The sequence below is a fragment of the Nonomuraea sp. NPDC050556 genome (assembly GCF_044457355.1).
In the GTDB taxonomy this organism is placed as follows: Bacteria; Actinomycetota; Actinomycetes; order Streptosporangiales; family Streptosporangiaceae; genus Nonomuraea.
In genome coordinates, this window is the sequence record NZ_JBITGU010000007.1 from 178,985 (window position 1) to 233,889 (window position 54,905).

Here is a 54,905-nt window from a genome sequence, read left to right on the forward strand (position 1 = left end):
TCAATCTACGGGCACGCGCGAATGAGACAAGGTGTGCGAACGACCGTGCGTGCCTACAGTCGCCGCGAGAAGGCCTTCAGGGCAGCGCGCAGCGCAGCCGTTACAGAGCCGACATGCAAGGTTACCATCGCGGAGGTCGTGGTGCGGAAACAGCGCGATGCCCCCCAGCACGAGCGCGGCGCCGACCAGCAGCGGGACGGTCAGCGACTCGCCGAGGAAGGCCACGGCCGCCGCGACCCCGAAGATCGGGATCAGGTTGAGGATCATCGCCGCCGAGCTCACGGACACGTGCACGATGGCCCGGTTGTAGAGCAGGAAGCTCGCTCCGAAGCCTACGGCCCCGGAAACGATCGCCGCCACCCAGTATTGCGCGGGCACGTCCAGCGTCTCGGCGCCCGTCGACCACTGGACGACCGCCGCGGGAAGGGTGAACGCCAGGCCGAAGCCGAACTGGTGGGCTGTGACCGTGTCCGGGTCCTCTGCGGCGACCATGCGGGCGGCCAGCACCGAGTAGACGGCCGCGGTGAGCGCCTCCAGCAGCACGAGCGCGTCGCCCGGCCCGAACGCGCCCAGTGACGGCCCGCCGCCGAGCGCCACGACGCCGGTAACGGCCACCACCAGGCCCGCGACGCCGCGCCTGGTGATCCCCTCGCGCAGGAAGACGGCGGCGAGGAGGACGCCGAAGACCGACTCGGTGCCGCTGAGCAGGGAGGCGTTGGACGCGGAGGTCATCCCCAGCCCTACGGTCCTGGCGGCGTAGGCGACAGCGGGCTCCAGCAGCCCTAACAGCGCCAGCCTGCCGAACCCGTTGGGGCGCCGGTAGCCGCGGCGCAGCGCCACCGCCCAGACCACGACGTTGGCGGCGGCCAGCTCGATCACCAGCGTGGTGACCGGGCCGAAGCCGGACAGCGCGAACTTGGCGAGCACCGTCCCCATCGCCCATCCGGCGGACGCGACGATGAGGCTCGCGTGATTACGTGTAGTTACCCCCAGCACTCGCCCAGTGTCGGAGGACGCTCTGTCCTGCACCTGAGTAGGTGACTACTCAAAAACCCCCTGCGTGGTACGGCTGCGCCGCCCACGGCCGGGTCGTCAGGTCGTCAGGCGGCGGGCTTCGGCGACGTCGGCGTGGATCTGGGCGATCAGGGCCTCGATGGAGTCGAACTTGGTGTTGCCGCGCAGCCGGGCGGCGAAGTCCACGGCCACATGCGTGCCGTACAGCTCCAGGTCGTCCCGGTCGAGGGCATACGCCTCGACGGTCCGAGGGACGCCCTCGAAGGTCGGGTTGGTCCCGACGGAGATCGCGGCGGGCCACCGTTCGCCCTCGTAGGCGACCGGCAGGTTGCCCACCGGGATGCACTGCAGCCACCCCGCGTAGACCCCGTCCTCCGGGATCGCGGTGTGCGGCGGCGTCTCCACGTTGGCCGTCGGGAAGCCGAGCTGCCGCCCGCGCTGGTACCCGCGCACGACCACCCCCTCCACCCGGTGCGGACGCCCCAGCGACACGGTCGCCGCCTCCATGTCGCCGGACGCCACCTGCCGCCGCACCAGCGTCGAGGACAGCCCGTCCAGCAGCGGCACGACCTCCACCCCGAAGTCGTACTTCTCGCCCAGCGTCCGCAAAATCTCGACGTCTCCGGCGGCGCGGTGACCGAACGCGAAGTTCTCCCCCGCCAGCACGGCCGCCACGTGCAACCGGTCCACCAGCACCGTCTGCGCGAAGTCCGCCGGGCTCAACGTGGACAGGTCCACCGTGAACGGCAGCACCAGCACGACGTCCACACCCTGCGCCTCCAGCAGCTCCGCCCGCCGCCTGGCTGTCGTCAGCCTGGGCGGCTGCGACCCTGGACGGACCACCTCGGCGGGGTGCGGCTCGAAGGTGACCGCCACGCTGGGCACCCCCAGCGCGCGCGCCGCGGCCACGGTGCGCGCCAGAAGAGCCTGGTGACCTCGGTGAACGCCGTCGAACACGCCGATCGTCACGACCGACCTGCCCCAGTCACCGGGCACGTCATCCAGTCCGCGCCAGCTCTGCACGCTCATCCCCATTCATCGGTGGCGGATCAATCCCCACAAGCCTGCCATGCTCCCCCGCATTCCCATCAATCGCGGGGTAGGGAGGTACGATCGGTGCCACCATGCCGAGTTATGCGCTTCTGATCCTGCCTGCCTTCAACCGCGTCTACGGCGAGAGCTCCATCCGCCTGACCAGGAGCGAGCTGGCCGCCTTCGCCGAACGAGCCCTGAAGGCCGATATTTCCGATATCGAGGACACGACGATCGGCGGCGTCCCGTACGTCACCTTCGACGCCTCGGCGACGCTTGCGGAGGACGACGTCGCGCTGCTGTCCAACCTGTCGTCGGTCTACGCGCTCTACCAGGTCGAGGGCGACCTGCTGCGCCCACTGACCGTCAGGCCGCTCGACCGGCTCAGCAGCGACCTCATCACGATCCAGAAGTACGCCGGCAAGACCAACGAGCACTTCACCAAGCTCCTGCTCAACGTCACCGTCCTGGCCTCGGACTCCAAGCTGAACGACCGCCTCGCCGTGTTCGACCCGATGTGCGGCAGGGGCACGACGCTCAACCAGGCCCTCATGTACGGCTACGACGCCGCCGGGATCGAGATCGACGGCAAGGACTTCGACGCCTACACGCTCTTCCTCAAGACCTGGCTGAAGAACAAGCGCTTCAAGCACACCGCCGAGGTCGTGCCGGTACGCAGGGAGCGCGCCCTGGTCGGGCGCCGGCTCAACGTCACCTTCGGGGTGACCAAGGAGGAGTACAAGGCGGGCGACGTGCAGCAGGTCGCCGTCGTCAGCTCCGACACGCTCAGGGCGCGCGAGTTCTTCAAGCCGCGCACCTTCGACGTGATCGTCACCGACGCCCCCTACGGCGTGCAGCACGGCAGCAAGGGCGGCCAGGGGCTGTCGCGCAGCCCGCTGGAGCTCCTGGACCAGGCGCTGCCCGCCTGGGCCGAGCTGCTGCGGCCCGGCGGGGCGATCGGCATCTCGTGGAACACGTACGGCGGCAGCCGTACCGACCTCGCCGAGATCCTGGAGAAGAGCGGCCTGGAGGTCGTGACCTACCCGGAGTTCGAGCACTGGGTGGACCAGGCGATCGTCCGCGACATCATGGTCGCCCGCAAACCCGCCTAGACGAACACGGCGAGGGGCTTGGCGATCCTGCCCTGCTCCTCGACCAGCGCCAGCAGCGCGCCGTCCGGGCCGAACACGCCGATCGGTCCCTTGCCGATGCCCGCCACGGGCAGCCTGCCGCCGTGGGAGACGACGCGCGCCTCCTCCTCGGTGACGTCCCTGCGCGGGAACGCGGCGCTCACCGCGTCGCCGATGGGCAGGATCGTGCACTCCTGCCCGAGCTGCTCGATCGTCCTGGCCTGCGCCAGGCCGTACGGGCCGACGCTGGTGCGGCGCAGGGAGGTCAGGTGGCCGCCGACGCCCAGCCCGGCGCCCAGGTCGCGGGCGAGCGAGCGGATGTAGGTGCCGCTGGAGCAGCGGATCGTCGCCCGGATCGACGGCCCGTCGATCGAGGTGACCTCGAAGGAGTGCACGGTGATCGGCCGGGCCTTGAGCTCGACCTCCTCACCCGCGCGGGCCAGCTTGTAGGCCCGCTCGCCGTTCACCTTGATCGCGCTGACCTGCGGCGGGACCTGCATGATCGGCCCGGTCAGCGCGGCGATGCCCGCGCGGATGTCGGCCTCCGCGACGTCCACCGGGGTCGTGGCGAGCACCTCGCCCTCGGCGTCGTCGGTGTTCGTCGTGACGCCCAGCAGGATCGTGGCCTCGTAGACCTTCTCGGTCAGCGCCAGGTGACCCAGCAGCCTGGTGGCCTTCTCCACGCCGATGACCAGCACGCCGGTGGCCATCGGGTCGAGCGTGCCCGCGTGGCCGACCCTGCGGGTGCCGGCGATCCCGCGCAGCTTGCCCACGACGTCGTGCGAGGTCCAGTCGGCCGGCTTGTCGACGATGATCAGGCCACTCTCGGCCATCAGGCGGTCCTCAGTTGCTCTCGGAAACGGTCCATGGTCTGTTCGACGGTGTCGTGCGAGGTGAAACCGGCCGCGCCCGCGTGCCCGCCACCGCCCAGGGCGGTGCAGATCGCGGCGACGTCGACCGCGCCCTTGGAGCGCGTCGACACCTGCCAGGCGCCGTCGTCGTCCTCCTTGAGCACGACGGCGACCTCCGCCTCCTCGGTACGGCGGATCACGTCGATGATCCCCTCGACCTCGTCGTACGGCAGGCCGTGCGCGGCCCGGTCGAGATGCGTGACGTACGTCCACACCAGGCCGTCTTCGAGCACGACCCGGTCGAGCGCGGCGCCGAGCACCTTGAGGTAGCCGAACGGGGAACGGTCCCACAGCTCGCGCGCGATCTCGTCGGTACGCAGCCCGGCGGCGACCAGCCGAGCGGCCAGCTCGTGCGCGGCCGGCGTGGTGGAGGTGTGTCTGAACGAGCCGGTGTCGGTCACCAGCCCCACGTAGAGGCAGGTGGCGACGTCCTTGGTGATCGGGCGGCCGAGCCGCCTGATCAGCTCCTCGACCAGCACGGCCGTGGCGGCCACGCCAGGGTCGATGAGGCTGAGCGTGCCGAACCCGGCGTTGGACGGGTGATGGTCGACCACGACCAGCTCGCGCGCCCTGGCCGCGTTGCCCGCGAGCAGGCCCAGCCGGTCGAGCGTCGAGGAGTCGAAGGACATCATCAGCGCGGGCTCGTCGGGAAAGTCGGCGGGCGGCGACAACATCTCCAGCCCCGGCAGGAAGCGCAGCAGCCTGGGCACGGCGAAGCGCCGGTCGCCGAAGGAGGCCACCACGCGCTTGCCCATCGAGCGCAGCGTGAACGCGGTGGCCAGCATCGAGCCCAGCGCGTCGCCGTCGGGCGAGACGTGGCAGGCCAGCGCGATCTCGTCGGCCTCGCCGACGAGCTTCAGCGCCCGCCCCCAGTCGCGCTCCGACGGACCCCGGCCAGACCGGACGGGACCGTCCGGCCTGGGGCTCCTGTCACGCAGCTCGGGTGTCACGTCGCCGGCTCGTCCTCGTCCTCTTCCGCCTCTGGCTTCTTGTACGGATCGGCGTCGCCCGCGTACTGCGCACCGGCCGCCTTGCGCGCCACCTCGGCGTCCTTGGCCTTGGCCACGGCGAGCAGGTCGTCGAGCTGGCGGGCGCTGTCGGGCAGCGGGTCGTGCTGGAACGTCAGCGACGGGGTGTGGCGCACGCCGGTCTGCTTGCCGACCTCCGAGCGGATGATGCCCTTGGCGCTCTCCAGGGCGGCAGCGGTGTCGCCACGCTCTGCCTCGGACCCGAACACCGTGTAGAAGACCGTCGCGTCACGCAGGTCGTTGGTGATGCGGGTGTCTGTCACGGTCACGAAACCCAGGCGCGGGTCCTTGATCCGCCGATCCAGCATCTCGGCGACGATCTGCTGGATGCGATCGGCGAGCTTGCGCGCGCGTGCTGCGTCCACCATGTTCGCTCCCCCTCACTTGCCGTACTCATCTGTTTAGCGCACTTCGGGCGGGCCTTGTTCCGGCCCGCCCGAACTGCTCACTCTTCGTCGTTGTAGAGCCGCTGCCGCGCCGACAGCAACTCGATTTCCGGGCGGAAGGCCACGAGGCGTTCGCAGGCCTCCATCACCTCTCCGCAGTGGCCCGCGGTCGAGGAGACGACGGCGACGCCGATCTCCGCCCTGCGATGCAGGTCGAGATGACCGGTCTCGGCCACGGCGACGCCGGGGAAACGTTTCTGCAGCTCGGCCACCAAAGGGCGGACCACCGAGCGTTTCTGCTTCAGCGAGTGAACGTCGCCGAGCAGGATGTCCAGAGTCAGGGCACCGACATACATCGTTGATTGCGCCGCTTCGTCGTGAGGGAACCGCCCGCGGAGCCTTGCTGCGGCGTGGAGCCGGTCTCCGTGGGCGTCGCACGAGGGGCGCCCGGCGGAGGAACCGCCGGGCGCCCGTTCACGCGTTATGCGCGCGGCTTCTCGCGCATCTCGAACGTCTCGATGACGTCGTCGAGCTTGATGTCGCTGTAGCCGACACCGATACCGCACTCGAAGCCCTCACGGACCTCGGTCGCGTCGTCCTTGAAGCGACGCAGCGACGAGACGGTGAGGTTGTCCGCGATGACGACGCCGTCGCGGATGATCCTCGCCTTGCTGTTGCGCACGATGACACCCGAGCGGACCAGCGAACCGGCGACGTTGCCGATCTTCGGCACCTTGAAGACCTCGCGGACTTCGGCGGTGCCCATCTGGACCTCTTCGAACTCGGGCTTGAGCATGCCCTTGAGCGCGGCTTCGATCTCCTCGATCGCCTGGTAGATGACCGAGTAGTAGCGAATGTCGACACCCTCGCGCTCGGCCAGGTCGCGCGCCCGAGGCTCGGGGCGGACGTTGAAGCCGATGATGACCGCGTTGTCGTCGGCCACCGCCAGGTTGACGTCGTACTCGGTGATCGCACCGACGGCGCGGTGCAGCACGCGGAGCCTGACCTCGTCGCCCACGTCGATCTTGAGCAGCGCGTCTTCCAGTGCTTCCACCGAACCGGACACGTCACCCTTGATGATGAGCTTGAGCTCGTCGACGCGGCCCTTCTCGAGGTTGCTGAACAGCTCCTCGAGGGTGAGCCTGCGGCTCGACTTGGCCATGTCGGCACTGCGCTTGCGCGCCGCGCGCTGCTGGGCGATCTGGCGGGCCATGCGGTCGTCGGTGACGACGATGAAGTTGTCACCGGCTCCCGGCACGCCGGTCAGGCCCATGACCTCGACGGGACGCGACGGCGGTGCCTCTTCGACGAAGTCGCCGTTGTCGTCGAGCATCGCCCGGACGCGGCCGTAGGCCTCGCCACAGACGATCGAGTCGCCCACGCGCAGCGTGCCGCGCTGGACCAGGACGGTCGCGACCGGGCCACGGCCCTTGTCGAGGTGCGCCTCGATCGCGATGCCCTGAGCGTCCATCGTGGGGTTGGCGCGGAGGTCGAGCTCCGCGTCGGCCGTCAGGACGATCGCCTCGAGGAGGTCCTCGATGCCGGTGCCCTCCTTGGCCGAGATGTTGACGAACAGCGTCGAGCCGCCGAACTCCTCGGCCACCAGGCCGTACTCGGTGAGCTGGGCACGGACCTTGGTCGGGTCCGCGCCTTCCTTGTCCACCTTGTTGACCGCGACCACGATCGGCACGTCGGCCGCCTGGGCGTGGTTGAGAGCCTCGATGGTCTGCGGCTTCACACCGTCGTCGGCCGCGACCACCAGGACGGCGATGTCGGTGGCCTTGGCGCCACGGGCACGCATGGCGGTGAACGCCTCGTGACCCGGGGTGTCGATGAAGGTGATCTTCCGCTCTTGGCCCTCGTGCTCGGCCGTGACCTGGTAGGCACCGATGTGCTGGGTGATGCCACCCGCCTCGCGCGCCACCACGTTGGTCTTGCGGATGGCGTCGAGCAGCTTCGTCTTACCGTGGTCGACGTGACCCATGACGGTCACGACCGGCGGACGCGCGGCGAGGTCTTCCTCGTCGCCCTCGTCCTCGCCGAACTCGATGTCGAAGGCCCCGAGAAGCTCGCGGTCCTCCTCCTCCGGGCTGACGACCTGGATGACGTAGTCGAGCTCGGCGCCCAGGAGCTGCAGCGTCTCCTCGTTGACCGCCTGCGTCGCCGTGACCATCTCGCCGAGGTGCAGCATGATCTGCACGAGCGAGGCGGGGTTGGCGCCGATGCGGTCGGCGAAGTCGGACAGCGAAGCGCCGCGCGGAAGGCGGAGCGTCGCCCCGTTGCCGCGAGGAGCCTGCACGCCACCGATCGCCGGTGCCTGCATGTTGTCGAACTCTTGACGCCTCTGCCGCTTCGACTTGCGCCCGCGGGTCGGACGGCCGCCGGGGCGACCGAAGGCGCCCGCCGTGCCGCCACCGCGACCGCGGCCACCGCCGCCGGGACGGCCGGCGAAACCGCCGCCACCGCCACCGGGACCACCGGTGCCCGTGCCGGGACGGCCTGCGCCGCCACCGCCACCCGGACGACCGGCGAAGCCGCCGCCACCGGGACGACCGCCGCCGCCACCACCGGCGGGACGGCCACCGCCGCCACCGCCACCGGGACGACCGCCGGGGCCGCCGCCTGGGCGACCGCCACCGCCGCCGCCACCCGGACCAGCCGGACGGCCCTGCGGCATCATCATCGGGTTGGGACGCGGCCCACCGGGACGGGGACCGCCGGGACCACCGGCGCCGCCACCGGGACGCGGGCCACCAGCGCCCGGACCGGGACGGGGACCGCCAGGGCCACCCGCGCCGCCCGGAGCACCGGGACGAGCGGACGGCGGACGGGGCATCGCGCCATCGCGCGGCGGACCGTCACGCCTGTCGCCGCGCGGGCCGGCGGGAGCGCCGTCACGCGGAGGAGCACCGTCACGACCGCCGGGACGCGGCGGGCGGGACTGGCCCATGCCGCTCGCGTTCGACGAGAACGGGTTGTTGCCGGGACGCGGGCCACGGGGACCCGGCTTGGGGCCGGGACCGGGACGTGCGCCGCCACCGGCCGGCGCACCGGCGCCGGGACGCTGACCGGACGGGCCGGACGGAGCGCCGCGGTCGCCACCGGGGGCACCGGCGGCGGGACGCGCAGCGGGGCCGGGCTTGGGGCCCGGACGAGCGGCGGGACCCGGCCGGGGGCCGGAGGCTGCAGCGGGACGGGCGCCGGCACCGCTGTCGAAACGCGGCTGCGGAGCCTCGTTGCGCGGCGCTTCCGCGCGAGGTGCTTCCTGCTGCTGGTGCGGCATGGCCACCGGCGGACGCGCCGGAGTGGCCGGAGCCGCGGGAACGACCGGAGCCGCGGGTGCGGCCGGTCCTGGTCGCGGACCGGGCTTGGGACCCGGGCCGGGACGTGGTGCTGATGAGGGCGCCTCTGCGGCGCCGTTGCCGGCCTGGCTCTCAACCGGCCGGGGGGCAGGCCGTGGGGCCTGCGGCTTGGACGACGAACCGCCGCCCTTAGAGGACCCACCCTTGGGTGCGCCCAGTGCTTCGGTGAGCCTGCGGACGACCGGCGCCTCTATGGTGGAGGACGCCGAACGGACGAACTCCCCCATCTCCTGGAGCTTGGCCATGACGACCTTGCTCTCAACGCCGAACTCCTTAGCGAGCTCGTATACCCGGACCTTCGCCACTGCACTCCCTTACTCGGCCCGGGAGGCTGGCTATGCCGTCCAGGCCGTCTTTACGTTGACGTACTCATCGCCGCGTGCTCATCAGGCGCTCATAGCAATCTGACTCCGCCCATCAACTCGGCGTCTTACATGACATTTCGTGGTTCTCCTTCTCCAGGTGCGCTCGCACTCGCGAGATGTCAAGCGTTCCCTGCACGCGAAACGCGCGGGGAAACGCTCGGCGACGCTCGGCAAGCTCAAGACAGCCCAGGTCGGGGTGCAGCGAAGCACCCCTGCCAGGAAGCCGTCCTCGCAGGTCAGGGATCACTTGATCCTCGACCAGCACCAGTCGGAGCAGCTCGGACTTGGCCGTGCGAACCCGGCAGCCCACGCACGTTCTCAGCGGGCCTGCCAGGCCACCATATTCCAGCTTACCGCGTGGACGCATCTACGGAACCGGCGGCATCTTCGGCTTGTGTGTCGGGCCTGATGTCGATCCGCCATCCGGTGAGCCTCGCGGCAAGCCTAGCGTTCTGGCCTTCCTTGCCGATCGCCAGCGAGAGCTGGTAGTCGGGGACGGTGACGCGCGCGACCCTGCCGTCGAGGTCGAGGACTTCGACGTGTGAAACACGGGCGGGAGACAGTGCATTCCCCACGAACTCGCCGGGATCCTCCGACCAGTCGATGATGTCGATCTTCTCGCCGTGCAGCTCGGTCATCACGTTGCGCACCCGCGAGCCCATGGGGCCGATGCAGGCGCCCTTGGCGTTGACGCCGGGCTTGCGGGACCTGACCGCGATCTTCGTGCGGTGACCGGCCTCGCGCGCGACGGCGGCGATCTCGACGGTGCCGTCGGCGATCTCCGGCACCTCGAGCGCGAACAGCTTCTTGACCAGCCCCGGGTGCGTGCGGGACAGGGTGACCGACGGCCCCTTGTGCCCCTTCTTCACCTGCACGACGTAGGCGCGGATGCGCTCGCCGTGCACGTAGTCCTCGCCGGGCACCTGCTCGTTGTGGGGCAGGATCGCCTCGATCTTGCCGAGGTCGACGAGCACCACGCGGGGGTCCTTGCCCTGCTGGATCACGCCGGAGACCAGCTCGCCCTCGCGGCTGGCGAACTCGCCGAAGTTGATCTCGTCTTCCGCGTCACGCAGCTGCTGGAGGATGATCTGCTTGGCGGTGGTCGCGGCGATGCGGCTGAAGTTTCCAGGGGTGTCGTCGAACTCCCTGGAGATCTCGCCTTCCTCGTCGAGCTCGGCGGCCCAGATCGTGACGTGACCGTTGTCCCGGTCGACCTCGGCCCTCGCCTTGGGCGCCGCACCCTCGGTGCGGAAGTAGGCGATCAGCAGCGCGTCCTCGATCGCCTTGACGACCAGGTCGAAGGAGATGTCCTTCTCCCGCTCCAGGCTGCGCAGGACGCTCATGTCGATGTCCACGAGGCTTCCCCCTTAGCCTTCTTCGCCGTCGTCGTTGCCCTCGTCGGCATCGTCGATCCGGCGGAACTCCACCTGCACCCGTCCGCGGGCGAGGTCTTCGAACTCGAATCGGCGGTCGTCGATCGTGACGCCGCTCTCGTCGACCGCCATGATGCGGCCCTCCACCGCGCCGCCGTCCCGCATCTCGGCCTTGACCAGGCGCTTGACCGCGCGGCGCCAGTGGCGCGGCTCGGTCAGCGGGCGGTCGATGCCAGGAGAGGAGACCTCGAGCGTGTAGGCGGACTGGCCCATGATGGTGTCGTCGTCGTCGAGCGCCGCGGAGACCGCGTTGCTCACGTCGGCCACGTCGTCCAGCGAGACGCCGCCGTCCTTGTCGACGACCACGCGCAGCAACTTGCGCTTGCCGGCCGCCGTGACGGTGATGTCCTCCAGATCGAGACCCTCGGCGTTGACGACGGGCTCGAGGAGCTTCATCAGGTGGTCGCGGGATGTAGCGCTGCCCATATCGACCTCCCTATTGACGTTGTGTTCTGCTCTGGCGACGACAGTTCACACCCTATCCGCACCAGGGCATGGAAAGAGTGCCACTCCGCTGTTGGAGCGGCTCGGTGCGTCTCGGAGCGTGTGTGACCCTACCTGAGCGTGGGAGCCCGTACGATGCTAGGAACTCCGGACCGTTCTTCTGCAGGAGGCACTTCCCTTGCGCCCGCTTCCCGTCTCACGGCGAGCCGTGCTCGCCGGCGGAGCGGCGGCGCTGGCCCTTTCCGGCTGTACGGCGAAGCCGGAGGCGGCGCCTCCCACCAAGGGTCCCGACCCTGAGCACGTGCTGCTGGCCGAGCTGGTCGCGGAGAAGGAACGCACCATCGCCCTCTACCAGGCGCTCGGCGCCGAGCGGCTCAAGCCGTTCCAGGCGCGGCACGAGGCGCACCTGGCCGAGCTGCGCAGGCGGCTGCCCGCCGCCCTTCCCACGGCCGCCCCGACGGCCCGGTCCTCGCCGCCGCCGAAGGTGTCGCTGACCCGGCTGCGCGACGTCGAGCGCAAGGCGGCGGCGCTGCGCCCGCGCCAGCTCGCCGACGCCTCGCCAGCGCTGGCGCAGCTCATCGCCAGCATCGGCGCCTGCGAGGCGGCGCACGCCCTGGCCCTGCCGAGGTCGCTGTGACCGACGTGGACAGGCTGCGCAAGGCGCTGTCCGCCGAGCACGCGGCGGTCTACGCGTACGGCCTGCTCGGGGCGCGCACGACGGGCACGCTGCGTGCGCGGGTGACGGCGGCCTACGACGCGCACCGGGCCAGGCGCGACGCGTTGCGCTCGCTCATCCTGACCCGGGGCGGCGCGCCGACGGAGCCGGAGGCCTCCTACGAGGTGGGCGGCGTCCCGACCGGTTCGGCGGCTGCGGTCAAGCTCGCGGTGCAGGTGGAGAGCGGCATCGCGGCCACCTACGTGGAGCTGGCCGCCTCTGACGAGGCGTCGCTGCGCAGGTACGCGGCGCTGGCCGTACAGGAGGCTGTGACCAGGTCGTACGGCTTCCGCCCCGCTCTAACCACCGCTTTCCCCGGCCTGCCGTCCGGCACCGGCTAGGAGCGCCACGACCGCCAGGGACAGGGTGAACGGCAGCCCGGCGACCCCGGGGCTCGCCCCGCCCACGGCCAGCGCGTAGGCCGTCCCGGCCAGCGTCGCCAGGAACGACGCGGCGACGAAGGCGGCGAGCCTGCCGCGCGGCTTCCAGGCCGTGGCGGCGACCGCTGCGGCGAGCACGGCCAGGGCGGGCCAGTAGCGGAAGCGGGCGTGCACCTCGCCGACGAGCACGTCGGGCAGCTTCTCGTACGGCAACGCCACGGCGCCCAGGGGAACGAGCGCCACGACCACCGCCACTGCCAGCACCACGAGGGAGAAGGTCGTGTCGCCCAGCCGCAGGCAGGCCGCGCCGATCGCCAGCGGCACGACCAACCCGAGCGCCACGGCCCAGCCCAGCGCCCAGGGCAGCCCGTAGGAGGTGGCGGTGAGCACGACGGCAGGGGCGTACATGCCGAGCGCGACGAACGCCCCCTGCCCGACCGGCATCATCCCGGTGCGCCTGAGCAGCAGGTGGCAGCTCATGACCGCCGCCGCGACGACGCACGCGACGGACAGCAGGCGCAACGTGCCCGCACCGCTCACGAGGGGAAGGGCCGCGGCGACCGCCAGGGCGGCTAAGGCTGAACGCACGGCGCTACGGTAGCGCTCCGACCAGGTCGCGGATGGCCGCCAGCACGGCGTCCTCGTGTTCGAGGTGCATGAACTGGTGGGAGGCGCCGTCGAGCTCGCGGTGCTCGCCGCGGGAGACGGACGCGACCATGGCGGCGTGCATCGCGTGGATGCCGTCGTGCGCCTGCTTCATCTGCTCCTCGGTCATGAACTGCGCCCAGTAGGGGTTGCGCCCCTTGGCCGTCAGCACCATGAGGGGCACGTCGGGCAGCGGGCCGCCCGCCCTCAGCTCGCCGTACACCTCGCTCTCGAAGTTCAGCGTCTCCTCCACGGCGACGCGCCAGCGGGTGACGTGGTAGTCGACCAGTTGCTCCCTGACGTCCTCCGGCAGCGGGGCGAGCGCCTCGCCCCAGCCCTTGCGCGCGGCCGCTACCTGCTCGCCGGTGAGCTCGGGCAGCTGCGCCAGGTCGGGCTTCATACGCTCGTTGAGCTCCGCGGCGCCTTCCGGCATGAAGTCGAAGATGTCCTCGTGCCCGGGGTCGAGCAGCAGCAGCCCGGCCACCTCGCCGGGGTGGAGCTGGGCGTAGCGGCGCGCGTAGAAGGCGCCCAGCGAGTGCCCGGCCAGCACGTACGGCCCGGCGACCCCCTCGGCGGCGAGCAGGGACCGCAGCTCGCCGACCACGTCGGCCGCCGAGCGCGGCAGCGTCGCAGGGGCGCCCCAGCCGGTGCCCGCCCTGTCGTAGATGACGCTGCCGGTTTCCAGGCGTTCGTGCAGGTTGTAGTAGTCCAGCCCGACCAGTCCGGCTCCGGGCAGGAACACCACGGGCCGCTCGCCCTTCTTTATTCTCATGATTTGAGAATGTAGACGATAGATGCGACCGTTCGCAAGATATGAGAACATTCAGGCATGGACGCGCTCGAACTCCTCGCCCACCCCGTACGGCTGCGCATCGTGCACGCCATGTCGGGCGGCTTGGTCCTCACCACGGCGCAGCTCTGCGAGCGGCTGCCCGACGTCTCCAAGGCCACGCTCTACCGGCACGTCGGCCTGCTCGCCGAGGGCGGCCTGCTGGAGGTGGAGGGCGAGCAGCGGGTGCGCGGCGCCGTCGAGCGCAGCTATCGGCTGCGCCAGGACCGCGCCGTGCCCGGCGCAGACGCGATGGCCGCGCTGTCGGCCGACGACGGGCGGCGCGTGTTCGCCGCCGCGATGGCGACGCTGATCGCCGAGTTCAACGCCTACCTCGACAGGGACGGCGCCGACCCGGTGGCCGACCAGGTCGGCTTCCGCCAGCACGCCCTGTGGCTGAGCGACGCCGAGCGCGAGCGGCTGATCGACGGCCTGCGCGCGGCGATCGTCCCGCACCTCGGCAACGAGGACGCGCCGGGCCGGAGGCGCCACCTGCTGAGCCCCATCCTCTTTCCGTTGGAATAGGGATTTTTCGGGTAGCTGCGCCCGCATGGGTCTGAGCTATAGGAAAACCATCAAGGTGGGTCCCCTCCGCCTCAACCTTTCCCGCGGCGGTGTCGGACACAGCTGGGGGAACCGTCTCTTCCGCGTCACCCGCACCGCCGACGGGCGCAGGACGCTCACCGTGAACCTGCCCGGCGGTTTCCACTGGCGTCGGAGCCTTCGCAAGTGACCAGCTCCTCCACCGTCCCCTCCAGCGCTTCCCAGCCCGCGCGCGCGTCCGCCGTGTCGCCGTGCGGCCTGGTGAAGTCGTCCAGGTAGATCGACACGTCCTCCAGCGCCCACCGCAGCCGGTAGAGCTCCAGCGCGTCGCCGTCCGGCTCGCGGCCGGACGCCTCGGCGTAGCGGCGCAGGTCCTCCGCCCCGCGTGCGACCAGCCAGAGGTCACGCTCCGGTACGGCCAGGCCGACGGTGTCCCAGTCCACCAGCCGCGGTGCGCCGGACACCCACATCACGTTGCCCGGGTGCGGCTCGCCATGCGTCACGACCGGCGAGCCGTCCAGCCCGGCGAGCAGCGTGTCGAAGTCGCGCAACCGCCTCCTGATCCCCGGGGCGCAGCGTTCCACCAGGTCCCGCGCCGCCTCGCCGTACGGACCTGAAGCGCCGCGATAGTCGGCCAGCATCGCCTCCAGGGACGCGCGGGTGGTCAGGTCCGCGCTCCTGACAGGCGTGCCGGAGGGCGGTACGGCGGTGTGGAGCGCGGCCAGCACGTCGAGGACCTGGCCGCGCCGCAGGTCGTCGAGCTCGTCGCCGAACCCGCCGGAGACACCGTCCAGCAGCGGGAAGACGCTCACCCCGAACCGCCCGCACACCTCCACGGCCGCCCCGCGCGCGCTGGGCAGCGGCGGCACCACGAACTCCAGGTCCCCCAGCGCCGCCGCCGTGTCCATGGCCCTGACCAGCTCCGCCTCTGGCTGCAACCGCCGCTCCAGGTCCGCCACGGTGACGAACCATCGGCCGCCCGCGCGCCAGTGGTAGTCGCCGAACCCGACGGGCGCGTACTCCAGCAGCTCCCCGCCGATCCCCCACGCGTCGAGCGCCAGCCGCAGGTCGCGCTCCTCAAGGCCTTCCGGCAGATCTTTCATGCCCGACAGAATCCCCTGTATGAAGCGACCTTTCCAGCAAGTTGACGTGTTCACGGCCGAGCCCTACCGGGGCAACCCGCTCGCCGTCGTCCTCGACGGGGAGGGCCTGAGCACCGAGCAGATGCAGCGGTTCGCCCACTGGACGAACCTCTCGGAGACCACGTTCGTCCTGCCGCCCACCTCGCGGGAGGCCGACTACCGCGTGCGGATCTTCACTCCGACGCTGGAGCTCCCCTTCGCCGGGCACCCGACCCTCGGCACCTGCCACGCCTGGCTGTCCGGGAACGAGCGTCCTGGGACGATCGTGCAGGAGTGCGGCGCCGGGCTGATCCAGATCCGCCAGGACGGCTCCCGCCTGTCCTTCGCCGCCCCGCCGCTGCTGCGCGAGGGCCCGGTCGAGGCGTCCCTGCTGAGCGAGCTCGCCGGCGGCCTGGGCATCGGCGTCGAGGACGTCGTGGACGCGGCCTGGGCGGACAACGGGCCCGGCTGGGTGGCGCTCCTGCTGCGCTCGGCCGACGCGGTCCTCGCCCTGGACCCCGGCGAGCTACGGCACGACGTGGGCGTGGTCGGTGCGTATCCGGGCGGGTCACCGTACGCTTTCGAGGTCCGCGCGTTCTTCCCGAAGGACGGGCAGACGGTGGAGGACCCGGTCACGGGTAGCCTGAACGCGTCGCTGGCGCAGTGGCTCCTGTCGACCGGCCGTGCGGCGACGCCGTACACCGCGAGCCAGGGGACGGCGCTGGGCCGGGCGGGCCGTGTCCATCTCGACCGGGACGCGGACGGCACCGTGTGGGTCGGCGGCGACGTGGTCACCTGCGTCGAGGGAACGGTGCACATCGGGTAGAGGGGGAAGCACACACCCCTCTCCACTCTTAACGTATAGCGCAACCGGGGGCTTGCGGCAAGACCCCGGCGGTGCTGCACAATCAACGCTCGTGGCCAGAACCTGGCCGAGGTCTCATCTCGGAGTTGATTACTTGAATTCCCTGCCTACCAGTGCGTTCGACCTTCCGGCCAACCTCGCCGCCAAGGCCGATCCGGCGTTGATCGCGGGTGACGAGAAGCACTTCGCGGCCATCGCGGAGAGCCTCGAGCAGTCGATCGCCGACCTGGAAGGCCGCCTCGCCACCGCACTCAAGGCGCCCGGCGGCAAGGGCCGGGCCGCCATGGACCGGGACATGGAGATCCACCAGCTGACCGCGCGGCTGCGCACGCTGCGCCGCTTCGGCCTGGACCTCTGCCTCGGGCACATGGTCGGCGCCGACGACGCGGAGCCGGTGTACGTCGGGCGGCTCGGGCTCAAGGACGCCGAGGGCCGCCGCCTGCTGGTCGACTGGCGCTCCCCCGCGGCCGAGCCGTTCTTCGGCGCGACCCACGGCAACCCGATGGGGCTGGCCAGCCGCCGCAGGTACCGCTGGACCCGCGGACGGATCAGCGACTACTGGGACGAGGTGTTCACCTCCGACGGGATCGAGGGGCACGCCGCGCTCGACGACCAGTCCGCCTTCATCGCCAGCCTGGGCGGCAACCGCTCGCCCCGGATGCGCGACGTGCTCAGCACCATCCAGTCCGACCAGGACGCCATCATCCGCGCGGGCTCGCGCGGCGCGCTGGTCGTGGACGGCGGTCCAGGCACGGGCAAGACCGTCGTCGCCCTGCACCGCTCGGCCTACCTGCTCTACTCCGACCCCCGCCTGGGACACCACCGGGGCGGCGTGCTGTTCGTCGGCCCGCACCAGCCCTACCTGGCCTACGTCGCCGACGTCCTGCCCAGCCTGGGCGAGGAGGGCGTGCAGACCTGCACCCTGCGCGACCTCGTCACCGAGGGCGCGGCAGCGGCGACCGAGGCCGACCCGGCCGTGGCGCTCCTGAAGGCGTCGGCCGGCCTGCTGAAGGCGATCGAGCCCGCGGTGCGGTTCTACGAGAACCCGCCCAAGACGGGGATGACGATCACCACCCCCTGGTCCGACATCTGGCTGAGCGTCGAGGACTGGGCCGAGGCGTTCGAGGCGCCCGACCCCGGCACCCCGCACAACGACGCCCGCGACCAGATCTGGGAGGCGCTGCTCACCATTCTCATGGACAAGCACGAGGGCGACGCCTCCCTCGACATGCTGCGCAAGGCGCTGCTGCGGGACAGGGAGCTGCTCACCGCCTTCAACAAGGCGTGGCCGCTGATCGAGGCGGCCGACCTGGTCGGCGACCTGTGGACGGTGCCCGCCTACCTGCGGATGTGCGCCCCCTGGCTCAGCGTCGAGGACGTCAGGCGGCTGCAGCGCGCGGACGCCCAGGCCTGGACGGTCTCCGACCTGCCGCTCCTGGACGCCGCGCGGCAGCGGCTGGGCGACCCGGAGGCGGCGCGGCGCAAGCGCCTCCAGGACGCCGCGCTCGCCGCCCAGCGCGAGCGCATGGCGCAGGTCGTCGACAACCTCATCGAGGCGGACGACGACGGCGAGGGCCTGGTGACGATGCTGCGCGGGCAGGACGCCAAGGTGTCCCTGGTCGACGAGTCCGTGCTGCCCACCGCCGACCCCGACGTGCTGGCCGGGCCGTTCGCGCACGTCGTCGTGGACGAGGCCCAGGAGCTGACCGACGCCGAGTGGCAGATGCTGCTGCTGCGGTGCCCGTCGCGGAGCTTCACCATCGTCGGCGACCGCGCCCAGGCCAGGCACGGGTTCACCGAGTCGTGGCAGGAGCGGTTGGAGCGGGTCGGGCTCGACCGGATCACGCTGGCCTCGCTGAGCGTCAACTACCGGACGCCCGAGGAGATCATGAAGGAGGCCGAGCCGGTCATCAGGGCCGTGCTCCCGGACGCCAACGTGCCGACCTCCATCCGCAGCAGCGGCGTCCCCGTCCTGCACGGGGCCGTCTCCGAGCTGGACTCGATCCTCACCGGCTGGCTCGACGAGCACCCAGAGGGGATCGCCTGCGTCATCGGCGACCCGGCGTTCCAGGCGACGCCCCGGGTGCGGTCGCTGACGCCCGAACTGTCGAAGGGGCTCGAGTTCGACCTGGTCGTCCTCGTCGACCCGGAGACGTACGGCGAGGGCATCGAGGGGGCGGTGGACCGCTACGTGGCCATGACCAGGGCGACGCGGCAGCTCGTCATCCTGACCTCGTAAGGGCCTCGTCGGCCAGGGCGCGCGCCGCCTCGCGCGGCGCGTGGCTCCCCAGCGCGCCGATCATGCGCCTGATCCCGTCGAGCGCGGGTTCCGGCCATCCCGCGTGGCGGGCGACGTCGAGCTCGTTGGCGATCGTGAGCACGGCGAAGTCGCGCCGGTCGGTCGCGGGCAGCGGCTCCGCGCGGTCGTGCGTGCCGTACAGGTGCACCAGCGCCTCCGCGTCCGTCCCGATGACGTCCTGGAGGCGCTGCCGGTCCTCGATCGGCAGGAGGGCGTGCGGGAATCCGGCGGTGCCGTAGGTGGCGTGGCAGATCGCCGCGAGCCGGACGCGCGGCGAGGCGTTCCACTCGACGGTGAGGGCGTGCACCCGGCGCAGGTGGGCGAGCAGGGTGCCGCCCGGATGGTCGATCTTCGCCGCCCCGAGCTCGCGCTGCAGCTCGAACGCGCGGCGGACGACGTCGTCCGTGCCGAGCCAGGTGGTGGCGTGCGCCGACAGGACGCGGGCGAGCTCGGCCGGGGCGTCGCGGGCCACCAGGTGGCCCGCGCCAGGCACGGTGGCGACGGTGACGCGGCGGTTGGCCGCGCGCAGCCGTTCCGCGTCGGCGTCGGGCAGCGGGGAGCGTTCGCCGCGCGCCAGCAGGATGGGCAGGTCCAGCGCGGCGGCCTTCTCGAGCAGCTCAGGGCCGGACCCGAGGATGTCCTCCACCAGCTCGTTCAGCGGGTCGAGCAGCCCGCGCGCGCCCAGCCAGGCGCGGACCCGGTCCGGGTCCGGGTCGGGGACGACGTCCACGAGCACGAGCCCGGCGACGCGCTCGGCGACCGGCGGCTCGGCCAGGGCGGCGATGGCGGCGAACCCGCCGAGCGAGGCGCCCACCATGACGATCGGCGCGGGCTCGCGGGCCACCATCTCGATCACGTCCTCGGTGACCGCGCGGAGCGAGGTCGCCCGCCCCGAGCTGCCGCCGTGACCGCGCAGGTCGTAGGCCACCGTGCGCAGCCCGTTCACGCTCATCCTGGCCGCGACCGGCATCCACACGCCGCGCCGCTCGCCGCCCGCGTGCAGCAACAGGACCGTCGGGCCGGCGCCGGTCACCGTACCGCGCAGGGTGACCTCGCCCAGAGCCAGGGAAACGTCCGTCATCGCGCACCACCTCTCTACCTTGGCCAGTCAAGGTAAAGTATGGACGGCGACCTTGGCATGTCAAGGTAAGATGCGGAGCGTGACCGCCCCACGAGCCAGAAGGCCGCCGGACGAGGCGCGCAGGCTGATCCTCGACGCGGCCGGCGCGCTGCTCGCCGAGGGCGGCGTCGCCGCCGTGCAGGTGCGCGCGGTGGCCGCGCGGGTCGGCATGACCGACGCCGGGGTCACCCACCACTTCGGCAACCGCGACAAGCTCCTCGCCGAGCTGCTCAAGCACGGCGGGCGACAGCTCAGGGCCGCGATCCAGGACGTCCTCGCGGCATGGCTGGACCACGGCGCCGACCTGCTGGGGCTCGTCGAGTCGCTGGAGGCCCTGTACCGGCGCGGGTACGCCGAGCTGGCCGTGGCGCTGCACGCGGCCGGATGGCGCGACCCGGGCAGCGGCCTGCTCGACCCGGTCGTCGACGCCCTGCAGCGGCTCAGGCCGCCAGGGAGCTCGATCGACGACACGCGGCTCGCGGTCGCGGCGGTCCACCAGGCGATGGCGATGGAGGCCCTCTACGGCGGCGACTTCCGGCGCAGCGCGGGCGCGGCGGCCGACGACTCAGCCGCCCAGGTGCGGTGGTGGGCGCGCCAGCTGCGGCTCGCGCTGGAGATCACGTGAGCGCGCGGGCGTTCGCCAGCACCTTGCCCAGGATGGCGGCGAGCTGGTCGAGCTCGCCCGCGGTGAGGCCCTCGGTGATGGCCCGCTCCAGCTCCTCGCGGTCGGCGGTCACCGGCCCGCGCAGCGCCCTGCCCGCGTCGGTGAGGTAGAGGCGCACCAGCCGGTTGTCGGCGTCGTCGCGCCGCCGCACCAGCAGGCCGGCCGCCGCCATCCTGGTCGCCATCTTCACGATCGTCGGCGTGGTCACGTTGAGCTCGGCGGCCAGCTCGCCCGGTGTGCGCCCGTCGCGCTCCCACAGCGCCGCGAGCACGAGGTTCTGCCCCAGGTGCAGGCCGTGGCGCCGCATCGACTCCTCGGCCACGGCGCGCAGCGCCTTGTGCGTCTTGGTCATCACATCCAGGATCTCCGTCACGCTCCGAGGATAGCTTGACGGCAAATGATTAGCCGTCTAGCGTTCTACTCGTTAGACGGCAAACGAAATGGGAGTGACCATGAGGAAGCTTGGCAATCTGACTGTCGGCCCGATCGGGCTGGGCACGATGGGCATGGGCGGCTCGTACGGCCCGGCCGACGAGGGCGAGTCGATCCACGCCGTGCACCGGGCGCTCGACCTGGGCGTGACGTTGCTGGACACCGCGGACTTCTACGGCGGCGGCGCCAGCGAGACGATCGTCGGCAAGGCGCTCCAGGGGCGGCGCGAGCAGGCCGTGATCGCCACCAAGACCGGCAGCGTGCGCACCGCGGCCGGCATGGGCGTCGACGGCAGCCCCGAGCACATCAGGAGGGCCATCGACGGCTCCCTGCAGCGCCTCGGCACCGACCACGTGGACCTTTACTACCTGGCCAGGGTGGACCAGAAGGTGCCGATCGAGGAGAGCGTCGGCGCGCTGGCCGAGCTGGTGGCCGCGGGCAAGGTCAGGGAGATCGGGCTGTGCGAGGCGAGCGCCGCCACGGTCCGCCGGGCGCACGCGGTGCACCCGATCGCGGCCCTGCAGACGGAATACTCCCTGTGGGAGCGCCACGTCGAGCAGGACATCCTGCCCGCGCTGCGCTCGCTGGGCGTCGGGCTGGTGGCCTACCGCCCGCTCGGCAGCGGCTTCCTGGGCGGCTCCTTCACCAGCGTGGACGAGCTCCCCGAAGGCGACTTCCGGCGCGCCGACCCGCGCTTCCAGGGAGAGAACTTCGCGCGCAACAAGGCGCTGGCCGACGCCGTCGCCCAGCTCGCGGCGGCCAGGGGGGCCACCCCTGCGCAGCTCGCGCTGGCGTGGGTGCTGTCGCGCGGCGAGGACGTCGTGACGATCCCCGGCACCAAGCGGGCCGCCCGCGTCGAGGAGAACGCCACGACGCTCACCCTGACGGAGGCCGAACTGGCCACGCTCGACTCCCTGCGGGCCGCGTCCGGTGACCGCTACCCGGGCTTCCTGATGACCGCCATCGACGGCTATCAGGTTTGACTTATATAAGCAGCATCTGAAATAGTCGGGGCGTGCACGCATTCGACGTCCTCGGCGACCCGGTCCGCCGGCGGATCCTGGAGCTGCTGGCCGGCGGCGAGCAGAGCTCGGGCGAGCTCACCGCCGTCATCCAGCGCGAGTTCGGGATCTCCCAGCCGGCCGTCTCCCAGCACCTGCGGGTCCTGCGGGAGAGCGGGTTCGCCAGCGTACGGGCCCAGGGCGCCCGGCGGCTCTACGCCGTGGAGGCCGCCCCGTTACAGGAGGTCGACATGTGGCTGGAGCGCTTCCGCGGCTTCTGGAGCCAGCATCTGGACGCCCTGGCCACCGAGCTGGCCCGCGGCAAGCGGGAACGCCGCCTGACCGACCCGACCAAGGACACCTGATGGACATCGTTCACGAGATCACCCGGGCGCACCGCGAGCTGCTCGACGGCGAGCGCAAGGTCATGACGCTGACCAGGAGCTACGACGCCGACGTTGAGGACGTGTGGGACGCCTGCACCGACGCCGACCGGCTGAAGCGCTGGTTCCTGCCCGTCTCCGGCGACCTGCGCCTCGGCGGCTCCTACCAGTTCGAGGGCCAGGCGGGCGGCGAGATCCTGCGCTGCGAGCCGCCCCGCCTGCTGAAGGTCAGCTGGCTGTACGGCGAGGACCCGCTGTTCTCCGAGGTGGAGGTGCGGCTGTCGAGCGAGGGCGGCGGCACCCTGCTGGAGCTGCGCCACACCGCAGACGTACCGCCGGACATGTGGTCCGGCTACGGCCCTGGCGCGGTCGGCGTCGGCTGGGACCTCACCCTGCTCGGCCTCGCCATGCACCTGGCCGGCGCGCCCAAGGTCGACGAGAGCACCTTCCACCTCACCGAGGACGGCAGGCGCTGCATCGTCACCAGCAGCCAGGCGTGGGGCCGGGCCTACACGGCCGCCGGAGGCTCCCCCGACCAGGTCGCCACCACCGTCGCCAACACCACCGCCTTCTACGCACCTGAAGAGGAGTCGTCATGACCCAGAAGACCACCACGTTCCTGATGTTCCAGAACGGCGAGGCCGAGGAGGCGATGACGTTCTACATCTCCCTCTTCGAGGACTCCAAGGTGATCGACCTCACCCGCATCCCCGCCGGGGAGCCGGGGCCCGAGGGCAAGATCAGGCACGCCACGTTCACGCTGGCGGGCCAGGAGTACATGTGCATCGACAGCGATCCCGTGCACTCCTTCACGTTCACGCCGTCGATGTCGATCTACGTCACGTGCGACACGGAAGAGGAGATCGACCGCCTCTACGCCGCGCTCGCCGAGGGCGGCGGGGCGCTCATGCCGCTGGGCGACTACGGCTTCAGTAAGAGGTTCGGCTGGGTGAACGACCGCTTCGGCGTATCCTGGCAGCTCAACTACCTGGGTTAGGCCTTACGGACGGCGGTGCCGTTCCCCAAGGATGTGGCCATGAAGCCCTTCCTCATCGACGTCCCCCAGGCCGACCTCGACGATCTGCGCGACCGCCTCGCCCGTACCCGCTGGCCGGACGAGCTCCCCGGGGTCGCGTGGACCTACGGCGTACCGATCGCACACCTCAGGGAACTGGCCGAGTACTGGCGCACCACCTACGACTGGCGCAAGCAGGAAGCGCGGCTCAACGAGCGCGCCCAGTTCACCACCACCATCGACGGCCAGAACATCCACTTCTTCCACGTCCGCTCCCCCGAGCCTGACGCCCTGCCCCTGCTGATCAACCACGGCGGGCTCGGCTCGGTCGCCGAGTTCCTCGACGTCATCGGTCCCCTGACCGACCCCAGGGCGTACGGCGGCAGCCCGGGTGACGCCTTCCACCTGGTCATCCCGTCCATGCCCGGCTACGGCTTCTCCGGCCCCACCACCGAGACCGGCTGGAACACCGACCGCATCGCCAGGGCGTGGGTGGAGCTCATGGGCAACCTCGGCTACGAGCGGTACGGCGTGCAGGGCGGCGACTGGGGCTCCTTCGTGGTGCCCGAGATCGGCAGGATCGCCACCGAGCGGGTCGCCGGGGTGCACGTCAACTCGGCCAGCTTCGGCTTCATCCCGTTCGGTCCCGTTCCTGAGGAGGAGCTGGCCACCTTCACCGAGGCAGAGAAGGCGCGCCTGGCGCGGATCAAGGCGTTCCAGAGCGACGGCAACGCCTACTTCCAGATCTCGGCCACCCGGCCGCAGACGGTCGCCGTCGGGCACATGGACTCGCCGGTGGCGCAGCTCGCCTGGATCGCGGAGAAGTTCCAGGAGTGGTCGCACGACCCGTCGGCGATCAGCGCGGACCGGCTGCTGACCAACGTGATGTTCTACTGGCTGACCGGCACCGCTGCCTCGTCCGCTCGCCTTTACTGGGAGAACATGCATTCCAGCTCGTGGGGCAAGCAGCCGAGCACCGCGCCGGTGGGGGTGGCGGTCTTCGCCGAGGACATGCCGATCCGGCGGTATGCCGAGCGCGGGAACAACATCGTGCACTGGTCGGAGTTCGACACGGGCGGCCACTTCGCGGCCATGGAGGTGCCCGATCTGTACGTCAAAGACGTACGCGAGTTCTTCGGCCCGCTGCGCTAGCCACCTCGACGGCCAACGTGAACGTACCGTCCCCCCGGTACGTTCACCAGGCTAATCAACCCGTTTCCACCCGCTCCCGGCACTGCCACCACCCCGCCATTGCCTCCCCGTCGGCGGCTCCGTCGTTGGTAACGCGCAGCCGTACCACCTGCTCCTTGACCTACACGACGTTGGTGACCGCCTCGCACAGGACGGTCGCCAGCACCTCTCCGTGCGCCGATATCCGCCTCGGCATCCGTGCAGCATCGAACCAATGGTCGTCCAGTTGCATCCAACAAAGATCACCGCATCAGGAGGGACCCCTGTGATCATCTCGTCGAACGGCACCTTAGGGTCACAGCGGATGCGCACCCGGGGCCGCGCATGACGCGCAGCGCCCTCATCCAGCGAATCGACGTGACCCGCCTCCCCGAAGACGTCGTGGCCCTCATCGACGCCCTCGAGCCCGGCGAGAGCCTGGTCCTCACCCGGGACGGCGCGTCGATCGCGACGATCTCCAGCACCGTCGACGTGGTCCAAGGCGCCGTCGTCACCGCACCCGACGAGACACCGGTCGACTACGAGAGCGTGACGGTGGTGGCCACCGCGATGTCCTTGTCCACCGCGGCCAGGGTCGCACTGTCCAAGCAGCTCGGGACCGACTACGTGGTGCTCGACATGCACGCCGCTCCGGCGACGACCGATGTGCTGCTGATCCCTCCCGGCAGCCCGCAACTCATCGGCGCACTGCGGGCGCAGTTCCCGAAGGCTCGCATCATCATCACCGAGATCGACGACCCCGAACTCCGTGTCCAGTACCAGGGCCCGGTGGGCCGCCTCCTCGCCGCCGGCGCCGACGCGTATCTCCCCCCGGCCACCCTCCCGGCGCTGGCGAGACAACTGGACTACACCCTGAACCAGGGCCGCGAACTGACCGGCGAGACCGCTGCGCGACGACAGCTCGAACCACCCCCAGAACCGGCGGCTCCATTGCCGGACCATCGAGACCCGAGCCCTCCCGAGCGGCCGAGATGGAGCCACACCATCACCCGCATCCTGCGCAACCTGCTCTGAACGTCGTGGACCCCACACACCGGCGCCTTCTTCGATCATCCATATCAGAACGTGTTCTGATATGGATTTGCGCGGTGAGTGCCAGCCACGCCGACGCAGTTACCTTCTCCGACCTGTCGAGGAACCCGCGAGCAGTCGCCGAACGCGCAGCGCGCCTTGGACGCGTGCGCGTCACGCACCGGGACGCTCCAGACTTCTACCTGACCGCGGCCGACCGTGAAGACCAGCGCAACCAGACGCTGGCCACCGCGTCCCGGCTGTTCCTTGCCCTGATCAAGCATGATCCCACGGCACGTACGCTGGTCATCGCCATGCCGGAGGTCTTCCCTTGGGTGCGCCACCTGTCCTCGGACGAGCTTCGCGCCTTCACTCTGGAACTGGTTGAAGCGCTCTCCGACGCGGCTGAGCTGGATGTGGACTCCACCGCTCAGGGGGTCATAGCGAGCTGGCGGGCCACAGCCAGGATCAAGGCCGACCCTGCACGCTATGCCGAGGCTCGCAAGGCCACGAGCGGCGACTTCGGGCAGGTGCAGGTCTCGGCATGAGCCCGAAGCACGGGGACCGAGTCACGGTGCCACCGCCGAAAGGCTGGGAAGAGTTGTATCGTCACGCCCTCGCCAATACCCACCGATGTTTCGAGACGCTACGGGCCGATCCTCGTTCGAGCTCCAACCACGACCGCCAACATCGCCTACGCGGGGACGACCCATCGCCACAATGGCAAGGACTTGGAGCAGTGGGAATTCGAGGTAACCAGCGGCGGGCGCGTACGGTATGCCATCGATGACACCGCCCGCACTGTCTGGGTCATCTACGCATCCCCTCGACACCCCGAGGACACCGAATAGCCGAGCTGTCCTCAACGGCCTGGGCCTCTTGGGGTTCTCGCCCCCTGATAGATAGCCCAGCCCACATCGCCCGTTTGGGAGGCGCGTTCCTACCCACCGCCATGCGGCCCAACACCTCGGGGGTCCGGGGGCCGGAAGGCCACCCGGCTGGGGGTCTTGGGGGGCTCGCCCCCCCAACAAGGCCAGCCCGGAGCGCGAAGCGCGGAGGCCCATGCTGTGCGGGCCCTCTCCCAGGGACTCTCCGTCGTGGAGAGTCCCCGGGAGGTGGGTGTCAGGAGGTGGTGAGGGCGGCTATGCGGGTGGTGGCCTCGGACAGGGGGATCTCTTCCTTGGTGCCCGAGGCGCGGTCGCGGAGTTCCACCACGCCCTGGGAGAGGCCACGGCCGATCACCAGGATGGTGGGCAGCCCCAGCAGCTCGGCGTCCTTGAACTTGACCCCAGGCGACACCCCCGCGCGGTCGTCCACCAGGACGCGGACGCCGCGGGACTCCAGTTCCCGAGCCACCTCCAACGCCACCTCGATCTGGTTCTCCTTACCCGTCCCCACGATGTGCACGTCGGCCGGTGCCACCTCGCGGGGCCACACCAACCCGAGCGAGTCGTGCTGCTGCTCCGCGATCACCGCGACGGCGCGCGAGACGCCGATGCCGTACGAGCCCATCGTGATGCGGATCTGCTTGCCGTCCGGGCCGAGCGCGTCCAGCGAGGCCGCGTCGGCGTACTTGCGGCCCAGCTGGAAGATGTGGCCGATCTCGATCCCCCGGTCGATCGACAGCTCCGAGCCGCAGCGGGGGCACGAGTCGCCCGCGCGGACCTCGGCGGCCTCGATGGTGCCGTCGGGGGTGAAGTCGCGGCCCGCGACCACGTTGACGGCGTGCTGGCCGGGCGAGTTGGCGCCGGTGACCCAGGAGGTGCCGGTGACGACGCGGGGGTCGACGAGGTAGCGGATGCCCAGGTCCTTCAGCACCTGCGGGCCGATGTAGCCGCGCACCAGGCCGGGGTGCTTGACGAAGTCCTCCGCCTCGAAGATGGCGGGCTCGCCGGGCGCCAGCGACGCCTCCAGGCGCTTGAAGTCGACCTCGCGGTCGCCGGGCACGCCGATGATCAGCGTCTCGACCTTGTCCGAGCCGGGCGTGGTGATCTTGACGACGACGTTCTTCAGGGTGTCGGCTGCGGTGATCGACAGGCCGTGGTTCTCGTTCAGGTGCGAGACGAGCGTCTCGATCGTGGGGGTGCCAGGGGTGTCCAGGACGACGGACGCGGGAAGGCCGTCGAGAGCGCGGGCCGGGGGCGCGGGGGTCACGACGGCTTCTGCGTTGGCCGCGTAGCCGCAGGAGTGGCAGGCGACGAAGGTGTCCTCGCCGGTGGGCGTGGGCGCCAGGAACTCCTCCGACGCCGAGCCGCCCATGGCGCCCGAGGTGGCGAAGCAGATCTTGTAGCGGATGCCGAGCCGGTCGAAGGTCTTGATGTAGGTGTCGCGGTGCTGCTCGTAGGAGCGCTTCAGGCCGTCGTCGTCGAGGTCGAAGGAGTAGGAGTCCTTCATGAGGAACTCGCGGCCGCGCAGGATGCCGGCGCGGGGACGGGCCTCGTCGCGGTACTTGTTCTGGATCTGGTAGAGCGTGACCGGGTAGTCCTTGTACGAGGAGTATTCGCCCTTGACCATGTCGGTGAAGAGCTCCTCGTGCGTGGGCCCGAGCAGGTAGTCGTTGCCCTTGCGGTCCTTCAGGCGGAAGAGCGTGTCGCCGTACTCGGTCCAGCGGCCGGTCGACTCGTAGTATTCGCGGGGCAGCAGCGCGGGGAAGAGCACCTCCTGGGCGCCCATCCGGTCCATCTCCTCGCGCACGACGCGGGCGACGTTCTCGAGGACGAGCTTGCCCAGGGGCAGCCAGGAGTAGATGCCGGGGGCGACCCGGCGGACGTAACCGGCGCGGACGAGGAGCTTGTGGCTCGGCACTTCCGCGTCTGCCGGGTCGTCACGCAGGGTGCGAAGAAACAACGACGACATGCGCAGCAACACGGCCACTCCTCGGTCGAACCTGTGATGGAAGGACTACAGGCTATCGACTCGGGGAAGTGGGGTCGTGCGCTTATCCGGTGAGGACGCCGAGGGCGAACACCCCGGCGAGGATCAGCGCGACCCCGCCGGCCCGCAGGCGGCCCGCCGTACTCCGCCTCAGAAGGAGGACGAGACCCACCGACAGCGCGCCGATCACCAGCGCGGGCGCGGGCCAGAAGGCCACCTGGGAGTCGACGAAACCGGGCGTGGCCCGGTCGATGACGTCGGACAGCAGCACCCCGGAGATCGCCCCTGCGGCCAGGTCGCCCCAGCCGTCGGCGCGCCTGGTCACGTAGGCGAGCAGGCCGAGCGCGACGAGGAGGACGAGCAGCACGTTCAGCCCGATGGGGCTGCCGCCGATGGCGTCGAAGTCGAACTCGCCCTGCAGGGCGCTTCCGCCCATGGCGGCCACCAGCGTGGACACGGCGGCGAGGAACGTCGTCAGCAGCGCCCAGCCGAAACCGCTCGCGGTGGCGCCGACCGCGATGGCCAGTGCGAGGTATGCGTACGGGTCGTAGAACTCGCCGACGAAACTCCAGCGGGTCAGGAGCATGCCGAGGAGGCCGACGGCCAGTCCCCCGAGGAACGCCGCCAGCATGTGACGCTGGATGCCGCGCTGTCGCCGGTCGTATTCGGCGAAGTCGGCATAGTCAATAACCGTCTTTTCCATCCCATGCCAGAGTATGTGGACTTACAGGAAATGTAAATTTCGGTCAACCCTAAGTCAGCAAGCAATCGCTTGGTAAAGTCACGGCATGGATCTCCTGCGCGACACCGTCCGCTCGTATCTGGCCGCCCGTCCGGGCGCTTCGTGGCGTTCCTTCGCGCAGGAGCTGGGCGTGCCCGCCCCCGAGCGGTACGGCGGAGCCGGTTTCGGACCCGCCGAGTCCGCCGTCATCTCCATGGAACTCGGCCGTGCGTTGTCGCCCCTCCCCTACCTGCAGACGGCGGTGCTGGCAGTCGAGGCCCTCGCCGGAGCCGACGACCCAGGGAGGCTCCTCACGGAGCTGGCGGAGGGCGAGCGCACGGCGACCGTCGTCTTCCCGCAGGACGGCCTGACGTATGACGGTAAAAGGCTGAACGGCCGCGTGCCGTACGCGCTGGAGGGCGAACTGGTGCTCGTCTATACCGCGGACCTGCTGCTGGAGGCGGAGCCGAGCGCGCGCCTGCCGTACGACACCATGGACGCCAGCCGTCCCCTGACCGAACTCGTCTTCGACGGCGCGCCCGCGCGGATCCTCGGGCCGGGGCAAAAGTGGGAGCGGGTGCGCGATCGCGGGATCGCCGCGCTGGCGGCCGAGCAGGCGGGTGGCGCGCGGCGGTGCCTGGAGATGGCGGTGGAGTACGCCAAGGTGCGCCGGCAGTTCGGGCAGCCGATCGGCTCATTCCAGGCCATCAAGCACAAGCTCGCGGATCTGCTTGTTCTCGTCGAATCCGCGCATTCCGCCGCGATGGGCGCGCACGAGGACCCCGCGCTCGCCGGTTCGTACTGCACCGAGGCCTATCTCACGGCCTCCAGGGAGAACATCCAGGTACACGGAGGCATCGGCATCACCTGGGAGCATGACGCCCACCGCTACCTCAAACGCGCCACATCGGACGCGCAACTCCTCGGCACGCCGTACGAGCACCGGCGGCGGCTAGCCGCCGAGCAGTTCCTCCCACGGGCGGCGCACGCCTGAACCGCCGGACGTGTCGAGCATGCCGGACAGGCGCCAGAGCACCGGTTTGGCCTGCGCCCGCTCGCGCCCCATCGGGTCGACGGCGCGCAGCTCGAACCGCACGCCCATCACGTCGAGTACGGCGGAGCCCGGTGTGGCCGGGCCTGCGGCGGTGACGAGCGACCCCTCGAAGCCGGGGTCGCATACCTGGGCGGACAGTAAGTCGGCGACTTCGGCCGCGTAGGGGCCCTCTCGCCACTCGATGTGCCAGCTGTGGTCGGACCCACGCCACCAGGTCAGGTCGCGGCAGGACTCGATGAACTCCGCTTCTGTCGCCAGAGCGGCCATGACCCTGCCAAAAGCCTCGAACCGGCGCGCGCTGGCCAGTGACACCTCGGTGTCCTGAGGCTTGGACGCCCGGCGCAATCCCCTCATGTCTGGGAGCGTGCCATCTTTCTGCCGTCTCAGCCCCTGCTTTCGCCGCTTCTCCGCGCTCACGATCAACCACTCTGATCGCCAGACCCCCTCAACCGCAATAGCCCCCACCCCCTCCAAGGCGTTGGACCAAAGGTGGCCTCCCCGTGGCGGCGGGGTTGCTGTATAGTTCTGACCCAAGCGAGCGCTTGGTTCACTACGGGAGGCGTGCATGCGGATCAGCCTGGGATACGAGCTGGAGGTCCGCGGGCGCTCCCGCGAGGTCGAGCAACAGGCGTTCCAGAACGTGATCAACCAGGTCGTCCTAGGTGATCAGCTGGGCTTCGACACCGCCTGGTTCGTCGAACACCACTTCACCCGCGGCTTCTCCCACTCCTCCGCCCCCGACCTGGTGCTCTCCGCGATCTCCCAGCGCACCGAGAACATCCACCTCGGCCTCGGCGTGGTGCTGCTCCCCTTCCAGTCCCCCATCCGTACGGCGGAGCGGGTCGCCACGCTGGACGTCCTCAGCAACGGCAGGGTGGAGTTCGGCACGGGACGCGGCGCCTCACCCCTGGAGTACCAGGCCTTCCAGCGCCCGTTCGAGAAGTCCCGCCAGATCTGGGAGGAGTGCCTGGAGGCCACGCTCGCCATCTGGAAGGCGGACGGCGAGCCCGTCACCAGGTCGAGCGAGTTCTTCGAGGTCCCGGACGTGGCCGTCTATCCCCGCCCGGTCCAGGAGCCCCACCCCCCGGTGTGGGTGGCCTCGACGAGCCTGGAGGGCTACCTGGCCGCGGCCAAGCACGGCTACAACCTGCTCGGCATGACCATGCTCAAGGGCATAGACGACGTTGCCGAAGACATCGCGAAATATCGTGAAGAGCTGGAGAAGAACGGCTTCGACCCCGACAGCCGCAGGATCGCGTTGATGATCCCCTGGTACGTCGGCCAGGCGAGGGACGAGGCCGCCGACGCGGTGCTCTGGTACATACGCCGCCAGGTCAACCTCGTCACCCCGCCCGACTACTACGACGCCCGCCACGCCACCCACCGCGTCCTCGGCCAGCTCGCCGCAGGAATGCCGCCCGAGGAGGCCATGGCCACGCTGCGCGAGCACCTCATGGTCGTGGTCGACGACGTGGAGGGCTCGCGCAAGGCCGTCGCCCGCATAGCGGAGGCGGGCGCGACGGACCTGATCCTGCAGGCCCAGGTGGGCGGGCTCGCCCACGACCTGGTCTGCGACTCGATGCGCCTGTTCATGACCGAGGTGATGAAGTAGTGACCCGCTGGCTCACCCGAGACGACCTGGGCGCGGCCGGACGCACGGCAACCGGCCTGCTCGCGATCTCACCCGACGCGTCCTCCGTCGTCCCTGTTGGTACGGACCACACGGCCGACGCGCTCACGAAGGCCGGGGTCGGCGAGCGCGACCGGGTGGTCGTGGCGCTGGCCGAACCCGCCGGCGCCCTCTGGGCGAGGGCGGCGGCCGACGTCGCCCAGGCGGCCGCCTCGGTGGGACCGCGCGGACGCCTGCGCCTCCACCACGCCCTGACCACGGTCAAGGCGACGACCCTGGTGGCGACCCCGACCGGCGCCATGGACTTCCTCGCCAGGCTGCACCTGGAGTTCCTGCTCGACCCGCTCGATCTCGGCCTGCGCCACCTCGTCCTCACCGGCGAGATCGCCACGAAGCGCACGATGTCCCACCTGGCCAACGAGTTCGAGGCCAAGGTCACCGAGGTCTACGCCGACCCGTTCACCGGCGCCGCCCTGGCCTGGCACGCGAAAGAGGACGACCCGCTCACATCCACACAAACACTAAGGCTCGCCGCAATACAGAAGGACGAGTTCCTCGAAGGCGGCAGGGGCGAGCTGGTCATCGTGCGTGACGACGCGGTGCTCCGTACCGGACAGGTGTCGACGGACCTGCACGCCCCCCGGCACACGGTCGGCGACCACGTGCTCGTGCGCGGCGTCTGGCTCTCGCTGCCGCGCATCGAGAAGGCGCTGTCGAAGATCGACGGGGTGTCCGGCTGGGAGCTGACCCTCAGCAGGCAGGGCACGCTCGACGCCGCCGTGCTCACCGTCACCTTCAGCAGGGAGAGCCTGGTGCGGAACCCGATGTGGAAGGCGCGCATCGGCCAGGCGCTCCAGGGGCTGACGCCGATCACCGTCGGCGTGGAGGTGGCGCAGGAGGTCTCGGAGACGCCCCGTCCCGGCGTGGTCAACGACCTGCGCGGCCACCACCTGGGAAGGGACCGCGCGCTGATCGAGTGAGGTCACATGGAGCAGATGCCTGACTGGGGGACCTTCCCCCGGATGTTGCGTGACCAGGCGGCCCGTCACCCGGACGTGCCGGTGGTCGTCGAGGGTGACACCACGCTGACCATGCTCGACCTGCGCGAGCGCGCGTCGGCCGTCGCGCGCGGGCTGATCGCCCTGGGCGTACGGCCGGGCGACCGGGTGGCGCTGTGGGGGGTGAACGACGCCTCCTGGGTGGTCCAGGCGTGCGGCATCTGGGACGCGGGAGCGGTCATCGTGCCGCTGTCGTCGCGGTACAAGGGGCTCGAAGCGGCCGAGATGATCGCCAAGACGGGCGCCGAGGTGCTGCTCGTCGGCGCGAGCCCGCCGGGGACGACGCTGGCCGCCCTGCTCCCGCACGTGAAGTGCCTGCGCCACGTGGTCACCAGCCCGATGGTCGCGCACGTCTCGCGGGAGGAGGCCGAGGAGCGGGCGCTGGCCGTACGGCCGGACGACCTGATGGAGATCATGTCCACCTCCGGCACCACGGGGACGCCGAAGGGCGTGATGCTCGACCACGCGCAGATCCTGCGCGGCTACTGGGACTGGGCGGAGATCGTCACCCTCGAGGAGGGCGACCGCTATCCGGTGATCGCGCCGTTCTCGCACGGGTTCGGGCTGAACGCCGGGCTGATCGCCTCGATCATGCGGCGGGCGACGATGATGCCGGTCAAGGTGTTCTCCCCGGACGGGCTGATGACGCTCATCGCGTCGGGGCGGATCGCGATCCTGGCCGGGCCGCCGACGCTCTTCTACCGGCTGCTCGACGAGCTGGACAGGGCCGACTGGGACGTCTCGTCGCTGCGGATCGCCATCTGCGGGGCGGCGGCCGTGCCCGACGAGCTGATCGTCCGGCTGCTCGACCGGGTCGGCCTCGACCGCATGATCAACGCCTACGGCCTGATGGAGGGCACCGTCGTCACCATGACCCGGGCCGAGGACCCGGTCGAGGTGATCGCGGGTACGGCGGGCAGGCCGGTCCCCGGCATCGAGGTGAAGATCGTCGACGACGACGGCAAGGAGGTGGCGTCCGGCGAGCGCGGGGAGATCCTGCAGCGCGGCTATGGGGTGATGCGCGGCTACTGGGACGAGCCGGACAAGACCGCCGAGGCGATCGACGCGGACGGGTGGTTACACACCGGCGACATCGGCGTAGCCGACAGTTCCGGAAATATCAGCATTGTGGATCGGAAGAAGGAGCTGTTCATCGTCAACGGCTTCAACGTCTCCCCCGCCGAGGTGGAGGCGATGCTCCTGCGCGAGGGTTCGCTCGCCCAGGCGGCCGTGATCGGCGTCCCCGACGCGGCGTCCGGCGAGGTCGGGCTGGCCTACGTGGTGCCGCGACTGGGCGTCAACGTCTCACCCGACACCCTCACAAACTGGGCGAAGCAGAACATGTCCAACTACAAGGTCCCGCGCCGGATCGTCGTGGTCGACGCGCTTCCCGTCAACGCCAACGGCAAGATCGACAAGCTCGCGCTGCGCGCCGCATCTGGTGGGACCGACCTCTCCTAAGACAGAATCGCCAGCAGAGGAGGCCCACTGTGAGCTTGCGCGTGGCGGTCGTCGGATCGGGTCCTGCTGGCATCTACACGGCCGAGGCGCTGGTCAAACAGTCTCCAGGCCCGGTGGAGGTCGACGTCCTCGAGCGCCTGCCCACGCCGTACGGTCTGGTCAGGTACGGCGTCGCCCCCGACCACACCTCGATCAAGTCGATCGCCAACTACCTCCAGCGCGTCCTCGAACTCCCCCAGGTCCGCTTTCTCGGCGGCGTCACCCTGGGCGAGCACCTGTCCGTGGAAGACCTGCTGAGCTGCTACGACGCGGTCGTCTACTGCACGGGCGCGATGGTCGACCGCCGCATGGGCATCCCAGGCGAGGACCTGCCGGGCAGCGTCGCCGCCACCGACTTCGTCAACTGGTACTGCGGCCACCCCGACGTCTCCCCCGACCGGTTCGTCCTGGACAGCCCCGAGGTCGCGGTGATCGGCGTCGGCAACGTCGCCGTCGACGTGGTGCGCGTGCTGGCCAAGACGGCCGAGGAGCTGAGCTCCACCGACGTGCCGCACGACGTGCTCGAACGGCTCGCGGACAGCCAGGTCAAGGCCATCCACATGATCGGCAGGCGCGGCCCCGAGCACGCCAAGTTCACCCTGAAGGAGCTGCGCGAGCTGGGCGAGCTGGCCAACGCCGACGTGTGCGTGCGCCCGGAGGAGGCCGTGGTCCTCGGCGCCGACTTCCCGCGCCAGATCAAGGGCAACATCGACGTGCTGCAGTCGTGGGCCGCCAAGCCGCCCGTCGGCCGCCCGCGCCGCCTGGACGTGCGGTTCTGGCTGCGGCCCGTGGAGATCCTCGGCACCGACCGGGTGGAGGGCATCAAGCTGGAGCGCACCCGGCTCGACGACGACGGCCGCGTGGTCGGGACGGGCGAGTTCGAGACGCTGCCGGTCGGCATGGTGTTGCGCTCGGTCGGCTACCAGAGCGTGGCGCTGCCCGGCGTGCCGTTCTCCGAGCGCACGATGACCGTGCCCAACGAGGCGGGCAAGGTCCGCGACCGTGAGTACGTGGCCGGCTGGCTCAAGCGCGGGCCGACCGGCGTGATCGGCACCAACAAGTCCGACGCCGCAGAGACCGTGCGGACGCTGCTCGCCGACCAGCCGTCCGGCGGGCAGGCGTCCATCGACGACCTGCTCGCCCGGCGCGGCGTCACGCCGATCACCTACGACGACTGGCTGGCCATCGAGAAGGCGGAGGCCGACCTGGCCTCCTCGCTCGGCAGGGGCGCCAGGGTGAAGCTCGTCGGCCTGGACGCGATGTTGTCCGCCTTCCGTTCCTAACGCAGTTCGACCGTCTCCACCACGGGCGCGCCCGCGCACAGGGAGGGCTGCACCCAGCCGCCCTTGGCGTACAGGCGGGTCTGGTCGAGGTGGTGCGGCGAGGCCGGGTCGGCCGCCTGGCCGTAGGTGAGCAGCGTGCGCACGGTGGGGCAGGGTCCGCGGCCGAAGGACACCTCCTGCATGAAGGTGTTGCCGCCCACGGGCTCGAAGTGGCCGTCGCGCCACTCGGTCTCCAGCACGCTCAGCCCGTCGTCCAGGCCGCCGCCGGGGACCGGGATGCCCGCCGTACGCTGCCAGTCGCCCAGCCTGGCGTCGAGCGGGATGCCGCGCGCCTTCATCCATTTCTCCGCCCTGGCCAGCGCGCGCAGGTCGGGCGCCGGGTCGCGCGGGGTGTTCAGGGGGTCGGCCGGGTCGAAGGGCACGCGCCAGTTCTTCGCCGCCTCCTGCCAGTAGCGGCTGAAGAGCAACGCACCCCTGCTGGACGTCTCGAAGGTACGGTCCCAGGCGCGCAGCTCCTTGCACGCGCATTTCTTCAGCAGGGCGTCCAGGGCCAGGTCGGCCGCGTGCGAGCGGCTCGACTGGTTCAGCCGCCACAGGTCGCCCGGCGCGAGCGTGCCCGTCGCGGTCAGGGCGAGCAGCCCGGCCCTGGTACGCAGGCTGCGCTCGGTGGCGCCGTCGCCGGTCAGCTTGGGGAAGCCGGTGAGCGGGCGGTCGAGGTTGGTGAGCCAGTGGCTGTCGTTGGCGTTGAAGACGTAGTCGGCGCCGGTGAGCACCGGCAGGCGGGCCGGGCCGACCGTGCCGGGCATCAGGCTGTCCTTGTCGGTGCCCGGCCGGCAGGCCGGGTCCACGGTCAGCGGGCCGGTGACGCACCTGTCGGGGAAGTTGGGCACGCCCTGGATGTCGGCGTAGAGGGTCGACCCCGCCCGGTCGGCCGCGATGGTGTTGCCAGGACTGGCCTGGGTGGTGCGCAACGTCTTGAGGACGTCGGCGGTGCTCCTGCTCCTGGCGAAGCCGTACATGGTGTTGAGCAGCCGCAGGTTGCCGTCCGTCGCGCTGACGATCTTCTTGCCTGCCAGGACGAACGGCCGGGCCGTCGAGATGGTGTGCGACCAGGCGACGTCGGCGTTGTGGCCGATGAGGACGAGCGGGAGGCCGATCAGGGTGGCCCCCGAGACGTCGAGCTGTCCTGGCACGGTGAGCTGCGACTGCCAGAAGCGGGTCTGGCCCGCCCAGCCCAGGTGCGGCGCGCCGAGCAGCGCGCCGCCGCCGTCGCGCGTCTTCCTGCCGCTGACCGCGATCGCGTTGCTGCCCGTGCCGGTGGCGGCCGCCACGGCCTGCTCGCCGGTGATCAGGTAGGCGGTGTAGTAGGCGGTGCGGAAGATGTCCTGCTCGGTGATCGGGCGGGCGCCCTTGCACGCGGGCGCCTTCGCCCGGCGCAGGTAGGCGTTGTATCCGGCGGCGAAACCGCGCGCTGCCTGCCGTACCTCCGGCCACGGTCCGTACGGCGGGGCCGGATGGTCGCGCACGAACCGGTCGGACGCCGCGTTGGTGGGCGAGCCCGCGCCGAACCCGGGCGTGGGCGGATTGTCCGCGCCGAAGTAGCGCGAGCGCTCGCCCCTGGCCGTCAGGTACGTCTCGGCCATGAGGCACAGGTTGTCGCGCGCCTGCGCGTACCCCTGCCCGTAGGTCGCGCCCTCCAGCGTGCGCGCGGTGATGTGCGGTATGCCGTAGGCGGTGTAGCGGAGCGTCGCCACGGGCGGCTGCAGCGGGGTGAGAACCGCCGCCACCAGGGACAACACCAGGGAGATCGTCATGAACTCCATGCTCGTGCGCGTCCTGGCGCGGCACATCGTCCGGCCTGAGGAGCCTGGGAGGGCCGCGACTCCTAGGAGCCCGCTACCAAAGTCTGGGTGAATTGTCGTTCTGCACGCCCAAGTGCGGAGAAGCGGGCGTTTGACAGGATCGTCCCATGCGAATCCTGCTGCGTGGTGGACGGGTGGTGGACCCGGGAACCGGGTTCGACGGCGTGGCCGACGTGCTGGTCGACGGCGGCGCCGTCGCGGCGGTCGGCCCCGATCTGGCCGCGGGCGACGACGTCACCGTCGTCGACGTGCGCGGCCTGCTCGTCGGCCCCGGCTTCGTCGACCTGCACAGCCACGTGCACACGATCGCCGGCCAGCGGCTGCAGGCGATGGACGGCGTCACCACCGCCCTCGACCTCGAAGCCGGGCTCATGCCCATCGAGCGCGCCTACGCCGAGGCCGCCCGCGACGGCCGCCCGCTCAACTTCGGCTTCTCCGCCTCCTGGGGTGCCGCCCGCGCCCAGGCGCTGCTCGGCGTCGAGCCCGACGCCACCCTGGAGAGCGGCCTGACCCTGCTCGGCAACCCGGACTGGCAGCGCACCTCCACCCCGCAGGAGCTCGCCGTCTGGCTCTACCTGCTGGAGCGCGAGCTGGAGGCGGGCGCGCTGGGCATCGGCATCCTCATGGGCTACGCGCCGCGCACCGACCCGGCCGAGTTCCTCGCCGTCGCCAAGCTGGCCGCGACGGCCGGCGCGCCGACGTTCACCCACGTGCGCGAGCTGGTCGAGGCCGACCCGACGACGCCGGTGGACGGCTCCGAGGAGATCGCGATCCTGGCGGCGGAGACCGGCGCCACGATGCACCACTGCCACGTCAACAGCACCTCGCGCCGCCACGTCGACCGCGTGCTCGCCACCCTCGACAAGGCCCGCGCTGCGGGCTCCCGGGTCACCGTCGAGGCCTACCCGTACGGCGCGGGCAGCACGGGCATCGGCGCGTTCTTCCTCGCCCCCGAGCGGCTGCACGTGTGGGGGCTGAAGCCGTCCGACCTGGTGCTGGTCGAGACGGGCGAGCGCATCACCGACATGGCCCGGCTCAAGGAGGTACGGAGCACCGACCCGGGCGCCGAGTGCATCGTGGAGTTCCTGGACGAGAACAACCCGGCCGACCTGGAGCTGCTCGACCGGGCGCTGGCCTTCCCCGACGCGATCGTGGCCTCCGACGCCATGCCGCTGCTGTGGCGCGACGGCATGCGCGACACCCGGCGGTGGCCGCTGCCGCCCGGCGCCGGGACGCACCCGCGCACCGCGGGGACGTTCGCCAGGTCGCTCCGCCGGATGGTGCGCGAGACCGGCGCCTGGACCTGGCTGGAGGCGTTCCGCCGCTGCTCCTACCTGCCCGCTCGGGTGCTGGACGAGGTCGCGCCCGGCGCCCGCGCCAAGGGGCACCTGGGGGTGGGCGCCGACGCCGACCTCGTCGTCCTGGACCCGGCGGCGATCACCGACGCGGCGACCTACCTCGACCCGGTCCGCCCCTCGGTGGGCGTCAGGCACCTGTTCGTCGGCGGCACCGCGGTGGTGCGCGACGGCGCGCTGGTGGAGGACGCGTACCCGGGCCGCCCCCTGCGGGGCGAGCCCCGCTAGGAGAAGTCGGCCGCGCGGTCACGCGCCCACTCGGCGAACGTGCGGGCCGGGCGGCCGGTGAGCTTCTCGACCGTGGGCGTGACCTTCGCGGGCACGCCCACGGAGGCGGCCCAGCCGTCGAACAGCGGCCCGATGATGAAGGGCGGGATGAACTTGCTCATCTGCTCCCTGGCCACCTCGGGCGGGAGCTCCTGGTAGCTGATCGGGCGGCCCAGCGCCTGCCCGATGAGCTCCACCTGCTGGGCGGCGGTGATCGACTCAGGCCCGGTCACCTCGTAGATCTGGCCCTCGTGGCCGGGCTCGGTGAGCGCGAGCACCGCGACGGCGGCCATGTCCGCCTCGTGCACGGGCGCGCTCGTGGCCTCGGCGTACGGCCCGCGCACGACGTCGCCGGCGCGGGTCTGCGCGGCCCAGGGCAGCGCGTTGGTCGCCATGTGGCCGGAGCGCAGGAACGTCCAGAACAGCCCCGATCCGCGCAGCGCCTCCTCGATCTCGTGGTGGTAGGCGCCGATCGCGTTGTCCGGGTTCGCCGCCGCGTTCGACGACAGGAACACCACCCGCGACACCCCGGCCGCCTCGGCGGCGGCCACGAAGGCGGGACCGGAGCCCGGCACGGCGAACAGGAACACCGCGTCGACCCCGGCGAGCGCCTCCGGCAGCGTCTCCGGCTGGCCGAGATCGCCACGGACGACCTCGATCCCCTCAGGGAAGGCCGCCTCGGAGCGGACCATGACCCGGACCTCGTGGCCCGTGAGCTGCGCGACGACGTGACGGCCGACATTTCCGGTAGCACCGGTAACCAGGATCTTCATGGAGAAACCATCCCATCCATTGCGGCAAGCTACTTGCCGCGATAATGGATGACATGCTGGAAACCTCGGCGCGTCTGCTGCGCCTGCTGTCGCTGCTGCAGAGCCGCACCGAGTGGGGCGGGCCCGAGCTCGCCGACCGCCTGGAGGTCAGCCCGCGCACGGTCCGCTACGACGTCGACAAGCTGCGTAACCTCGGCTATCCCGTGCACGCCGTCTCCGGGGTCGCCGGCGGGTACCGGCTGGGCGCCGGGGCCAAGCTGCCGCCGCTGCTGCTCGACGACGAGGAGGCCGTCGCGGTGGCGGTCAGCCTGCGGACCGCGGCCGGCGGGTCGGTGGCCGGGATCGAGGAGAGCTCGGTGCGGGCGCTGGCCAAGCTGGAGCAGGTCCTGCCGTCGCGACTGCGCCACCAGGTCTCCGCGCTGCACTCCTTCACCACCCACATCGGGTCGGGGGCCAGGACGACCGTTCCCGGCGATCTCCTCGTGGCGCTCGCGGGCGCCTGCCGCGACCTGCGGCGGGTGCGGTTCGACTACCGGACGCACGACGGGTCCGAGGCCGAGCGCGAGGTCGAGCCGTACCGGCTGGCGCACACCGGGCGGCGGTGGTACCTCGTCGGGTGGGATCTGGCGCGCGAGGGCTGGCGCACGTTCAGGCTCGACCGGCTCACCCTGCGCACGCCGTACGGTGCCCGGTTCACCCCGCGCCCCGCACCGCCGGACGACCTGGTGCCGCGCGGCGTGGACACGGCGCTGATGCGCTACCGGGCGGCCGTCACGGTGCGCGCGCCCGCGGCGGCGATCACGGCGCGGGTGCCCGGTTCGGTGCTGGTGGAGGCGGTCGACGAGGAGACCTGCGTGGTGCATGCCGGTGCGGACACTCCGTACAAGCTCGCTCTCTACGTGCTCGGGCTGGACGCGCCCTTCAGCGTCGACGGCCCGCCCGAGCTGCTGGACGCGCTGGCCACGATGGGCGCGCGCCTAGCCGCGGCCCCAGGACCCCTTGCGCCGGGCGGCCAGGAAGATCACCGCGATGCCCAGTGAGAGGGTCAGCGTGGTCGCCAGGCCGCCCTCGGGGCCGAACAGGCCGCCCGTGACGACGTCAGGACCGTCCTCCTTGAGGTCGAGTACGGCCAGCATGCCGGTCTTCAGCCCGCTGACCTCCAGGCCGAACACGCTGCCCTGCGCCCAGTTCCACGCGGCGTGCCACAGGCAGGCGCCCCACAGCGCGCCCTCGTAGAGCGCGTAGAGCGCCAGCAGCACGCCCACCAGCACCAGGTTGACGACGCTGAGGACGGTGATGCCCGGGTTGAGCAGGTGAAGCACAGCGAACAGCCCGGCTGACACCGCCACGCCCGCCGGAGCGCCCCAGCGGGCGCCGGTCACGGGCAGGAGGTAGCCGCGGGTCACGATCTCCTCCGTCGAGCCCTGCACGATCCAGCCGACCAGCACCAGCAGCGCCGGGCCCACGGCCGCCAGCCCTTGCGGCACCTCCTCGCGCAGCGTGAAGCCGAGCACCGCCAGGATCCCGACCACCACCGAGAAGGAGAGCAGGCCGGTCAGGAAGCCGCGCGAGGCGCGCAGCCCGGCGCGCTCGCCGGTGAAGCCGAACGTGCGCCAGCCGCGCCCCTCGAACCCGCGCACCCACACCCACATGAGGAAGGCGACCGGGGCGAAGCCGAAGACCAGCTGGAACAGCAGCGCCCACGCGGGACCTTCTGGCATGGGCACCAGCGAGCCCAGGCCTCCGCCGATGAGCTCGCCGAACAGCAGCGCGGCGATCACGATGAGCACGGCCAGCGCCGGATGCGTCTGCCGCTTGCCCGACCTGGCCAGAGTGAAGAGGGGGTTGTCCGTCACAGCCCCGGAGATTAGCCCACCGGGGGGCGTGTAGTAGGAGTATGGGCATGCGTGTCACCATCGGGGAACAGCCCGTCGCCGGCTTCGACGAGACCTACCGCCTGCAGCAGGAGCGTTATCCCGCCGCCGTGCCCGACTGGCAGCCGGTGCACACCGTGTACGTGCCGGCCGACCGGTTCTCCGCCGCAACCGTCGGCGCGTGGGGGGCCGAGGCGCTGGAGCTGGCCGGGGCGCATCTGGCGGCTCCCGCCGTACTGGCCGAGGTCTTCGACGTGCCCCTCCCGCTGGCCGGGGAGGTGCACCGGCGGGTGCTGGCCAAGCTGGCCGCCGAGCCGGTCGAGGACCTGCGCGTCGACTTCGAGGACGGTTATGGGGTACGGCCCGCCGCTGAGGACGGGCACGTCCTGGACGCCGCTGCCGCGGTCGCCTCGTTGCACCGGGACGGGCGGCTGCCGCGCCGGTGGGGGTTGCGGGTCAAGTCCTTCGCGGACGGCGACGTGTCGCGCTCGGTCCGCACGCTGGACGGGTTCCTCACCGCGCTGGGCGAGGTGCCCCCCGGATTTGTCGTGACTTTTCCCAAGGTGTTGATGGAGGACTACCTCGGGCAGTTCGTGGGCGTTCTGTCGCAGCTGGAGAAGGCGCTCGGGGTGTCGTTGCGCTTCGAGATCCAGGTGGAGGCGCCGCAGACCGTGCTCTTCCTCGGGCCGCACCTGGCCAGCGAGCCGCGCCTCGCCGCGGCGCACTTCGGCGTGTTCGACTACACAGCGGCGATCGGGCTGCCGCCGCACGAGCAGCGCCTCGACCACCCCGCGTGCGACCACGCCAGGCACGTGATGCAGACGTCGTTCGCCGGGACCGGCGTGGAGCTGTCGGACGGCTCGCTGGCCGCCTCGCCCGCCTCCTCGCGCACGGAGGACGTGCACGCGTTGTGGCGCAGGCACGCCGAGCTGGTCAGGCACTCGCTCGCGCACGGCTTCTACCAGGGGTGGGACATGCACCCCTCGCACCTGGTGAGCCGCTACGCCACCGTCTACGCCTTCCACCTGGCCCGATACGACGCGTACGCGGACCGGGTCAGCGCCTGGGAGCAGCAGCGCGAGGCGGGCGGCGGCGTGATGGACGAACCCGCCACGATCAAGACATTGGCCGCAGCTCTCCGCCGGGCCGATCACGCCCTAGGCTGATCGGCATGGCCCACTACAGCCGCGTTTACAAGGCCGTCATCGACGTGCCGGAGGCCGACCACCCCGCCGAGCTGGCCTTCTGGCGGGGGGCCACCGGGTGGGAGCTGCCGGAGTTCGCCGGGCAGGAGGAATACCACGGGTCGCGGGCGCCGCACGGCGGGTTCGCGCTGCTGCTCCAGCGGCTCGACGAGGGCTCGCCGCGGGTCCACCTCGACATCCACACCGACGACCTGGAGGCGGAGGTCGCCCGGTTGGAGGCGCTGGGGGCCACTCGGGTGGGGATGGTGCGCCAGTGGTGGGTCATGCGGGATCCCGCCGGCCTGCCGTTCTGCGTGCTGCCCCAGCCGCCGGGCACGCTGCACGACGGCAACGCCCAGCGCTGGGACTAGTCCCTGTCCACCAGGGCGCGCCACTTCCTGACCAGGCGGGCCTCGACGGGCTCGTGCCAGGTTTCCCGTACGGCCGAGCCGACATGGAACGCGCGGATGCCGTAGTCGAGCAGCGGCGGGACCAGCTCGGGCTTGAGCCCGCCACCCGCCAGGATGAGCGACGCGTCGCCCGCCTCGGCCCTGGCCTTGAGCACCTGCAGGCCGTCGCCCACGCCGGACGGCGCGCCCGCGGTGAGGACAGTGGCCAGGTTCGGCAGCAGGCGGACCGCGCGCCAGGACGCCTGGATGTCGGCGGCGTGGTCGACGGCGCGGTGGAACGTCCACGGGAGCGGCGAGGCGGCGTGGATCATCGCCTCGGTGGCGGCCAGGTCGACGACGCCGTCGGCGTCGAGGAAGCCGAACACGAAACCGGCGGCGCCCGCTTCTGACAGCTCCTTGACACTTTCGCGCAGGCGGTCGAGGGTGGCGGCGCTGAAGTTGGCCTCGGTGCGGAGCATGACCATCTGCGGGAGCGGGCAGGCGGCGGCGATGGCGGCGACCGTTTCTGGGGACGGGGACAGACCGTCTGCCGACATGTCGGCCACGACCTCGAGGCGGTCCGCGCCACCTTGTTCAGCGGCTACCGCATCGCGCACGTCCAGCGCGATCACCTCAAGAAGAGAACCCGTCATGCAGGAGAGGTTATCGCCTACTCTGCCCCCTTCCGGGTGGGAAGGGCCCACATAGCCAGGTGGACCCGCCCTCCAAGGGCTTCCCACCCCCTCGACCCCACCCTGAACCACCGGGCTCGTTGGCCTCGGCTCTCCGAGACCACCCCGAACCCCGAGCCCCCACCCTCGGATCTCCGGGACCGCCTGATTCCGAGTCGCCCCGAGGGGCACCCGCGCCCGGGAACCCGGGCCGCGCCGTCCCTCCAGGGTCCGCTCTCCAGGGCTGATGGAGAGGGATCGGGGCCGTGGTGATCGTCGATCTTCGTATAGGGGTGGGGGGTAGGGGTTTGAGGGGTTCAGCGGGTCGAAGGGAGCGTCCCCTGGAGGGTAGGCGCACCCGGGCCGCGCCGTACGACGATTGGGTCAGGCGCCGACCAGCTCAGGCACCGTCAGGTCGCGGAACACCTCCGACACCCCCGTACGAACCCCCGCAGGACGCTGAAACAACGCCCCGGACGCCCGATGCGGCAGATCGACCGTCCGCACATGACGGAACCCCCGGCTCCGGTAATACCCCTGCAACCGCGGGTTCGCCTTGGCGCAGTCCAGCCGCAACCACGACAACCCGGCATCCCGTACGGCGAAGCCCGCCCAGTCGAGCAGCGCGTCCCCCAGCCCCGCCCCGGACCACGGCCGCGCCACGGCGAGTTTGTGCACGTAGAGCGCGTCCCCGGGCGCGTCCTGCGCGGTCCAGAACTCCGCGTCCGCCGCCCGGTCGAGCGCCATCGTCGCCACCGGCGGCGCGCCGTCCCCTGCGTCGAGGTAACGCAGCTCGTCGTCCAGCACGTACAGGACCCCGGACGCGATGAGGGGCGAGATCCGCTCGGCGCCGAACCCTCCGCGCGGCCACTGCCGTACCCCCTGGGAGAGGAGCCAGTCAGCGGTGTCGGCGAGAAGGGTGAGCACGCCGCGCAGGTCGGCGGGCTCGGCTCGGCGCAGGGTGAGCGGGTGAAGGAGGGTGTTGGAGTGCATGACTGAACCCTTTCGTTGCGGTGGGTGTTCGAGTGAACACACTCCGTGCCCACTCGATGGCATACGGCATTTATGGCAATAAATCTTGATTTGGGGGAGTATGCACGAATCACACGCAAAGGCGGGGCGCGGCACATGGGCTCACACCGCGCACAGGCCGGCGGGATCACCCCCCACAGAGCCGGCCGTACACGATGGTCAGCGGCGACCGAGCTCGTATCTGATCAGATGCTTGTCAGCGGGAAATACCGACAGCGCGACACGTACCGGCGTGTCGCCGCCGTCGTATCCAACCCGGACATACACGACAACTGGCGTCCCGAGCTCGAGCTGCAGCCGCTCGGCCTCCGCCTGCGTGGGCATACGCGCCCAGATGTCGTCCACCACGCGCACCTGCGCGTGTCCCAGCTCCTCGAGTACCCGGTTCGCACCTCGGTTGATGTCGCCCGGCCTGGCGATCTCCGAGTTGCCGACGAGCCAACGGGGAAAGTAGGAGTCGTTGGTGTTGTACGGCTGGCCGTCCACGAAGCGCAGGCGCCTGCGCACGACGGCCTCCTCCCCCTCGGCCAGCTCCAGACGGCTGGCGATCTCCTCGACGGGGTTGACGATGCTGATCTCGATGTTCTGGCTGAACTCGCGGCCCTCCTGGGTCACCGCGAACGCGAAGGCCTCACGCATCTCGCCGGTCGGCTGGGGCTCCAGCTCGCGCTGGGGATAGATCAGCAACGGCCTGCGGTCCCTGACGATGGTGCCGCGCTTGGGCGCCCTGGTGATCAGCCCTTCGTTGACGAGGGCGCCGAGGGCGAGGCGGATGGTGTTGCGACTGACGCCGTGGACCTGCATGAGGTCGGCCTCGGTGGGCAGTTGCGCCCCCGGGCCGAGGTCGCCAGAGTAGATGGCCCTTCGCAACTCCGAAGCCACCTGCTGATACAGCGACGACCTTGCCACTTTCACCCCTTTTGTTCCAACAATTTAGACGATCTGGTTCTAGCAAGCCACAACCCCTTGACCTGACCGCCTTGACAGCCGCATCATCCATTCGTTGGTACAAATCCATCGAAAGGCCGGTGAGGGGGTGACGGCCGGTGTTGGCAGAGCAAGCGAGCTTGCGAAGCTACCTGCCCTGGCACGACCCCCGCGAGGCAACACGTTTACTGCGTTACGCGTTGCACCGCCAGGGGTTCACCCACACCTACCAGAGCAATGGGAACGGCATGTCCGTGCTATCGGTGTTGACTGAGTTGACTGTGTGGTGCAAAGACGGATCTTTCATGTGGAATGAGGATGGAACCACCATGACTCATCCCATCGATGACCCCGTCGGTGCCGCGCAGCGGATCGCAGACCGGTACCGCCACCCAGCGAGTGATCCGAGCGAGGATCACTCCCCCACCGACTCCGAGCGCGAACACTCGGTCTAGGACCCCATCCCTCGCCGGGGTCCTGGCGCCGCCGCGCCGGGGAAGGAAGCGCGTCCTGGCGGGTCCCCCACGCCCGCCAGGACGCGTTATCCCCTTCCATCTTTTTTTGGGGACATAGCCCCCCCTTCTGACCACACCCCCCAGTGAGGGCCTGCCCCTCTCTCGGGGGTTGAGCTTTCTTTGGGGGCCGTTTGTGGGCGCTTCCACCCTTCTGACCACGCCCCGCCGTTGAGGACGCACCCTCTTCGGGGGCTGGGCTTCTTTAGGGGCTTTGGGGTGCCGGGGTTCCGAGGCCGGGGGCCGGGGGTTCGGGCGCTCGGGGGTCGCCGTCGGTGTATGGGGATTTTTCTGTTGTTGGGCGGCATAAGGGGTGCGGCCCGATGGTTGGCACGGTCATGCGATATCGACTGTTCGGCAACACCGGCCTGAGGATCTCCGAGCTGATCCTGGGCGCGATGACCTTCGGCGAGCAGGGCGGCGTGGGAGCCCCCATCGAGGAATGTCGCAAGATCCTCGACGAGTACGCAGAAGCGGGCGGCAACACCGTCGACACCGCCATCAACTACCGTGACGGCGCCAGCGAGACCTTCCTGGGCGAGCTGCTGGAAGGCCGCAGGGACCGGTTCGTGCTGTCCACCAAGTACACGGTGACCCGCGACCCCAGCGACCCCAACGCCGGCGGCAACCACCGCAAGAACCTGGTCCGCTCCCTGGAGACCAGCCTCAAGCGCCTCGGCACCGACTACGTCGACATCTACTGGGTGCACCTCTACGACCGGCACACCCCGATCGAGGAGACGCTGCGCGCCCTCGACGACGTCGTGCGCGCCGGGAAGGTCCTGTACCTCGGCATCTCCGACACCCCCGCCTGGGTCGTGTCCCGCGCCAACACCCTGGCCGACCTGCGCGGCTGGACCGCGTTCAACGGCTTGCAGGTGCCGTACAGCCTGCTCAACCGCGACATCGAGCGCGAGCTGCTCCCGATGGCCGAGGGCTTCGGCATGACCGTCACCGCCTGGAGCCCGCTGGGAGGTGGCGTCCTGTCGGGCAAGTTCACCAACGGCACGGCCGCCCCAGGCACCAGGCTGTCGGCGAGCAACGTCAGCGAGCACGACCACGCCGTGGCGCGTGCCGTACAGGAGGTCGCCGACGACCTGGGCCTCACGCCGTCACAGGTGGCCATCGCGTGGACGACGGCCAGGTCGCGCGCGGTGGTGCCGATCATCGGCGCCCGCACGGTCGAGCAGTTGAAGGACAACCTCGGCGCGGCAGGCGTGGTCCTGCCGGAGGAAGCGGTGGAGCGCCTTGAGTCGGCCACGGACTTCACGCTGGGCTTTCCGAACGACTTCATCGCCCAGACCGACGGCTGGGTCTTCGGCGAGGCCGCTCAGCGCATCATCGGCCGGAGTTGACCGGACGCCAGTTCACCAGGCCGCCGGTGAACACCGCCTCGACGGGTTCACCGGCGACGGGCTCGCGCTCGTGTGCCCAATTGCCGTAGGCGATGCCCGCCTCCAGCCGGATCATCACCACGACGCCCTGCTCGAACGGCCGGTGGCTGATGATCCAGCTCTCGACCCGCCCGCGCGGCTCGATCGCCTCCCACTCCCAGTCCTCCGTACGGCAGGCGGCGCAGAACGCCCGCGCGGGGAATCTGCGCCTGCCGCAGGTCAGGCACCGCTGGACGGCGAGTTCTCCCTTGGCCGCCCGTTCCCAGAACCCGGCGGAGTCGCGGTCCACCTATCCCCTCCTGAGGATCAGCGCCGAGGTGGCGGGCAGGATGTAGCCGGGCTGCGCGGTCGACAGGGCCACCTCGGCGCCGGGCACCTGACGGTCGCCCGCGTCGCCGCGCAGTTGCGAGACCGCCTCGGCGATGTGGTTGACGCCGTGCACGTACCCCTCGGACAGGAAACCGCCGTGCGTGTTGACCGGCAGCTCGCCGTCGAGCGCGGTGGCGCCGGAGGCGACGTACGGCCCGGCCTCGCCCTTGGCGCAGAAGCCGTAGTCCTCCAGCTGCACGAGCACCGAGTAGGTGAAGCAGTCGTAGATCTGCGCCACGTCGATGTCGCCCGGCCCCACCCCGGCCTGGCCGTACAGGCGGGGGGCGAGGGTGGCGGCGGCGCTGACCGTGGGGTCATCGGTGGACAGGAACGACATCCCGCCGCCCCACGCGGCCCCCGAGATCAACACCGGCGTACGGCGCAGCCCGGCGGCGCGCTCGGCCGTGGTGATGACGAGGGCGCAGGCGCCGTCGGTCTCCAGGCAGCAGTCGAGCAGGCGGAACGGCTCAGCGATCCAGCGGCTGGACAGGTAGTCGTCCATGGTGATCGGGGTGCGCATCAGGGCGCGGGGGTTCTTGGCCGCGTTGGCCCGCTGGGTGACCGCCACCTGCCCGAAGTGCTCCGGTTTGGTGCCATATTTGACCATGTGGGCTCGGGCGAACATGGCGTACTGCTGCGGTGGGGCGAAATATCCGTAGGGCGTCTGATATTGCAGCTCCGGGCTCGTCCCCGCCGCCCTGCCCATCCTGAACTCGGACCTGGCGTTGATCGCGCGGTAGCAGACCACGGTCTCCGCGACCCCCGCCGCGACGGCCAGGGCGGCCTGCGCGACCACGGCGTGCGAGACGCTGCCGCCGCCGAACTGGTCGAGGTGCCAGGCGGGGTCGTCGATCCCCAGAGCGGGCCCGACCAGCGACGGAGCGGCCGAGTCCCCCACCCGGTGGGTCGCCAGCCCGTCCACGTCGTCGGCCGTCAGGCCCGCGTCGTCGAGCGCCGCCAGGATCGCGCGGCAGGCGAGGGTGAGCGTGCTGACGCCCGAGTCCTTGCTGAACGGCGTGTAGCCCACACCGGCTATTGCCGTACGGTCCCGAAAATCAAGCAAGCGCTTGGCCACACTTCGAGGCTAGGTCGCGGCGGGAACAGGCGTCAATCGCTTGACACCTTTTCGTTGGGACGCCTAGCGTCCAAGCAAGCGCTTGGTAAGATACGATGTGCACGGTAGACGAGGAGGCGACCATGAGCACACACGCGGCCCGGCTGATCTGGCCGGACGGGTGTGACGGCGCCCCGCGCGTCGCGCCGCAGCAGGCCCGCAGGACGTTCAACGGAGCCGCCATGCCAGCTGGCACCCCACACTCCAACGGGCATCTGGACGGGCAGCGGTTCCGATCGGTGCTCGGCAGGTTCGCCACCGGCGTCGTGGCGATCACCGCCGTCGACCCCGAGACCGGCGAGCCGTGCGGCCTGGCCGCCAACTCCTTCACCTCGGTGAGCCTCGACCCGCCGCTCGTGGCGTTCTGCGTGGCGCACACCAGCACGAGCTGGCCGCGCGTGCGCGGCGCCAAGATGCTGACCGTGAACGTCCTGGCCGAGCACCAGCAGGAGATCTGCGCGCAGCTGGCCAGCAGGGGCGGCGACAAGTTCGCCGGACTGTCCTGGACCGGCTCCCCCAGCGGCAACCCCGTGCTCGACGGCGCGCTGGCCTGGATCGACTGCGTGGTCGAGGCCGAGCACCTGGCCGGCGACCACATGATCGTCGTGGCCCGGGTGACCCAGCTCGACACGCACGCCGAGGGCGGGCCGCTGGTGTTCTTCCGCGGCGGCTACGGCCGCTTCCACGGCTGATGGGCCTGCGCGAAGAGGCGCGCGCGTGGCTGGAGTCGTCGCTGAGCGGTGAGTTCGCGCACGCGCGCGGCCTGGGCGGCCCCGGGCGCGAGCACGAGGGTCACGAGGTACGGCACGCGTGGGAGCGCCACCTCGGCAAGGCGGGCTGGACCTGCCTGGCCTGGCCGCTGGAGTACGGCGGGCGGGCGGCTTCACGCGCGGACCTGGTCGCCTTCTACGAGGAGTACGCCAGGGCGGACGCCCCAGGCCGGGTCGGGCACATCGGCGAGGGGCTCATCGGGCCCACCATCCTCGACCTCGGCACCGAGGAGCAGAAACGGCGTTTCCTGCCGCCGATCCAGCGGGGGGACGAGCTGTGGTGCCAGGGCTACTCCGAGCCCGACGCGGGCTCCGACCTGGCCAACGTGCAGACCAGAGCGCATCTGGAGGGCGATGAGTGGGTCCTCACGGGGCAGAAGGTCTGGACGTCCCTGGCACACGTTGCCGACTGGTGTTTCGTGCTCTGCCGTACGGAACCTGGGTCCAAGCGTCATCAAGGGCTTTCCTACCTGCTGGTCCCGATGCGTCAGGAGGGCGTCGAGGTACGGCCGATCGTGCAGCTCACGGGGACGTCGGAGTTCAACGAGGTCTTCTTCGACGGGGCTCGCACGTCTGCTTCCAACATCATCGGCGCGCCCGGCGAGGGGTGGCGGGTCGCGATGGCCACCCTCGGTTATGAGCGCGGCGCCTCCACGCTCGGGCAGCAGCTCGGTTTCCAGCGGGAGTTCGAGCGCGTCGTCGAGGCGGCTTCTTCCACGGGTGCGCTGGACGATCCGGTGCTGGTCGACCGGCTGGCACAGGCGTGGATCGAGCTGCGGATCATGCGGATGAACGCGTTGCGCGAGGACTGCGAACCGTCGATCGGCAAGCTTTACTGGTCGGAGTGGCATCGGCGGCTGGGCGAGCTGGCGCAAGCCGTACAGGGGAAGACCGGATTGGTCTATCGCGGTGAGCTGAACGACCTTCAGCGCTTGTATCTCTTCAGCCGGGCGGACACCATCTACGCCGGATCCAGCGAGATCCAGCGCACCATCATCGCGGAGAGGACATTAGGCCTACCAAGATGAGATATCCAACGTCACATGGGCTGCTGGACGGCAAGGTCACCCTCGTCACCGCGGCGGCCGGGGCCGGGATCGGGTACGCCACGGCCCGCCGGTGCGCCGAGGAAGGCGCCACCATCGTCATCTCCGACCGCCACGAACGCCGATTGGCGGAGGCGGCAACATCACTGACCTCTCTGACCGGCGTGAAGCCCCTGGCCGTACCTTGCGACGTGACCTCGCAGGCGCAGGTGCTGGCGTTGTTCGACGCGGTGGTGGAGGCACACGGGCGGCTGGACGTGGTGGTCAACAACGCGGGACTGGGCGGGACGGCGAACCTGGCGGACATGACGGACGAGCAATGGGACACCGTGCTGGACGTGACGTTGACCGGCACGATGCGCTGCACGAGGGCGGCCTTGCGGCAGATGATCGCGCAGGGGAACGGCGTGATCGTCAACAACGCGTCGGTGATCGGGTGGCGCGCCCAGAAGGGCCAGTCCCACTACGCGGCGGCGAAGGCAGGCGTGATGGCCTTGACGCGGTGCGCGGCGTTGGAAGCGGCCGAGCACGGCATCCGCATCAACGCCGTAGCCCCGTCTTTGGCCATGCACCCGTTCTTAGCGAAGGTAACAAGCGACGAGCTGCTGGCCGACCTGACTTCAAAAGAAGCCTTCGGCCGCTCAGCCGAGCCGTGGGAGGTCGCCAACGTGATCGTCTTCCTGGCGAGCGACTACTCCAGCTACATGACCGGCGAAGTAATCTCCGTCTCCAGCCAACACCCCTAACCCACCTCCCCTGCTTTTCGTGATCCAGCTGCCCACCCCAACCTTCCGTGCTCCGGCTGCCCACCCCAACCTTCCGTGATGCGGCTGCCCGCCCACCGCCCACCCGCCCTTGCTCCCGCTGCGGCTGGCCACATCTGGCAGTGCCCGTCCGTGCGTGGCGCCCTCATGCGGCAAGCAACTCACCTCAGCAGGCAATCCACCTCGCTGCGGGCCAGGTGGACTCGGACCTCGCGGTGGACTCCCCCGGCGCAGGCGCGCCATCAGGCGACGGGGACACCCAGTGCCGGGTCAACAGGCGACAGCCCCGCCGCTATGACGCCGAGCGGTACAACCCCGCACAGACGGCAACTGCCAGAGGTGGCCAGCCACAGCGGGACCGAGGGCGGGCGGGTGGGTGGGCGGTGGGCGGGCAGTCGCATCACGGAAGCTCTTGGAGCGGGAGGGGAGAGGGGCAGACGGGCGGGAGGGGGAGCTAGCAGGAGATGCCGCCGTCGACGGGGATGATGGTGCCGGTGAGATACGCGCCCGCGCGAGATGCCAGGAAGATCGCCGCCCCCGCCATGTCGTCAGGCCGACCGATACGCCCCAACGGGACGCTCCCCGCCACGAGGTCCCGGGTTGCCGGGTCGTTCAGGGCGAAGGCCATCATCTTGGATTCGAAAGGGCCCGGAGCGATCGCGTTCACCGTGATGTGTTCCGGAGCCAGCTGCCGGGCCAGGTGGCGCGTGAGCATGTGGACCCCGGCCTTGGCCGCTGAGTACGCGTAGTTCTCCATCGACGGCACCCTCAGCCCATCGATCGAGCCTATGTTGATCACCCGCGCCGGATCCTCAGCCGAAGCCGCGGCACGCAGCCGAGGCAGCAACTGCTGCGTCAGGTAGAACACGCCCTTCACGTTGATCCCCCAGAGCTTGTCGAACGCGTGCTCCGGATACTCCTCCAACGGCGCCCCCCACGTCGCCCCCGCGTTGTTCACCAGCACATCCACCCGCTCCGGCAGGATCGACGCCAACGCCGTGATCCCCTCAGGCGTCGACAGATCGGCGGGTACGGCTTCGCATCCCAGCTCGGCCGCCGTCTTGCTCACCTCAGCCGCCTTACGCGCCGAGATGTAGACCGTCGCCCCCGCCGCCACGAACCCGGCCGCGATCATCCGGCCGATGCCCCGGGAACCACCGGTCACGACGACATTCTTGCCTTCCACCGAGAACAGAGTCATGTTCCGGAGCATGCCATACCAACCGGTCGGTCTGCTAGCTGTTGTCCTTCACCCACAACGCCATCAACCCGCGGAAGTGCGCGACGAACCGGTCCCGCTCGTGCACCGGGTAGGTCGCACGGACGGTGTCCACCAGCAGCTGGTCGAACGAGGAGCTCGACACCCACTCCATGACCACGTCGTCCAGGTGCCCCAGCCGCGTGGCGCAGAACTCCTCATAGCGGTCGACCTCGAAATACGCGTCAGCCAGCCGCCGGTAGGCGGCCAACCGCTCGCCGTACGAGCCCTCGACCGCGAAATACTCGCGGGTGTCCAGGTCGATGCGCGGCCTGCGGCCGGTCGCTGCGCAGAACACCGTCCACTTGACCAGCGTCTTCATCGCCCAGGGGAAGTAGTAGTGCAGGCTCGTCAGCGCCACGTCCGGGCAGGCGTTGGCGTAGTCGATCGGGTGCACCTCGGTGCCCTTGACCAGCGACTCGCACGAGTTGAACTCCCAGCGGAAGAACGCGTTGACCAGCCGCGAGATCGTCACCACCTCCTCCCCCACCTCGGGCGAGAGGAACTCGTGATCCACCGCGTAACGCGAGTGCATCGGCTGGTCGGGCTGGAAGCGCATCACCATCGTCTCCGGCCCGATGGTCAGCGAGCGGGCGAACGCGTCGTAGCCGTCGATGGCCTTCTGCAGGTGCATGAGCATCTCGCCGCTGGCGTCGTAGGCGGCGTGCAGTTCCTCCGGCGTACGCACCATCGTGACCCCGCGCCAGGCGCCGCCGTCATAAGGCTTCATCACGAGCGGATAGCCGACCTCCTCGGCGAGCGCGTCGAGGTCGAAGGGCTTGTTGTAGCGGGCGGCCGTGTAGGCGTACCTGGCGTTGTCCGGCGGATTCTTGAACGGCACGAGCACCGTGTCGGGCACCTTGAGCCCCAAGCGCATCATCGCGCAGTAGGCGGTGTGCTTCTCCATCGCCTGGAAGGTGAAGGGGCTGTTGAGCACGTAGACGTCGTCCATCATGGCGATCTTCTTGAGCCACTCGCGCGGGTGGTAGTACCAGTAGGCGAGGCGGTCGATCACCAGGTCATAGCGGGGCCGGTCGCGCAGGTTGAACGGCTCGATGGTGACCCGCTCCACCCCGAACCCGGGCTCGGCCCTGCGCAGGATGGTCTCGAACGCGACCGGCCAGTCCTCCTCCGTGCCGAGCAACAGCCCGACCAGGTGTTCCATGACATCTCCTCACAGGGTGCTCATACGAATCTCGGGAGGTGATGGGCGAGTTGCGCGCGCCACGACGGCCAGTCGTGCGGCACGTCGTGCCCCCAGAGGTCGAGCTCGTGCCTGATCCCCTTCTCCGCCAGCGTCGCGGCGAAGCGTTTGGTCCCCTCCAGCGCCCCCGTCGTGTCCTCCCACTGCCCCTGACCGCACACCAGCAGCAGGCTGACCCGCGACCGCAACCACTCCAGGTGGTCCCCGTGCAGATGAGGCACGTAGTCGAGCGGGTTGTTGAAGTACGTCGCGTCCCCACGCTCCCCCCACCCGTGCCACGAAGCAGGGTCGTACGTCCCCGACAGGCACATCGCCATGGGAAACAGATCCGCCCGTTTCAGGGCGAAGTTGGCCGCGTGATAGGCCCCCAGACTGCACCCGAAGGTGATGATCTCCACGGGCCCCTCGCAGTCGCCGTGGATCGCGGGCACGACCTCGTCCAGCACCCACGTCTCGTAGACCCCGTGCAGCCTGGCCCGCTCCTCCACGGGCGCGTGCCGGTTCGACCAGGAGGCGCCGTCGAAGCTGTCGACGCAGTAGAACTTCACCCGCCCCGCCTCCACCAGCGAGGAGACCGCGCCGAGCATGCCGTTGTTCTCGAAGTCGTACGCCTTGCCCTGCTCACTGGGAAAGACCAGCACCGGCCTCCCCCAATGCCCATAGGCAAGGACATCGCCAAGCATTTCCCGTCTCATGCGCAC

Annotated in this window: 58 protein-coding genes (1 of these 58 cut by a window edge); 28 read left to right on the forward strand and 30 right to left on the reverse strand. The window is 70.5% G+C overall.

Annotation, left to right across the window (positions count from 1 at the left end; translation table 11 throughout):
* Together ACIBG8_RS51070 and ACIBG8_RS51075 are read right to left on the reverse strand one after the other, a co-directional pair.
* Complete coding sequence (locus ACIBG8_RS51070; protein ID WP_397350647.1) at window positions 1-1,029, reverse strand: DMT family transporter; 1,029 nt, start codon at window positions 1,027-1,029, stop codon at window positions 1-3.
* Between the two features lie 63 nt (window positions 1,030-1,092).
* A complete protein-coding gene (locus tag ACIBG8_RS51075; protein WP_397350867.1) occupies window positions 1,093-2,037 on the reverse strand; it encodes a bifunctional riboflavin kinase/FAD synthetase in 945 nt (314 codons plus the stop codon).
* A 101-nt stretch (window positions 2,038-2,138) separates the two neighbouring features.
* Between ACIBG8_RS51075 and ACIBG8_RS51080 the strand changes: the two genes are divergently transcribed.
* Window positions 2,139-3,158: a TRM11 family SAM-dependent methyltransferase gene (locus ACIBG8_RS51080; RefSeq protein WP_397350648.1), complete on the forward strand. Its 1,020-nt coding sequence runs from the start codon at window positions 2,139-2,141 to the stop codon at window positions 3,156-3,158.
* Here the strand turns inward: ACIBG8_RS51080 and truB are convergent.
* The 8 genes from truB to rimP all read right to left on the reverse strand — a co-directional run bounded on the left by truB (window position 3,155) and on the right by rimP (window position 11,087).
* Complete coding sequence (gene truB, locus ACIBG8_RS51085; RefSeq protein ID WP_397350649.1) at window positions 3,155-4,009, reverse strand: tRNA pseudouridine(55) synthase TruB; 855 nt, start codon at window positions 4,007-4,009, stop codon at window positions 3,155-3,157. The genes ACIBG8_RS51080 and truB overlap by 4 nt on opposite strands.
* On the reverse strand, window positions 4,009-5,037 hold the full coding sequence (locus ACIBG8_RS51090; RefSeq protein WP_397350650.1) for a bifunctional oligoribonuclease/PAP phosphatase NrnA: 1,029 nt from the start codon (window positions 5,035-5,037) through the stop codon (window positions 4,009-4,011). Before ACIBG8_RS51090 ends, truB begins: the two co-directional genes overlap by 1 nt.
* The gene (rbfA, locus tag ACIBG8_RS51095) at window positions 5,034-5,483 is read right to left on the reverse strand and encodes a 30S ribosome-binding factor RbfA (protein ID WP_397350651.1); all 450 of its coding nucleotides are present in this window, start codon (window positions 5,481-5,483) and stop codon (window positions 5,034-5,036) included. The genes ACIBG8_RS51090 and rbfA overlap by 4 nt, the downstream gene beginning before the upstream one ends.
* A gap of 77 nt (window positions 5,484-5,560) precedes the next feature.
* A complete protein-coding gene (locus ACIBG8_RS51100; protein ID WP_397350652.1) occupies window positions 5,561-5,857 on the reverse strand; it encodes a DUF503 domain-containing protein in 297 nt (98 codons plus the stop codon).
* A 125-nt stretch (window positions 5,858-5,982) separates the two neighbouring features.
* A complete protein-coding gene (infB, locus tag ACIBG8_RS51105) occupies window positions 5,983-9,168 on the reverse strand; it encodes a translation initiation factor IF-2 (protein WP_397350653.1) in 3,186 nt (1,061 codons plus the stop codon).
* Between the two features lie 112 nt (window positions 9,169-9,280).
* Window positions 9,281-9,595 carry a YlxR family protein gene (locus ACIBG8_RS51110; protein WP_397350654.1) on the reverse strand — a complete coding sequence of 105 codons (315 nt, stop codon included), beginning with the start codon at window positions 9,593-9,595 and terminating at the stop codon, window positions 9,281-9,283.
* Complete coding sequence (nusA, locus tag ACIBG8_RS51115; protein WP_397350655.1) at window positions 9,579-10,583, reverse strand: transcription termination factor NusA; 1,005 nt, start codon at window positions 10,581-10,583, stop codon at window positions 9,579-9,581. Before nusA ends, ACIBG8_RS51110 begins: the two co-directional genes overlap by 17 nt.
* A 12-nt stretch (window positions 10,584-10,595) precedes the next feature.
* Complete coding sequence (rimP, locus tag ACIBG8_RS51120; RefSeq protein ID WP_397350656.1) at window positions 10,596-11,087, reverse strand: ribosome maturation factor RimP; 492 nt, start codon at window positions 11,085-11,087, stop codon at window positions 10,596-10,598.
* Window positions 11,088-11,283: 196 nt separating this feature from the next.
* On the opposite strand from rimP, the gene ACIBG8_RS51125 reads away from it, so the two are divergent.
* Window positions 11,284-11,742 carry a hypothetical protein gene (locus ACIBG8_RS51125; RefSeq protein WP_397350657.1) on the forward strand — a complete coding sequence of 153 codons (459 nt, stop codon included), beginning with the start codon at window positions 11,284-11,286 and terminating at the stop codon, window positions 11,740-11,742.
* Entirely contained in the window at window positions 11,739-12,161 is a 423-nt protein-coding gene (locus ACIBG8_RS51130) for a ferritin-like domain-containing protein (RefSeq protein ID WP_397350658.1), read from the forward strand. The genes ACIBG8_RS51125 and ACIBG8_RS51130 overlap by 4 nt, the downstream gene beginning before the upstream one ends.
* Here the strand turns inward: ACIBG8_RS51130 and ACIBG8_RS51135 are convergent.
* Complete coding sequence (locus tag ACIBG8_RS51135; protein ID WP_397350659.1) at window positions 12,120-12,788, reverse strand: hypothetical protein; 669 nt, start codon at window positions 12,786-12,788, stop codon at window positions 12,120-12,122. The genes ACIBG8_RS51130 and ACIBG8_RS51135 overlap by 42 nt on opposite strands.
* 4 nt (window positions 12,789-12,792) lie before the next feature.
* A complete protein-coding gene (locus ACIBG8_RS51140) occupies window positions 12,793-13,617 on the reverse strand; it encodes an alpha/beta fold hydrolase (protein ID WP_397350660.1) in 825 nt (274 codons plus the stop codon).
* 57 nt (window positions 13,618-13,674) lie between these two features.
* Here ACIBG8_RS51140 and ACIBG8_RS51145 point away from each other — a divergent pair, with 57 nt between their 5' ends.
* Entirely contained in the window at window positions 13,675-14,199 is a 525-nt protein-coding gene (locus ACIBG8_RS51145) for a helix-turn-helix domain-containing protein (RefSeq protein ID WP_397350661.1), read from the forward strand.
* Window positions 14,200-14,224: 25 nt separating this feature from the next.
* Entirely contained in the window at window positions 14,225-14,407 is a 183-nt protein-coding gene (locus tag ACIBG8_RS51150) for a DUF4236 domain-containing protein (RefSeq protein ID WP_397350662.1), read from the forward strand.
* Here ACIBG8_RS51150 and ACIBG8_RS51155 read toward each other — a convergent pair.
* Window positions 14,355-15,320 (reverse strand): phosphotransferase, encoded by a 966-nt coding sequence (locus tag ACIBG8_RS51155; protein WP_397350663.1) that lies wholly within the window; start codon window positions 15,318-15,320, stop codon window positions 14,355-14,357. The genes ACIBG8_RS51150 and ACIBG8_RS51155 overlap by 53 nt on opposite strands.
* 19 nt (window positions 15,321-15,339) lie before the next feature.
* On the opposite strand from ACIBG8_RS51155, the gene ACIBG8_RS51160 reads away from it, so the two are divergent.
* Both ACIBG8_RS51160 and helR read left to right on the forward strand, forming a co-directional pair.
* Window positions 15,340-16,164 carry a PhzF family phenazine biosynthesis protein gene (locus tag ACIBG8_RS51160; RefSeq protein WP_397350664.1) on the forward strand — a complete coding sequence of 275 codons (825 nt, stop codon included), beginning with the start codon at window positions 15,340-15,342 and terminating at the stop codon, window positions 16,162-16,164.
* Between the two features lie 133 nt (window positions 16,165-16,297).
* On the forward strand, window positions 16,298-18,442 hold the full coding sequence (helR, locus tag ACIBG8_RS51165; protein WP_397350665.1) for an RNA polymerase recycling motor ATPase HelR: 2,145 nt from the start codon (window positions 16,298-16,300) through the stop codon (window positions 18,440-18,442).
* Here the strand turns inward: helR and ACIBG8_RS51170 are convergent.
* Window positions 18,426-19,583 carry an alpha/beta fold hydrolase gene (locus tag ACIBG8_RS51170; RefSeq protein WP_397350666.1) on the reverse strand — a complete coding sequence of 386 codons (1,158 nt, stop codon included), beginning with the start codon at window positions 19,581-19,583 and terminating at the stop codon, window positions 18,426-18,428. The two genes, helR and ACIBG8_RS51170, sit on opposite strands and share 17 nt — an antisense overlap.
* 79 nt (window positions 19,584-19,662) lie before the next feature.
* On the opposite strand from ACIBG8_RS51170, the gene ACIBG8_RS51175 reads away from it, so the two are divergent.
* The gene (locus ACIBG8_RS51175) at window positions 19,663-20,247 is read left to right on the forward strand and encodes a TetR/AcrR family transcriptional regulator (protein WP_397350667.1); all 585 of its coding nucleotides are present in this window, start codon (window positions 19,663-19,665) and stop codon (window positions 20,245-20,247) included.
* Here the strand turns inward: ACIBG8_RS51175 and ACIBG8_RS51180 are convergent.
* Entirely contained in the window at window positions 20,240-20,659 is a 420-nt protein-coding gene (locus ACIBG8_RS51180) for a MarR family winged helix-turn-helix transcriptional regulator (protein ID WP_397350668.1), read from the reverse strand. The genes ACIBG8_RS51175 and ACIBG8_RS51180 overlap by 8 nt on opposite strands.
* A gap of 79 nt (window positions 20,660-20,738) precedes the next feature.
* Here ACIBG8_RS51180 and ACIBG8_RS51185 point away from each other — a divergent pair, with 79 nt between their 5' ends.
* The 7 genes from ACIBG8_RS51185 to ACIBG8_RS51215 all read left to right on the forward strand — a co-directional run bounded on the left by ACIBG8_RS51185 (window position 20,739) and on the right by ACIBG8_RS51215 (window position 25,867).
* On the forward strand, window positions 20,739-21,701 hold the full coding sequence (locus ACIBG8_RS51185) for an aldo/keto reductase (protein WP_397350669.1): 963 nt from the start codon (window positions 20,739-20,741) through the stop codon (window positions 21,699-21,701).
* Window positions 21,702-21,733: 32 nt separating this feature from the next.
* A complete protein-coding gene (locus tag ACIBG8_RS51190) occupies window positions 21,734-22,084 on the forward strand; it encodes an ArsR/SmtB family transcription factor (RefSeq protein ID WP_397350670.1) in 351 nt (116 codons plus the stop codon).
* Window positions 22,084-22,701 (forward strand): SRPBCC family protein, encoded by a 618-nt coding sequence (locus ACIBG8_RS51195; protein ID WP_397350671.1) that lies wholly within the window; start codon window positions 22,084-22,086, stop codon window positions 22,699-22,701. The genes ACIBG8_RS51190 and ACIBG8_RS51195 overlap by 1 nt, the downstream gene beginning before the upstream one ends.
* Window positions 22,698-23,099 (forward strand): VOC family protein, encoded by a 402-nt coding sequence (locus tag ACIBG8_RS51200; RefSeq protein ID WP_397350672.1) that lies wholly within the window; start codon window positions 22,698-22,700, stop codon window positions 23,097-23,099. Before ACIBG8_RS51195 ends, ACIBG8_RS51200 begins: the two co-directional genes overlap by 4 nt.
* A gap of 39 nt (window positions 23,100-23,138) precedes the next feature.
* Window positions 23,139-24,269 (forward strand): epoxide hydrolase family protein, encoded by a 1,131-nt coding sequence (locus tag ACIBG8_RS51205; protein ID WP_397350673.1) that lies wholly within the window; start codon window positions 23,139-23,141, stop codon window positions 24,267-24,269.
* Between the two features lie 363 nt (window positions 24,270-24,632).
* Window positions 24,633-25,322, forward strand: a complete 690-nt coding sequence (locus ACIBG8_RS51210) for a hypothetical protein (RefSeq protein WP_397350674.1) — start codon at window positions 24,633-24,635, stop codon at window positions 25,320-25,322.
* 74 nt (window positions 25,323-25,396) lie between these two features.
* Window positions 25,397-25,867, forward strand: coding sequence for a hypothetical protein (locus ACIBG8_RS51215; RefSeq protein WP_397350675.1), 471 nt, complete (start codon window positions 25,397-25,399; stop codon window positions 25,865-25,867).
* 574 nt (window positions 25,868-26,441) lie between these two features.
* Here the strand turns inward: ACIBG8_RS51215 and ACIBG8_RS51220 are convergent.
* Both ACIBG8_RS51220 and ACIBG8_RS51225 read right to left on the reverse strand, forming a co-directional pair.
* On the reverse strand, window positions 26,442-28,187 hold the full coding sequence (locus tag ACIBG8_RS51220) for a proline--tRNA ligase (RefSeq protein WP_397350676.1): 1,746 nt from the start codon (window positions 28,185-28,187) through the stop codon (window positions 26,442-26,444).
* A gap of 70 nt (window positions 28,188-28,257) precedes the next feature.
* A complete protein-coding gene (locus tag ACIBG8_RS51225) occupies window positions 28,258-28,896 on the reverse strand; it encodes a hypothetical protein (RefSeq protein WP_397350677.1) in 639 nt (212 codons plus the stop codon).
* 85 nt (window positions 28,897-28,981) lie between these two features.
* Here ACIBG8_RS51225 and ACIBG8_RS51230 point away from each other — a divergent pair, with 85 nt between their 5' ends.
* On the forward strand, window positions 28,982-29,908 hold the full coding sequence (locus ACIBG8_RS51230) for an acyl-CoA dehydrogenase family protein (protein ID WP_397350678.1): 927 nt from the start codon (window positions 28,982-28,984) through the stop codon (window positions 29,906-29,908).
* Here the strand turns inward: ACIBG8_RS51230 and ACIBG8_RS51235 are convergent.
* Window positions 29,867-30,322 (reverse strand): hypothetical protein, encoded by a 456-nt coding sequence (locus tag ACIBG8_RS51235; protein WP_397350679.1) that lies wholly within the window; start codon window positions 30,320-30,322, stop codon window positions 29,867-29,869. The genes ACIBG8_RS51230 and ACIBG8_RS51235 overlap by 42 nt on opposite strands.
* Window positions 30,323-30,533: 211 nt before the next feature.
* Here ACIBG8_RS51235 and ACIBG8_RS51240 point away from each other — a divergent pair, with 211 nt between their 5' ends.
* From ACIBG8_RS51240 to ACIBG8_RS51255, 4 genes are read left to right on the forward strand one after another with little or no spacing between them, the layout of a single operon-like run.
* A complete protein-coding gene (locus ACIBG8_RS51240) occupies window positions 30,534-31,580 on the forward strand; it encodes an LLM class flavin-dependent oxidoreductase (RefSeq protein ID WP_397350680.1) in 1,047 nt (348 codons plus the stop codon).
* Window positions 31,580-32,578 carry a hypothetical protein gene (locus tag ACIBG8_RS51245; protein WP_397350681.1) on the forward strand — a complete coding sequence of 333 codons (999 nt, stop codon included), beginning with the start codon at window positions 31,580-31,582 and terminating at the stop codon, window positions 32,576-32,578. The genes ACIBG8_RS51240 and ACIBG8_RS51245 overlap by 1 nt, the downstream gene beginning before the upstream one ends.
* A 6-nt stretch (window positions 32,579-32,584) precedes the next feature.
* The gene (locus ACIBG8_RS51250; protein WP_397350682.1) at window positions 32,585-34,117 is read left to right on the forward strand and encodes an AMP-binding protein; all 1,533 of its coding nucleotides are present in this window, start codon (window positions 32,585-32,587) and stop codon (window positions 34,115-34,117) included.
* 29 nt (window positions 34,118-34,146) lie between these two features.
* On the forward strand, window positions 34,147-35,439 hold the full coding sequence (locus ACIBG8_RS51255) for an FAD-dependent oxidoreductase (RefSeq protein ID WP_397350683.1): 1,293 nt from the start codon (window positions 34,147-34,149) through the stop codon (window positions 35,437-35,439).
* Here the strand turns inward: ACIBG8_RS51255 and ACIBG8_RS51260 are convergent.
* On the reverse strand, window positions 35,436-37,253 hold the full coding sequence (locus ACIBG8_RS51260) for a penicillin acylase family protein (protein WP_397350685.1): 1,818 nt from the start codon (window positions 37,251-37,253) through the stop codon (window positions 35,436-35,438). The genes ACIBG8_RS51255 and ACIBG8_RS51260 overlap by 4 nt on opposite strands.
* Before the next feature lie 155 nt (window positions 37,254-37,408).
* Here ACIBG8_RS51260 and ACIBG8_RS51265 point away from each other — a divergent pair, with 155 nt between their 5' ends.
* A complete protein-coding gene (locus ACIBG8_RS51265; protein WP_397350686.1) occupies window positions 37,409-38,884 on the forward strand; it encodes an amidohydrolase family protein in 1,476 nt (491 codons plus the stop codon).
* Here the strand turns inward: ACIBG8_RS51265 and ACIBG8_RS51270 are convergent.
* A complete protein-coding gene (locus ACIBG8_RS51270; RefSeq protein WP_397350687.1) occupies window positions 38,881-39,696 on the reverse strand; it encodes an NAD(P)H-binding protein in 816 nt (271 codons plus the stop codon). The genes ACIBG8_RS51265 and ACIBG8_RS51270 overlap by 4 nt on opposite strands.
* Window positions 39,697-39,749: 53 nt before the next feature.
* Here ACIBG8_RS51270 and ACIBG8_RS51275 point away from each other — a divergent pair, with 53 nt between their 5' ends.
* Entirely contained in the window at window positions 39,750-40,736 is a 987-nt protein-coding gene (locus ACIBG8_RS51275) for a helix-turn-helix transcriptional regulator (protein ID WP_397350688.1), read from the forward strand.
* Here ACIBG8_RS51275 and ACIBG8_RS51280 read toward each other — a convergent pair.
* Window positions 40,674-41,552, reverse strand: a complete 879-nt coding sequence (locus ACIBG8_RS51280; RefSeq protein ID WP_397350689.1) for a CPBP family intramembrane glutamic endopeptidase — start codon at window positions 41,550-41,552, stop codon at window positions 40,674-40,676. The genes ACIBG8_RS51275 and ACIBG8_RS51280 overlap by 63 nt on opposite strands.
* A 47-nt stretch (window positions 41,553-41,599) precedes the next feature.
* On the opposite strand from ACIBG8_RS51280, the gene ACIBG8_RS51285 reads away from it, so the two are divergent.
* Both ACIBG8_RS51285 and ACIBG8_RS51290 read left to right on the forward strand, forming a co-directional pair.
* Window positions 41,600-42,736, forward strand: a complete 1,137-nt coding sequence (locus ACIBG8_RS51285; RefSeq protein WP_397350690.1) for a DUF6986 family protein — start codon at window positions 41,600-41,602, stop codon at window positions 42,734-42,736.
* Between the two features lie 5 nt (window positions 42,737-42,741).
* Complete coding sequence (locus tag ACIBG8_RS51290) at window positions 42,742-43,125, forward strand: VOC family protein (RefSeq protein WP_397350691.1); 384 nt, start codon at window positions 42,742-42,744, stop codon at window positions 43,123-43,125.
* Here the strand turns inward: ACIBG8_RS51290 and ACIBG8_RS51295 are convergent.
* The 3 genes from ACIBG8_RS51295 to ACIBG8_RS51305 all read right to left on the reverse strand — a co-directional run bounded on the left by ACIBG8_RS51295 (window position 43,122) and on the right by ACIBG8_RS51305 (window position 45,755).
* Window positions 43,122-43,796: a copper homeostasis protein CutC gene (locus ACIBG8_RS51295; protein ID WP_397350692.1), complete on the reverse strand. Its 675-nt coding sequence runs from the start codon at window positions 43,794-43,796 to the stop codon at window positions 43,122-43,124. The genes ACIBG8_RS51290 and ACIBG8_RS51295 overlap by 4 nt on opposite strands.
* 402 nt (window positions 43,797-44,198) lie before the next feature.
* A complete protein-coding gene (locus ACIBG8_RS51300; RefSeq protein WP_397350693.1) occupies window positions 44,199-44,807 on the reverse strand; it encodes a GNAT family N-acetyltransferase in 609 nt (202 codons plus the stop codon).
* 198 nt (window positions 44,808-45,005) lie between these two features.
* Window positions 45,006-45,755 carry a GntR family transcriptional regulator gene (locus ACIBG8_RS51305; protein WP_397350694.1) on the reverse strand — a complete coding sequence of 250 codons (750 nt, stop codon included), beginning with the start codon at window positions 45,753-45,755 and terminating at the stop codon, window positions 45,006-45,008.
* Between the two features lie 868 nt (window positions 45,756-46,623).
* On the opposite strand from ACIBG8_RS51305, the gene ACIBG8_RS51310 reads away from it, so the two are divergent.
* Window positions 46,624-47,640, forward strand: coding sequence for an aldo/keto reductase (locus ACIBG8_RS51310; RefSeq protein ID WP_397350695.1), 1,017 nt, complete (start codon window positions 46,624-46,626; stop codon window positions 47,638-47,640).
* Here the strand turns inward: ACIBG8_RS51310 and ACIBG8_RS51315 are convergent.
* A complete protein-coding gene (locus ACIBG8_RS51315; RefSeq protein ID WP_397350696.1) occupies window positions 47,624-47,968 on the reverse strand; it encodes a Zn-ribbon domain-containing OB-fold protein in 345 nt (114 codons plus the stop codon). The two genes, ACIBG8_RS51310 and ACIBG8_RS51315, sit on opposite strands and share 17 nt — an antisense overlap.
* The gene (locus ACIBG8_RS51320) at window positions 47,969-49,123 is read right to left on the reverse strand and encodes a thiolase C-terminal domain-containing protein (RefSeq protein ID WP_397350697.1); all 1,155 of its coding nucleotides are present in this window, start codon (window positions 49,121-49,123) and stop codon (window positions 47,969-47,971) included.
* Window positions 49,124-49,245: 122 nt separating this feature from the next.
* Between ACIBG8_RS51320 and ACIBG8_RS51325 the strand changes: the two genes are divergently transcribed.
* From ACIBG8_RS51325 to ACIBG8_RS51335, 3 genes are read left to right on the forward strand one after another with little or no spacing between them, the layout of a single operon-like run.
* Complete coding sequence (locus tag ACIBG8_RS51325; RefSeq protein WP_397350698.1) at window positions 49,246-49,854, forward strand: flavin reductase family protein; 609 nt, start codon at window positions 49,246-49,248, stop codon at window positions 49,852-49,854.
* On the forward strand, window positions 49,854-50,960 hold the full coding sequence (locus tag ACIBG8_RS51330; RefSeq protein ID WP_397350700.1) for an acyl-CoA dehydrogenase family protein: 1,107 nt from the start codon (window positions 49,854-49,856) through the stop codon (window positions 50,958-50,960). Before ACIBG8_RS51325 ends, ACIBG8_RS51330 begins: the two co-directional genes overlap by 1 nt.
* Window positions 50,957-51,724: an SDR family oxidoreductase gene (locus tag ACIBG8_RS51335; protein ID WP_397350701.1), complete on the forward strand. Its 768-nt coding sequence runs from the start codon at window positions 50,957-50,959 to the stop codon at window positions 51,722-51,724. The genes ACIBG8_RS51330 and ACIBG8_RS51335 overlap by 4 nt, the downstream gene beginning before the upstream one ends.
* Window positions 51,725-52,196: 472 nt before the next feature.
* Here ACIBG8_RS51335 and ACIBG8_RS51340 read toward each other — a convergent pair whose 3' ends face one another.
* The 4 genes in view from ACIBG8_RS51340 to ACIBG8_RS51355 are tightly spaced (at most 50 nt apart) and all read right to left on the reverse strand, a layout consistent with a single transcriptional unit that may run on beyond the window.
* Window positions 52,197-52,943 carry an SDR family oxidoreductase gene (locus tag ACIBG8_RS51340; protein ID WP_397350702.1) on the reverse strand — a complete coding sequence of 249 codons (747 nt, stop codon included), beginning with the start codon at window positions 52,941-52,943 and terminating at the stop codon, window positions 52,197-52,199.
* A 34-nt stretch (window positions 52,944-52,977) separates the two neighbouring features.
* Entirely contained in the window at window positions 52,978-54,165 is a 1,188-nt protein-coding gene (locus ACIBG8_RS51345) for a RimK family alpha-L-glutamate ligase (RefSeq protein WP_397350703.1), read from the reverse strand.
* A gap of 20 nt (window positions 54,166-54,185) precedes the next feature.
* Entirely contained in the window at window positions 54,186-54,845 is a 660-nt protein-coding gene (locus ACIBG8_RS51350; protein WP_397350704.1) for an esterase family protein, read from the reverse strand.
* 50 nt (window positions 54,846-54,895) lie between these two features.
* Window positions 54,896-54,905, reverse strand: partial view of a hypothetical protein gene (locus ACIBG8_RS51355; RefSeq protein ID WP_397350705.1) — the end only. It continues 938 nt past the right edge of the window; 10 of the gene's 948 nt are visible here — the last part of the coding sequence; its start codon lies off the right edge, out of view; the stop codon is at window positions 54,896-54,898.

Bases quoted from the DNA above. Each gene is read 5' to 3' on its own strand.
- ACIBG8_RS51080 (WP_397350648.1), top strand. From the start codon at position 2,139: ATGCCGAGTTATGCGCTTCTGATCCTGCCTGCCTTCAACCGCGTCTAC.
- truB (WP_397350649.1), bottom strand. From the start codon at position 4,009: ATGGCCGAGAGTGGCCTGATCATCGTCGACAAGCCGGCCGACTGGACC.
- rbfA (WP_397350651.1), bottom strand. From the start codon at position 5,483: ATGGTGGACGCAGCACGCGCGCGCAAGCTCGCCGATCGCATCCAGCAG.
- ACIBG8_RS51100 (WP_397350652.1), bottom strand. From the start codon at position 5,857: ATGTATGTCGGTGCCCTGACTCTGGACATCCTGCTCGGCGACGTTCAC.
- ACIBG8_RS51110 (WP_397350654.1), bottom strand. From the start codon at position 9,595: ATGCGTCCACGCGGTAAGCTGGAATATGGTGGCCTGGCAGGCCCGCTG.
- rimP (WP_397350656.1), bottom strand. From the start codon at position 11,087: ATGGGCAGCGCTACATCCCGCGACCACCTGATGAAGCTCCTCGAGCCC.
- ACIBG8_RS51140 (WP_397350660.1), bottom strand. From the start codon at position 13,617: ATGAGAATAAAGAAGGGCGAGCGGCCCGTGGTGTTCCTGCCCGGAGCC.
- ACIBG8_RS51145 (WP_397350661.1), top strand. From the start codon at position 13,675: ATGGACGCGCTCGAACTCCTCGCCCACCCCGTACGGCTGCGCATCGTG.
- ACIBG8_RS51150 (WP_397350662.1), top strand. From the start codon at position 14,225: ATGGGTCTGAGCTATAGGAAAACCATCAAGGTGGGTCCCCTCCGCCTC.
- ACIBG8_RS51155 (WP_397350663.1), bottom strand. From the start codon at position 15,320: ATGAAAGATCTGCCGGAAGGCCTTGAGGAGCGCGACCTGCGGCTGGCG.
- ACIBG8_RS51160 (WP_397350664.1), top strand. From the start codon at position 15,340: ATGAAGCGACCTTTCCAGCAAGTTGACGTGTTCACGGCCGAGCCCTAC.
- ACIBG8_RS51170 (WP_397350666.1), bottom strand. From the start codon at position 19,583: ATGACGGACGTTTCCCTGGCTCTGGGCGAGGTCACCCTGCGCGGTACG.
- ACIBG8_RS51185 (WP_397350669.1), top strand. From the start codon at position 20,739: ATGAGGAAGCTTGGCAATCTGACTGTCGGCCCGATCGGGCTGGGCACG.
- ACIBG8_RS51195 (WP_397350671.1), top strand. From the start codon at position 22,084: ATGGACATCGTTCACGAGATCACCCGGGCGCACCGCGAGCTGCTCGAC.
- ACIBG8_RS51200 (WP_397350672.1), top strand. From the start codon at position 22,698: ATGACCCAGAAGACCACCACGTTCCTGATGTTCCAGAACGGCGAGGCC.
- ACIBG8_RS51205 (WP_397350673.1), top strand. From the start codon at position 23,139: ATGAAGCCCTTCCTCATCGACGTCCCCCAGGCCGACCTCGACGATCTG.
- ACIBG8_RS51210 (WP_397350674.1), top strand. From the start codon at position 24,633: ATGACGCGCAGCGCCCTCATCCAGCGAATCGACGTGACCCGCCTCCCC.
- ACIBG8_RS51225 (WP_397350677.1), bottom strand. From the start codon at position 28,896: ATGGAAAAGACGGTTATTGACTATGCCGACTTCGCCGAATACGACCGG.
- ACIBG8_RS51230 (WP_397350678.1), top strand. From the start codon at position 28,982: ATGGATCTCCTGCGCGACACCGTCCGCTCGTATCTGGCCGCCCGTCCG.
- ACIBG8_RS51235 (WP_397350679.1), bottom strand. From the start codon at position 30,322: ATGAGGGGATTGCGCCGGGCGTCCAAGCCTCAGGACACCGAGGTGTCA.
- ACIBG8_RS51240 (WP_397350680.1), top strand. From the start codon at position 30,534: ATGCGGATCAGCCTGGGATACGAGCTGGAGGTCCGCGGGCGCTCCCGC.
- ACIBG8_RS51250 (WP_397350682.1), top strand. From the start codon at position 32,585: ATGGAGCAGATGCCTGACTGGGGGACCTTCCCCCGGATGTTGCGTGAC.
- ACIBG8_RS51260 (WP_397350685.1), bottom strand. From the start codon at position 37,253: ATGACGATCTCCCTGGTGTTGTCCCTGGTGGCGGCGGTTCTCACCCCG.
- ACIBG8_RS51265 (WP_397350686.1), top strand. From the start codon at position 37,409: ATGCGAATCCTGCTGCGTGGTGGACGGGTGGTGGACCCGGGAACCGGG.
- ACIBG8_RS51270 (WP_397350687.1), bottom strand. From the start codon at position 39,696: ATGAAGATCCTGGTTACCGGTGCTACCGGAAATGTCGGCCGTCACGTC.
- ACIBG8_RS51275 (WP_397350688.1), top strand. From the start codon at position 39,750: ATGCTGGAAACCTCGGCGCGTCTGCTGCGCCTGCTGTCGCTGCTGCAG.
- ACIBG8_RS51285 (WP_397350690.1), top strand. From the start codon at position 41,600: ATGCGTGTCACCATCGGGGAACAGCCCGTCGCCGGCTTCGACGAGACC.
- ACIBG8_RS51290 (WP_397350691.1), top strand. From the start codon at position 42,742: ATGGCCCACTACAGCCGCGTTTACAAGGCCGTCATCGACGTGCCGGAG.
- ACIBG8_RS51295 (WP_397350692.1), bottom strand. From the start codon at position 43,796: ATGACGGGTTCTCTTCTTGAGGTGATCGCGCTGGACGTGCGCGATGCG.
- ACIBG8_RS51300 (WP_397350693.1), bottom strand. From the start codon at position 44,807: ATGCACTCCAACACCCTCCTTCACCCGCTCACCCTGCGCCGAGCCGAG.
- ACIBG8_RS51310 (WP_397350695.1), top strand. From the start codon at position 46,624: ATGCGATATCGACTGTTCGGCAACACCGGCCTGAGGATCTCCGAGCTG.
- ACIBG8_RS51325 (WP_397350698.1), top strand. From the start codon at position 49,246: ATGAGCACACACGCGGCCCGGCTGATCTGGCCGGACGGGTGTGACGGC.
- ACIBG8_RS51330 (WP_397350700.1), top strand. From the start codon at position 49,854: ATGGGCCTGCGCGAAGAGGCGCGCGCGTGGCTGGAGTCGTCGCTGAGC.
- ACIBG8_RS51335 (WP_397350701.1), top strand. From the start codon at position 50,957: ATGAGATATCCAACGTCACATGGGCTGCTGGACGGCAAGGTCACCCTC.
- ACIBG8_RS51340 (WP_397350702.1), bottom strand. From the start codon at position 52,943: ATGACTCTGTTCTCGGTGGAAGGCAAGAATGTCGTCGTGACCGGTGGT.
- ACIBG8_RS51345 (WP_397350703.1), bottom strand. From the start codon at position 54,165: ATGGAACACCTGGTCGGGCTGTTGCTCGGCACGGAGGAGGACTGGCCG.